This window comes from Streptomyces sp. NPDC004838 (genome assembly GCF_053600955.1).
On the sequence record NZ_JBSGAW010000018.1, the window covers coordinates 57672 to 115013 of the forward strand.

Genomic DNA, 57342 nt, shown 5'->3' on the forward strand with positions numbered 1-57342 from the left:
ACCGCGTAGTCGAGGGCGGCCTGGGCCAGGCCGACGGCGACGGCGGCGATGCCGAGGCGGCCTGCGTCCAGTGCCGAGAGCGCGATCTGCAGCCCCTGGCCCGGCCGCCCGATGAGCCGGTCGGCGGCGATCGGCACCTCGTCGTAGTGCATCGCGGTCGTCGCCGAACTCCGCAGGCCCATCTTGCGTTCAGGCGCGCCCGCGGAGAGTCCCGGTGAACCGCTGTCGACATGGAAGCAGGAGATGCCGCCGCGGGCGTCCTCGCTGGTGCGCAGGAACGAGGTGTAGTAGTCCGCCCGGCCGCCGTGGGTGATCCAGCTCTTGCTGCCGTCGGCCTGCCAGCCGTCCGGCGTCGGTACGGCCCTCGCGCGCATCGCCGCCGGATCGGAACCGGCGTGCGCCTCGGAGAGGCAGTACGCGCCGAGGGTGGCGCCGCCGAGCATCGACGGCAGGAGGTCGCGCCGCTGGTCGGGGGTGCCGAAGGCGACGACGGGGTGGCAGGAGAGGGTGTGGACGCTGACGCCGACCGCCACCGCCGCCCAGCGCATCGCGATCTCCTCCAGCACCTGCAGATAGACGCTGTAGGGCTGCCCGCCGCCGCCGATGTCCTCGGCGAACGGCAGGGTGAGCAGTCCGGTCTCGCCGAGCAGGGTGAACACCTCACGCGGGAAGGTCTCGGCCTCCTCGCACCCGGCGGCTCGCGGGGCCAGTTCCTTGTCCGCGATGTCGGCCACGAGTCCGATGAGGTCGTGGGCTTCGTCGCTGGGCAGTTCACGTTCAACAGGCATGATTCCGCTTTCGCCAGGGGGCGTTGTCGCCGGGATGGCTCATATTCGATCCCGCCTCCACTATCGACGCAAAGAAGAGGCTCAGAAATTGCTTTTCACGCATAGAAGAGGAAGCAGAAGGGGCATCTCTTGATGGAATCGTGCTCAGGACGTATGTTCTGGGTATGGCCGACTCGGTGGAACTCGACAGCGTGGACCGCAGGATCCTGGATCTGCTCGTCCAGGACGGCCGCCGGAGCATCCTCAGCATCGCCGAACAGGTGAACCTGTCCCCGGCCCCGGTGAAGCGGCGCATCGACCGGCTGGAGCGGGCAGGCGTCATCGCGGGATACACGGCGATCCTCGACCACAGCCGTCTCGGCGACAGCATCGAAGCCTTCATCGAGCTGCGGTTCGCCGGGGACACCGATGTGGAGACCATCCCCGGTTCGGTGATCGATCTGCCGGAGGTGGTGGAGGTGTTCACCGTCGCGGGAGACCCGGACGCGCTGGTGCGCGTACGGGTGGGCGGTGTACAGCATCTGAGGCAGACCATCAACAGGATGCGCCGCACGGGCCATGTCATCGGGACGAAGGCCCTGATGATCCTGGGCTCCCGCCGCCGGGACGCCCGACCGGAACGGCCTTCCACCGCGGCCCCTTGAACCGCTGACCGGTTCACCGCCGCGCGGCCGCTCCCCCGGCGCGGACCGGCCGACGGGCCGACTGAGGGGTCTGCTGAGGGGACCGCGTGCCCGCTGTCCGGGGCGACCCACGTCGATCAGCCGCGTCGCCCAGGGCGGCACGGGCGTTCGCCCACGGAACCCCATGGGGCGGTGATCCCGGCGCTCGACGGCCGACCACCACGCTCACCGTGGATCCCCGCGCGCGGCGGGCGATCGGAGGCATCGCCCTCGCATCCGCCGCCGAGGCATGTCATCACGCCCTGAACGAGGGCGCGTTGGACCATCCCCACCGTGCGGTGGGGCACACCGTCGTCGGGTCGCCGCCCGCCGGAGGGGCCACCGGTTCGTACCGGTCCGGCACCGGTACGGCAACCTTCCGTGTCCGGGCTGAACGGGCCCTTGACCACAGCCGCTCACCGCAGCGCAATGGCCATGTCCCTTCGTGCGGAAGGCTATTCATGCGCTTGCGAACGCTCCGGAAGATCCAGCTCTCCCTCCTCGCCACCGGTCTCACCGTCTTACCCCTGCTCTCCGCGGCGAGCGCGACGGAGGTCCGGGCCACGACACAGACACGGGCCGGAACAGAGCCCCGGGCTCGGGCCCAGACGACACCGACCCAGACGACACCGGCCCAGACGGCGGCAGCCCCCGCGCCGGCCCCCGCCGCGCCCGCCGCCGCGCCGCAGAAGATCGTCTATCTGACCTTCGACGACGGCCCGAACACCCGGTACACCCAGCAGATCCTCAGGGTCCTCGCCGCGCACAACGTGGCGGCGACGTTCTTCGTGACCGGCTCCCAAGTGAACGCGCATCCGTCGACGACCCGGCAGACACATCTGCAGGGACACGGCGTGCAGAACCACACCTGGTCGCACCCCGATCTCACCAGGGTCTCCCTGTCGCGTTTCAGAAGCGAGGTCACCAGGACGGACCAGGCGATACGCGCGCAGACGGGCTACACCCCGCGCTGTCTGCGACCGCCGTACGGCGCGTCCAACAACACCGTGAAGTCACGGGCGTCGGCCCTCGGCAAGAAGCTGCGCCTGTGGACGCTCGACCCCCGCGACTGGTCTCGGCCGGGGACCCGGACGATAGAGAACCGGGTGCTGAACGGTGTGCGGCCCGGAACGACGGTCCTGCTGCACGACGGGGGCGGCGACCGGAGCCAGACCGTGGCCGCCCTCCCGAAGATCATCACGACGCTCAAGGCCCGTGGTTATGTGTTTCACCGTACGTGGTGCCAGTAGCGGACTGCCGGGGTGACGGTTCCGGGAAGGGCACGACCACGGCATGCGGTGCGGGCGGGGGGCGGCCGGGCTCGGCGCGGCTTCTCGGCCGTTGGGCAGGATCACCGCTCGGACGGAGGGGCGGAGGCCGTCTCCGGCGTCCGCTCCGGCGGGCGCGCACCTCGGGGCTCTCCCCGCCGATCGGGTGTTTCGCCGATCGGCGCGTGATGTACGCCCCTTCAGCAGTAGATTGTCCCGCGCGACCGAGCGATGTGCGAACGCCAGGGGGTCTCCTTCATGTCAGCCGACACTCCGGAAACGGGTACGGATCACACGAGCTTCGACACCGGGTCACCGCAGTCGGCCCGTGTCTGGAACTACTGGCTGGGCGGCAAGGACAACTATCCGGTGGACCAGGAGGTCGGCGAGACCTTCAGACGGTCCTTCCCCGGAGTCGTCGACCTCGCCCGTGACTCGCGGGCCTTCCTCGGCCGTGCCGTGACCCATCTGGCGGGCGAGGTGGGGATCCGGCAGTTCCTGGACATCGGAACGGGGCTGCCCACGGCGGACAACACCCATCAGATCGCCCAGCGGGTGGCGCCCTCCTCCCGCATCGTCTACGTGGACAACGACCCGCTGGTGCTGGCCCATGCCCGCGCCCTGCTGGTCAGCACTCCCGAAGGCGTGACCGACTACATCGACGCCGACCTCAACCACCCCGAGACCATCATGCGCAAGGCCGCGGCGACGCTGAATCTCAACGAGCCCGTCGCGCTCACCCTGATGCAGGTGATCGGGCACGTCGCCACCTACGGTGAGGCCCGGTCGATCGTGAACCGGCTGATGGGGGCCCTGCCGTCGGGCAGCTATCTCGTACTGAACGACAGCGTCGACACCCACGAGGGCAATGCCGAGGCCACCCGTCTCTACAACGCCAGCGGGGCCGCGCCGTACCATCTGCGCAGCCCGGAGGAGATCGCCGGCTTCTTCGACGGCCTGGAGTTGTTGGAGCCGGGCGTCGTGCCGCTGGCCGCGTGGCGGCCGGAACCCGGTGCGAGCGTCGACGGCGAGGTCATCGCCAAGGGCGGCGTCGGCCGCAAGCGCTGACCGGATTCCGCCGGACCGTGTGTGCGGCCCCGCGGTTCTGGCGGGGTCCCCGTCAGAACCGCGGGGCCGGGACGGAGGCGGCCGTTCGCCCCGCCTCCGCAACCGGTGGTCCCGCCGGAGCGGATGCCGTCGTGCGACGGACTCATTCGCCCCGGCGGCCCGTGGGGCTACCCCCTGCCGGTGAAGGCAAGGCCGGCGGCCCGGCGCCAGCGGTTGGCCGGTAGCCGCGGGTGCAGCGCGGCGATCGCGGCGCAGTACTTGGTGAACACCGCCGGCCGGACACCGTGGGCGTGGAGGAAGTGGTCCGCCTCGGTCAGATGGCCGGTGGTCTTGGTCTCGACGAGGATCAGTCCGGGGTCGCACTTGACAGCGATGTCAGCGCGTACGTCGCTGCAGCGCAGCCCCATGTCGCAAGTGATCCGCTCGCCGTCGGAGACCAGCGTGGCGCGCTGGTAGTCGGTGACGATGGACGGTTTCAGCGAGGCGGGCGGTTCAAGGCCGTACGCCCTACGCAGATGGTCCGCGAGGAAGCCCTGGTAGGGGGCGTCCAGCGGGGTGTCGCGGCCGGTCAGCTGACGGCGGTGCTTGACCGTCTCGCCCCGGCCGCTCTTGAGCTTGATCTCGAACTGCCGTAGTCCGGAGTCCTGGTACACCCGCTCGCGGATCTTGAACCGCAGTCGGCGGCCCTGGCGGTGCTCATGAAAACAGCGCAGCTCCGGTGTGTCGTAGTACACGGAGTGGTAGCTGAACCAGCGGCGTCCGTCGATGGCCAGCACCCGGAACGGCCCCTGCGGGCGGCCGGGATCGGTCATATGGGCGACGAGCGCGGTGAAGACGGGAGCGGGGACGAGATACGCCTGGTCGAAGCGGGCCATGAGTTCGGCGCGTTCCTGGACCTCGGCGAGGGAGATGGACCTCGCCGCGAGCACGGACTCGGCTGCTGCGTCGAGTTCGGGGAGCACGAGCTGTTCGGCGCGGTACGGCTCGGAAGGCCGGGCGGCCTGTCGCTCCGAGTGCGCGACCTGGGCGGCACGTGCCGCCCCGGGCGCGACGAGGGTGGTCACACGGCCTCCAGGGGGCGCTCCGGAGCGCGCTCGGTCCCGGCCTTGGCCGTCTTCTTCCTCAGTCCGGCTTCGGCGCCGGGCTCCTTCGGTATGCGGTAGCGAACGTCCACCACCGTCAGATCACGGACGAAGTCGACCTCCATGACGGTCCAGTTCATCGGCTCGCCGAGGCGGAGATCGAGGTCGGCACGCAGGTCATCGGCATTGCTGTAGACCGCGTCCAGGGTGACGACGCTCCGGCGGGACCTGGAGAACAGCTTGGGGTGATCGGCCGCGTAGACGACCGCCAGCAGCAGTGCGGTCAGCGCACCCGCCTGCTTGAGTTCGAGTTGGGGCAGTCCACAGATCAGACCGATGACCAGAGTCGTGAAGTAATAGGCGACCTCCTCGTGCTGGATGGAATCCGAACGGAGCCTGATAATCGACAACACGCCGAAGAGGCCGAAACCGAGCGCTGTGCCGCCGCCATTGCCGACTTCCGCAAGTGCGGCGACGACGGTGAAAAGGGCCGCATTGAGGGCAAGGTACGCCGGGAGGAGATCGCGGCGCCGGTGCCTCGGGTAGTAGACGGCGAACGTCAGCAGGGCCACAGCTGTCAAGTCAAGAGCAAGGTGAAGAGCGAGTTGTCTCAGCGACTCCATGGATGCACCTCCTACAGAATCATGAAGTTGGATTCAGATTTCCGGAAATCCTAAACGAACGGAGAGCAAAGAAAAGGGCAAGGAAATTTCCGTTTAAGCAAAAGAGGTAATGAGATCGCGTTCATGTTGAAATGAGACGGCTTTCATAATGCTTGCCTTCGGTGGATGCGACCGCAAAGAGCATTGGAGCTTCCGTCGGGGAATTTATCGCTATAGCGATACGCCGATGCCGGACCGCGCCCTATGGGGGGCCGGTCGAGCCGGAAGCTTGTTCGATCAAATCCGGCCCCGGGGCCCGTTCGACCGATCGCGGCCCGCCGATCGGTCCGGCACCTTCCGGCCATCCGCCACGGACCGAACCCAGGGCTTCCATACTTCGTAGATTACGGCGTAAGCTACGTATGTCACATACCTCGGCGCCAGGAGGGCGGGCTTGTAGAGTGAGCACATGGTCACCAGCAGGCGCACCGCCTCGAAGCCGCGTACGCCACGGGGAACCCTCAGCAGGGACAAGATCCTCGACGCCGCCGTGGAAGTGCTCGGTCGGGACGGACTCGACGGCGTCACCATGCGTTCGGTCGCGAACGCGCTCGACGTCAACGCGATGTCCCTGTACCGCCATTTCCGCTCCAAGGGCGAACTGCTGCTGGCGGTCCTGGACCGGCTGCTGGCCCGGATCGAACTGCCGCCGCAGGACATGCGCCCGGCCGAGGCGCTCAGGTCGGTGATGCGCGCGCACTACGAACTGCTGGTCAGATATCCGGGGCTGCATCTCGTGGCGCCGACCGACATTCCGACCCCCGCTCAACTACGGACCTCCGAAAGGGTGTTCGCCATCCTCCTCGCAGCCGGGTTGGACGCCCGCGAGTCGGTGGACCTGACGGCGGCGCTCGAGCGGTTCATGTTGGGGTGCGCGCTCCGCCGAGAGGATCCGCAGAGTCCGCGGAGCGACGAAGACCACACGTCCGCAGAAGAGTTCAGCTCCGCGTTCTCGCGGGTCCCCCTGGGGGACTACCCGACGGTCCGGCGTGTCATCGCGGAGCTGCACAGTTCCCCCCGGCCACGGGAGGACATCTTCGAAGCAGGGCTGTCCATCCTGCTCACACCGCTGGAGACCGTGGCGTCCCGGCAGCCGGAAGCGCTGCGGAAGGGGTCTTCGGCCGAGAAGAAGCACCGGCACGGAAAGAAGACCTGACCGGCGGCGCCTCGCGCCCGTCGGCGGCAGAGCGACGAGGAGCGACGGTCATGACGACCACATGGGCACGGCCCGGCCTGGGGGCGGTCATCGACGACCTGGGAAGCACACTGCTGCGGGTGATCGCCGGCCCCGCCGCCTCCCACCAACCGGTCGGCTCCCTGTCGATCTACGACCCCGCCGACGGAGTCGAGGTCGCCGCCGGCGGACTCCTGCTCGGGGTCGGCGTCACCGACCGCCGTACCGTCTCCGCGCTCCTCGGCGAACTCCGGGGGTACTCGGCCGCCGCACTGCTGCTCAAGGCGCCCGTGCCGCTCGACGAGAAGACCCGGCACGAAGCGGACGCGGCGGGTGTCAGTGTGATCGAGGTCAGCCGGGGCGTGCCCTGGGAGCAGCTCATCGTCCTGCTGCGCACCCTGTTGAATCCTCCCGAGCCGGGCGACGGACTCGACGAACTCGCCGGGCACCCGGTCGGCGACCTCTTCCAGTTGGCGAACGCCGTCAGCGGACTGCTCGACGCCCCGATCACCATCGAGGACCGCTCGTCTCGCGTCCTCGCCTTCTCGGGCGGCCAGGAGAACACGGACGAGGGACGGGTGCGTACGCTGCTGGGACGCCGGGTCCCCGACAACTACCAGCGGGTCCTGACCGAGCGAGGTGTCTTCCGCGAGCTGTACCGCAGCCGGGAACCGGTGTACTTCCCGCCCTTCGTCGAGTCGGACATGCCCCGCACGGCGATCGCGGTGCGCGCCGGCGAGGAAGTCCTCGGCTTCATGTGGGCCGTCGTCCGCGAACCGCTGCCCGAGCATCGCAGCCGGGCCTTCGCCGAAGCCACCAGGCTCGTCGCCCTGCGACTGCTCAAGGAACGGGTGGGCACCACCGCCGACACCCGGGCGCGGGCGGCGCTCGCCGCCGGGCTGCTCGACGGTTCCGCCCCGCCCGAGGAGGCGGCCCGGCGCCTCGGACTGCTCGGGGAACCCGTCGCTGTGATCGCTCTCGCGGCGGACACCCCGGACGGGCGGGAGGCCGCCGACGGGCAGGACGACGTGCAGCGGGCGGCCGACCTGCGGCGCGTCACCGACGCGTTCGCCCTGCATCTCGGCGGGGTACACCGGTCCGCTGCCGCGACCGGTCTCGGTGACGTCGTCTACGGCCTGCTTCCCGTACCCGGCACGGACGACGGCGAGACGGCGGCGCTACGGATAGCCGCCCGCTTCCTGGAGCGGATGGGCCCGCGCCTTGACCTGCGCGCCGGTGTGGGCCGCGTCGCTCGCGGACCGGCGGAGATCGCGCGTTCCCGCGCCGACGCGGACGATGTGCTCAAGGTGCTGCGGGGCGGGCTGCGCGCCGAGCGCGCGGCGACCACCCAGTCGGTCCGCGCCGACCTGCTGGTACTGCGTCTCGGCGAGGTCTCGGGGTGGGACGATCGCCCGGAGTCCGGTGCCGTGGCACGGCTCCTGGCGTACGACGCCGAACACCGCTCGGACCTGACGGGCACGCTCGCCGCCTATCTCGACGCGTTCGCCGACGTCGCCAGGGCTGCGGCGGCCGTGCATGTCCATCCCAACACGTTCCGGTACCGGCTGACCCGGCTGTCCGAGATCGGCGCGCTCGATCTCACCGATCCGGATGCGCGGTTCGAGGCCCTGATCGACCTGCGGCTGCACCGCCTGCGCCGCGCGCGCCGGGCTTCCGGCGCCCCTTGGCCGACCTACGGCTGAGCCTCGGGTGACGGTCGCTGTTGTGCCGGCCGTCGGTGCGTCCGTGCGTTGGCGCGTTGGCGCGTTGGCGCGTTGGCGCATCCCAGTCGTCGCGGACTTCGTACGGACGCCCCAACCGCAGCGCCGGATGTGGTGTCGCGGCACCGGGGGCCGCCCTAGCGTACGCAGTAGACTACGGCGTATCGAACCCGCGGAGACAAGGGAGACATCGCCCATGACCAGCGAGACTGCGGCCATCGACAGGGCCGCCATCACACACCTGGCCACTGAAGCGGCGGCCGAACTGGGAATCGTCGGAGCCCAAGTGGCCGTCGCCGTCGGCGACGAGTTCGCCGAGTGCCCCGTCGGCATCGAGAACATCGCGACGGGCCGGGCCGTCACCGCGGACACGCTGTTCCAGATCGGTTCCACGACGAAGATGTTCACCGCCGTCCTGATGATGCAACTGGTCGATGCGGGGCTGGTGGACATCGACGAGCCGGTGGCCTCGTATCTGCCGGAGTTCCGCCTCGGCGACGAGCGGGCGACACGGACCGTGACGCCCCGCCATCTGATGTCGATGACCAGCGGCATCGACAACGGCCCGTACACCGATCCCGGCTGGGGCCCCGATGCCGTGCGCTCCGCCGTGGAGACGGTGGCCGAACTGCCCGTCATGGGACAGCCCGGTACGGGATTCGGCTACACCAATGCCTCCACCAACATCTCCGGCCGCATCATCGAGGTGCTCACCGGATCCACCTGGGACACCGCCCTGCGCGACCGACTGCTCGAACCGGCCGGACTGCGGCATTCCACGAGCCTGGTCGAGGAACAGATCTACCACCCCGTGGCCGTCGGCCACATCGCCACGGACGACGGCCCCCGGCACGCGGGGCCGTGGATCTTCGGGCGTGGCTCGGGCCCGTCGGGCTCCTCGCTGTGCTGCTCGGCGGGTGATCTCGTCCGCTTCGGCCGGATGTTCCTGCGCGGTGGACTGGCGGCCGACGGGACCCGTGTACTGTCCGGGCGATCGGTGTCCGCCATGCAGACCCAGCAGGTCGACGTGCCGTCCAAGTACCTCGCGGACGGCTGGTGTCTGGGGCCGTACACGCAGATCTGGGACGGCGTACGGCTCTTCGGCCACTCGGGAAAGGTGCCGTGCGGCGCGTCCGCGCTGCTGTGGGCGCCGGAGCACGACACCGCCGTGGCCGTCACGCTCAATGTCGCCGACCAAGGCGCTCCGTTCGCGGACCGGGTCATCGGTGGTGTCCTCAAGGAGATCCTCGGCATCGAGAAGCCGGCCCCGCCGGTCGGCGACCCCGCCGCACGGGTCGACCCGGCACCGTACGTCGGCGTGTACGACTCCCACGAACTGCACTACCGGGTGACCGCCGACGACGGCCGGCTCTTCGTGAAGACGTCCCCGAGCAGAAGCTCGGACCTCCCGGAGGGAATCGTCCAGCCGACGACCACCGAGCTCTTCCCGCTGGGGGATCACCGCTTTCTGCCCAAGACCGGTGTGCTCGGTGGCGATCGCATCTGGGACGTCGCCTTCTACCTGGGCGACGACGGCAGGGCGGACCGTTTCCTCAATGGACCGCTCGCGGCCCGGCGCGTCGCCTGACCCGACTCAGGGACCGAGCTGAAGGAACACACAGAGCAGACGAGTGAAAAGGTGGCTGTACCGGAGAATTCCGGTACAGCCACCCTTCCGTCCGCGTCAGGCCGTTCTCGGGCTCGCACGCCCAGCTGACGGAACGTCAACTACCTGTGGATCCGGTCAGACCCCGACGGTGGTGCGCGCCGTCTTCTGTTCCGCGTTCGCGCCGTCCGCGTTGGTGGATTCGGCCTGGGCGCGTCCGTACGACTCGATCAGCAGCCGGTAGTTCGTCATGATCTGGCTGTAGATGGACGCGTACTCCTCGGCGTCGTGCAACCAGGACTTCTGCAGCTCCGCGCCCACCGCGGCGGTGTCCAACGGCACCACTCCCGCCTGAGCCAACCGGGCCACCGTGACCTCCTGAGACACCTTGCTGTAGGTACCGGAGGCGTCGATGACCGCGAACACCTTGTAGCCGTCGGCCAGTGCGCTGATGGCCGGCTCGGCCAGACAGACCGAGGTGATGACGGCCGCGATGATCAGCGTCTTGCGGCCGGTGGCCTTGACCGCGTCCCGGAATGCCTGCACATCCCACGAGTTGATCTCACCGTGGCGCTCCACGTACACCGCGTCGGGCACGATGTCCAAGATCTCCGGGATCAGGGGGCCGTTCGGGCCGGACGGCACCGATGCCGTCGTGATCACCGGGATCCCGGCGACCTTGGCGAGCCTGGCCAGGGCCACCGTGTTCGCCCGAACCACCTCCTGCGGCTGATCGTTCACCACCTGCAGCAGACCGCTTTGGCAGTCGATGAGCAGCATCACCGCGTCATCACCGTTGATCAGGCCGAACTCTCTGGCGGCCATGGCGACTCCTGTCTCGTCTCTCGGGCGTGTTCTCCAAGCGTTCCCCCTGAACCCAGCCGCCCCAACGGGAAACACCAAGTGCTTCGCTCGTTCGGGTACCGCACAAGAGGTTCATGTCGACTGGTCGGCTGAGCCGCTGCTCCGTCCGTCGGATCGCCCGGCCCCGATCGGGCCGCCGCCGACCGGGCCGAGGACGGGGCCGAGGACCGGTCCGCCGACCGCCGGGCGGGAGTAGCCCCGAGCCCCTGACCGAGCCGCCCGCCGCCCCCGACCGCGACGGCCGCCTCCTACGCTTCCCGCCGGGCGCCGTCCTCGCCCAGGACCGACAGGAGTTCACGCGCGGTCAGGGCCGCCTGGAGCCGCAGGGTGACCTCCGGGTCGAGCGGATTGGCGTCCAGGAGTTCGCGGATCTGGCCCACCCGGTAACCGACCGAGTTCCGGTGCAGATGCAGGAGTTCCGCGACGGCGGCCCGGCTTCCCTTGGTCGCCAGCCACGCGCTGAGCGTGGTCACCCACTCCTCCCGCTCCAGTATCGGGCCGAGATGCTGTTCGACGAACGCCTGGAGACGCTCCGGGGAGACGCCGAAGAGCAGCTGGGCCAGGCCCAGTGAGGAGAACCGCAGCTCCACCTCGCCGGCGCGCCGGCGGAGCAGGCCGAGAACGGTCTCCGCGTCCCGGAAAGAACGGGCCGTCTCCCGTACGTCGGAGACGACGGGGCCCGCGGCGGCCAGTACCGGTCCCTCGCCCACCATGCCCTGGAGCCGGACCCGGATCCGGGTGATCTCGCGGTCGATGTCCCCCTCCAGCACGGCGAGACCGAACTGGCCGTCCTGGCGGACCGGCATCTCGAGCCAGGACAGGGCCGTGGCCCAGGTGCGCTGGTTGGGGCCCGCGTACGCGAAGACGACGGCGGCGTGCGGCCGGTCGAGGTGGAGGCCGAACCGGGCCGCGGTCCGCAGCACCTCGGTGTGATTGCGCAGAGCGCCGTAGCGCAGTTCGTCGATGAGCCGTCCGGCGGTCTCGGTGGTGGCCGCGGCGACCGCGTCACGGCGGATCGCCTCGATGGCGACGGCCGTCGACGCGGCCCGCAGGATCACCCCGTCGTCCGGGTCCGCCGGCGGCTCGGACCGGCCGAGGAGGAGCAGCCCGACCCGGCGCTCGCCCGCGCGGACCGCGACGGCGGTGGCGTGCCAGCCCCGCTCGCAGGTCACGGTGACCGGACCTCCCTCGGCGAAGACCTGGGCGACGCTCACCGGGGTCATCGACGTGGTGCCGTCGTCGGTGGCGGCGAGTACCCCTCCGTGTACTCCGACGAGACGGACCGGTCGGCCGCTCTGGTGCGCGACGGCGCGCAGAATGGCCGCCCAGCCGTCACCCGACAGAGCGAGGGTGTTGAGCCTGCGTTCGAACGCTTCGGCCCCACTGGACGTGAGGCGGCGACGGACTTCTCTCCCGACGGTCTGACTCATGGCGCTCCGCACTACTCGGTCGGCGCATCGTCCAGCCGGTCACCGCGGTCTGCCATATCCACAGATGTCCGTGATCGCCGATATCCCCGAAATCCTGAAATCCCCGACCCGGAGTTGCCGGTATCGGGAACGTATCCCGGAGCGATCGTCTTTCGCTACGCCCTATACCTCCTGAATTACGAGAAAGGCGGCGCGGGCCGTACCGGGACGGACCGCGCTCCTTTCCGTATTCGGGCGGGCACGGGTATCGCGGACTCGGCGGTGCGCATGGCACGATGCCGAAATGTCTCCCTATAGCAAGATATTTGATGGTCGGGAAGCAGGGGCCGCCGGCCGTTCGGAAGCGGCTGTCCGGGCGAAGGCCGCCGCTCGGGCGGTGGTCGACCGGGCGGCCCCGGAGCTGGTGGCGCTGAGCCACCGTCTGCACGGCCACCCCGAGCTGGGTTTCGAGGAGGAGCGGGCCTGCGGCTGGCTCGGCGAACTGCTCACCGCGAACGGCTTCACCGTGACGGCGGGCGTCGGCGAACTCCCCACGGCCTTCGTGGCCGAGCGGGGCAACGGGCCGCTGGTCATCGGGATCTGCGCCGAGTACGACGCCCTGCCCGGCATCGGCCACGCGTGCGGGCACAATGTGATCGCCTCGGCGGCCGTCGCCGCGGGACTGGCCCTCGGGGCCGTCGCCGACGAGCTGGGCGCCACCGTCCGGGTCCTGGGGACGCCCGCCGAGGAGAACGGCGGCGGCAAGGTGCTGATGCTGGAGCGCGGCGTCTTCGCCGGCGTCCACGCGGCGATGATGGTGCACCCCTCGCCGCGGGAGCGGCTCGATCCGCTCTGCCTGGCCCGTGCGGAGCTCCGGGTCCGGTACGAGGGCCGGGCCGCGCATGCGTCGGCCTGCCCCGAGGACGGCCTCAACGCGGCCGACGCGCTGACCGTGGCGCAGGTGGCGCTCGGTCTGCTCCGTCAGCACATGACCCCCGACCAGCGGGTGCACGGCATCACCACGATCGGCGGTCAGGTGCCGAATGTGATCCCGGAGCTGACGGAGGCGTCGTACTACGTGCGGTCCTCGACGCTGGAGGACCTCACCGAACTGGAGGCCCGCGTCCGCGAGTGCTTCGAGGCGGGCGCGGTGGCGACGCGTACGCGTCTGACCTTCGGTTCCCACTCCCCCGCGTACTCCCATTTCCGTCACGATCCCGATCTCCTCGCCGCGTATGAGCGCAACGCGCTCGCCGTCGGCCGTAGCTTCCCGCCGAAGGAGCCCGCTGACGACCGCGAGGCGGGCTCCACCGATATGGCGAACATCTCCCTGGCCATCCCCTCGATCCAGCCCCTCGTCTCGATCGGCTCCGGCTCGACGGGTCTGCACCAGGCCGGTTTCGCCGCGTACGCGGTACGGCCGGAGGCGGACCGCGCGCTCCTGGAAGGCGGTCTGGCGATGGCCTGGACGGCGGTGGACGCGGCGCTGACACCCGAGGTCCGGGACCGGTTGCTGCGGGGGCCCGGGACCGGGCCTTGAGCCACGGGTGGCGCGGGCCCAGCACGGGGTACGGCCCCGGTCCACGTCGGGGGCTCCGCCCCCGAACCCCCGCGCCTCAAACGCCGGCGAGGCTGATTCTTCCCACCCGGACCCGAGAAGCCGGGGCAGAGGCCCCGGCCTGAGCCACGGATGGCGCGGGCCCAACGCGGGGATACTGCCCCGCTCCCCGTCGGGGGCTCCGCCCCCGAACCCCCACGCCTCAAACGCCGGCGAGGCTGATTGTTCCCGTCCGGGGCCAGGGCGCAGGGGCTCGGAAGCACTGAGCTTTCCCTGCCCAGCCGTCACCTGGCGACCGAACCCGGCAGCCCCGGCCCGTCCCGAGGTCCGGGACAGGTCCGGGGCGGAAGCCCGGTGCGCGGGAGCCCGGTGCGCGGAAGCCCGGTGCGCGGAAGCCCGGAGCGCGGGGGTCATGAGGTGGGGGGCTGGTCGGCTACCACCACCTTCGCCGCGGCGAGGTACGCCTCCACATTGCGGCGCGTCTCCGTGACGCTGTCCCCGCCGAACTTCTCCAGCACCGCGTCCGCCAGGACGAGCGCGACCATCGCCTCGGCGACGACGCCCGTCGCCGGAACCGCGCACACATCGCTGCGCTGGGCGATCGCCTTCGCGGGGTCGCCGGAGCGGACGTCGACGGTGGACAGCGGCCGGGAGAGCGTGGAGATGGGCTTCATCGCCGCGCGGACCCGCAGCGTCTCGCCCGTGGTCATGCCGCCTTCGATGCCGCCGGTGCGCTCGGTGACGCGCCGGACGGCGAGGCGGCCGGGGGCCGCGCCCGTGACGCCCTCGATCTCGTCATGGGCGAGGGAGCCGCGCCGGGACGCGGTGGTGAATCCGTCGCCGACCTCGACGCCTTTGATGGCCTGGATGCCCATCAGCGCACCGGCCAGCCGTGAGTCGAGCCGCCGGTCCCAGTGGACATGGCTGCCGAGGCCCGGTGGCAGGCCGTGGACGACGACCTCGACGACTCCGCCGAGGGTGTCGGCGTCCTTGTGCGCCGCGTCGATCTCGGCGTCCATCGCGGCGGAGGTCGCCGGGTCGAGGCACCGTACGGGGTCGGCGTCCACGGCGTCGCGGGCGCCGCGGACCGGGATCAGGCCGTCGGGCAGGGCCACGGACCCGATCCGTACGACATGGCTGATGACCTCCGCGTCGAGGACCTGGCGCAGAAACGCCTGTGCCACCTCGCCGAGCGTCACCCGCGCCGCGGTCTCCCGTGCGCTGGCGCGCTCCAGGATCGGGCGGATGTCGTCGAAGTCGTACTTCTGCATGCCCGCGAGGTCGGCGTGGCCGGGTCGGGGGCGGGTCAGCGACGCGGCCCGGCCGCGGTCGGGGAAGCGGCCGGGCTCGTCGAACCGCCGGCCCTCCTCGTCCGCCGGGTCGGGGGACATCACCTCGGACCACTTGGACCACTCGGTGTTGGCGATGCGGATCGCGACCGGGCCGCCCATGGTGAACCCGTGCCGTACGCCTCCGTTGATCTCCACCTGGTCGCGTTCGAGCTTCATCCGCGCGCCCCGGCCCTTGCCGAGCCGTCGTCTGGCGAGTGCGTCGGCCAGGTCCTCGGTCGAGATCTCCACACCGGCGGGCATTCCTTCCAGCACCGCGGTCAGCGCGGGTCCGTGAGACTCCCCCGCGGTCAGCCAGCGCAACATGTTCCTTGCCTTTCGTCGTCGTTCATCCGTACAGCGGTCGTGGTCCGCGCTCAGCTCAGCAGGAGCGCCACCCCCGCAATCGTGCCCACCGCCACGACCACCGCCCGCAGCACCGCCGGGCGCACCCGGCGGCCGAGCGCGGCTCCGATGAGACCGCCGGGTATCGAGCCCAGGGCGATCAGGAGCACGGGCAGCCAGGCCACCTCCGCCGTGACGGCGAAGAGCGCCGCCGCGACGAGGTTGACCAGTGCCTGGAGGAGGTTCTTGAGCCCGTTGAGGGGCCGCAGGTCGTCGTCGAGGACGATCGCGAGCTGCGCGAGGAGCAGCACCCCCTGGGCGGCGCCGAAGTAGCCGCCGTACACGCTCACCGCGAAGACGCCCGCCACCAGGGCCCGGCTCACGGTGCGCGACGGCCGGACGACGGTGCTCCCTTTGACCGGAACCGGCCCGCCCACCGGCCGGGCCCGCTCGCGCCGCCGCGCCACGAGCCGGGTGAGCCACGGCTGGAGCCCCATCAGCAGCGCGGCGAGCAGGACGAGTACGGGCACCACGGCCCGGAAGGACTCGGCCGGGAGGCTCAGCAGCAGCAGTCCGCCCGTCAGGCCGCCGAGGACGGCGGCGGCGGAGAGCGGCAGCAGGCGCGCCCGCTGCGCGGCGAGTTCACGCCGGCAGCCGAGCGCGCCGCTGAGGGAGCCGGGGGTCAGTCCGATGGTGTTGGAGACATTGGCGACGACGGGCGGATAGCCGAGGGCGACCAGGACGGGGAAGGTGAGCAGGGAGCCGGAGCCGACGACGGTGTTGAGCGTGCCGGCCGCGAGTCCCGCGGTCAGCACAAGGGCGATGTCGAACGGGGTCACGGGGCGGTCGGCGCCTTCGCGGACGCCCCCGCCGCCGAGAGGGCGGCGGCGGAGGAGTGTGTGGGCGGTGCGGGCATGCCGGGCACGAGGACGATCTTGCCCATGGTCCGTCCGCTCTCCAGCCGCCGGTGTGCGGCGGCGGCTTCGGAGAGGGGCAGCAGGGTGTCCACGACGGGTTCGAGTTCGCCTTCGATTCCGCCGCCGTCGCCGAAGCAGAAGTCGATCATGGCGCCGAAGTCGGCGTATCCGCAGGATCCGGCTCCGAGGAGCGTGATGCCGCTGTGGAAGGCGTGCGCGAGATCGAACTCGGCGACGGCTCCGGTGGTGTCTCCGCAGAAGACAAGCCGTCCGCGTAGGCGCAGGGAGTGCAGCGACGGCTGGAAGAGGGCGGGGCCGATGTGGTCGAGCACCAGGTCGACGCCCGTCCCTTCCGTGGCTTCGCGGGCGCGGGCTGCGATGTCCTCCGTACGGTTGTTGATCACGGCGTCCGCGCCGAGCTGTGCCATGTGCCGCAGTTTGGCGTCCGAGCCGGAGGTGACGAGTACGCGGGCGCCGATCCGGCGGGCGATGTGGACGGCGGCCATGCTCACCCCGCTGCCGCCGCCGTGGACCAGCACGGTCTCGCCGGCGCGCAGTTCACCGCGTACGACGAGGGCCTGCCAGGCCATGCCGTACGCCGTGGGCAGCGAGGCGGCGGCGATATGGCCGGTGCCGGGCGGGAGCAGATGCGTGTGGGTGGCGGGGACGACCGCCAGTTCGGCGTAGCCGCCGGGGCGGTTGCCGCCGATGACGGCGACGCGTGCGCAGTAGGCGTCGTTCCCTGCCGCGCAGTCCGGGCAGTCGCCGCAGGCCACGGTGGGGTTGACGACGACCCGGTCGCCGATCCGGCGGTTCTCGACGCCGGGACCGAGGGCGATGATGTCCCCGGCGATGTCCATGCCCGGCACATGCGGGAGGCTGAATCCGGGCAGGACTCCGGGGCCTCGGCGCTGGATCAGGTCGAGCCGGTTGACCCCGGCGGCGCGTACGGCGACGAGGACCTCGCCGTAGCCGGGTTCGGGGTCGGGCAGATCGCGGTGCTCCAGAGTCTCCGGACCGCCGTGACGGGTGTGCAGGACGGCTTTCACGTGACCCCCCGGACGAATGGGACGCCGAGCGCGCCGGGGGCCCGGTGGCTCTTGGCGAAGAACATCATCGCGAGCAGGGCGAGCAGATAGGGCGCCGCGATGAGCAGTTGGGCGTTGAGCTGGAGGCCGAGCGCGGGCAGTGCGAGGCGCATGGCGTCGGCCGCGCCGAAGACCAGACAGCCGATGATGGTGCCGCGCAGGGTCCAGCCGCCGAAGATGACGGCGGCGATGACGACGAAGCCCCGGCCCGCGGTCATGTTCTGGTTGAACATGCCCACCTCGCCGACGGCGAGGTACGCGCCGCCCAGCCCGGAGAGCAGTCCGCAGATCAGCAGTGCCTGACGGCGGCGTTTGCGGACGTCGATGCCGGTGACGTCGGCCGACTGCGGGTTCTCGCCCGCGGACCGCAGTTCCAGTCCGAACCGGCTGCGCTGGACCAGCCACCAGACGAACGGGATCAGCCCGATGAGCAGATAGACGGGCCAGCGGTGGGAGAAGAGGACGGGCCCCAGGAGGGGGATGTCGGAGAAGAAGGGGATGTGTACGGCGTCGACCTGCCGGTCCTTGTCGAGTGCGACCGAGTCGAGCAGAAAGCTCGTGAGGCCGAGGACGAGTGCGCTGAGGACGAGTCCGACGACATAGGTGTTGACGCCGAGCCGATGGCTGAACTGGGCGTGCACGAAGCCGATGATCAGCCCGGCGACCATGCCGAAGATCAGGCCGGTGGATGCCGATCCGGTGACGGTGGCGCCGAGGACGGCGCTGAACGCGCCGCCGAGCATCATCGCCTCGACGGAGATGTTGATGGTGCCCGCCCGTTCGGCGATGTACTCGCCGCAGGCGGCGAAGGCCAGGGGAACGGTGAGCCTCACGGCGCTGGCGAGGATCACGGATGCCTCGTCGATCATGTTGCCTCCTCAGGCGTCCGCGGTACGGGCGGTCTTGCGCCGCTGGATCTCGGCGAAGGCCACGGGGAAGACGACGGCGAGGACGAGCAGGGCCGTCACGACGGCGACGATGTAGCGGGGAATGCCGGTGGCGGCGAGGAATCCGCCGCCCGCTCGCAGTACTCCGAAGAAGAGTGCGACGGGGATGGCGCGGAGGGGGTTGTCCTTGGCGACGAGGGCGACGAGGAGTCCGTCGAAGCCGACGTTGGAGGCGAATCCGTCCTGGATGCGGTAGCCGCTTCCGGTGAGCATCGCGCCGCCGGCGAGCCCGGCGAACGCGCCGGAGGCGAGCAGCGCGCCGCCGCCGACGACGACCGCGCCGACGCCGGCCCGGTGGGCGGCCTTGGCGTTGAGGCCGAGGAGCCTGATCCTGAAGCCCCAGCGGCTGCGGTTGAGGGCGAAGTAGACGGCGACGGCGAGCAGGACGGCGAGGAAGATGCCCGCGCCGATGTTGAATCCGGGGAACTCGCCGAAGCGGGGGAGCCAGACGGATTCGCGGAGCATGTCCGACTGGGAGGTGGTGGTCTGGCCGGGGACCGCGGTCTCCCGGAGGAGGTAGTCGCGGTTGACGGCGAAGGAGACCACCTGGTTGGCGACGAAGATCAGCAGGAGGGTGCTGATCACGACGTCGACTCCGCGCCAGTAGTAGAGGAGCGCGGCGATCGAGGCCCACAGCGCGCCGCCCGCGGCGGCGCAGAGCAGGATCGTGGGGAGGACGAGCCAGCCGGGGCCGGGGAGGAAGAGGCCGACGGCCGCCCCGACGGCCGCCCCGATGATGACCTGGCCTTCCTGTCCGATGTTGAAGATGCCCGCCTTGGCGGCGATCACCGAGCCGACCGCGACCATCAGCAGCGGGGCGGCCTGGTCGATGCTCTGGCCGATGGACGCGCCGCTGCCGAGGCTGCCCTCGTACATCGCGACGGCCGCGTCCCAGGGGGATTTGCCGACGATCACGATGAGGATCGCGGCGATCCCGAAGGCCGTGGTGAGCGAGAGGGTGTAGAGGGCCGCGGTTCTCAGCCGCCGGGCGGGCGGGGGGCCGGGCGGCTCGGCGGGGCCCGGCGGTCCGGCGCCGGGTGTCGCCGGTGTGGCCTCGAGGAGTCCGGTCATGCGGTCTGGCCTCCCATCATCATTCCGAGGCGTTCGACGTCCACGTCCGCGCGGTCCATCGCGCCGACGATCGTTCCGCGGTGGATCACCGCGATCCGGTGGGACAGGGTGAGGATCTCGTTGAGTTCGGTGGAGAGCAGCAGGATCGCGATGCCGCTCTTGGCGGCTGTGTGCAGCCGTTCGGTCATGTACTCGATGGCGCCGATGTCGAGGCCGCGGGTGGGCTGGGCGGCGACGAGGACGCGGGGGCGGCCGGAGAGTTCGCGGGCGAGGACCACTTTCTGCTGGTTGCCGCCGGAGAGCTGCCGCATGGGGGTGTCGGGCGAGGGGGTGGCGATCTCGAATTCCGCGATGAGTTCGCGGGCCCGGTCGGCGAGCCGTCCCCGGCTGAGGAATCCATGGCTGCTGACGGCCGTGAGGTCGGCCATGACGAGGTTCTCGGCGACGCTCATGTCCAGTACGCAGCCGGAGGCGTGCCGGTCCTCGGGGATGACGCCGATTCCGGCGGCGTGCATCGCGCCGGGCCGTCCGGCCGGTACGGTGACGCCGCCGACCTCGACGCTGCCGGAGGTGAGCGTCAGCAGGCTGGAGAACAGATCGCCGACGGCGGACTGTCCATTGCCTTCGACGCCCGCGATGCCGAGGATCTCCCCTTCCCTCAGATCGAGCGAGAGCCCGCGGAGGAGAGGGATCTTCTCGGGGCTGACGGCGTGTGCGTCACGGATGCGCAGGAGTACGCCGCGGGGCGCGGGTGCCGCGCCTGTGGCGGACGCGCCGCCGGGCGTCGGCGTCCCGGTGGCCTCGGAGGAGCCCGCCACGAGTGTTCCGGGTTGCCCGGCGGCCCCGTTCGGGGCTGAGCCCGAAGCCTCGGGCGGCGCCACCGGGCCGATGCCGGAGAGGTCGCCGACGGCGGGCGCGCCGCCGCTCGTGAGCGACCCGGCGGGTCCGGGAGACGGAGCCCGCGTACCGCTGGTGGTCCCGACGGGCGGCCCGTGTGCACCGGACACGGTGGACGACGCGGTCGCTTCCGCGCCGCCGGATGGCGGCCCGGCAGCGCGATCTCGTTCGCCGGGTACGACGGGTGTTCCGGACACGGTGGCCTTCGCCGCGCCGGTCGCCCCCGCCGCCGTGGGGCCGGCGGCTTCTGCCGCCGGCTCCCCGGACCCCACCGGTTCCCCGGCGGGCGCCGACCCCGCGGAGTCCGCCGACTCCCCGGACTCCCCAGACTCCCCGGACTCCGCCTCCTCGTCGAACACTTCGAGCGGGGAGCCGCCCACCGGTTCGGTGTGACCCGGTTCGATCAGCGCGTCCAGTGCGCCGACCGCGGTGGCGGCCGTCCACTTGGACAGCTCCCGGCCGACCATCTCGCGGGCGAGTGAGCGTTCGTCGGTCTCCGCGGTGGTGCGCCGGGCGACCACCCTGCCCTGGCGCATGATGGTGACCCGGTCGGTGGCGTGGATGATCTCGTCCAGCTTGTGGCTGATGAGGATCACCGCCTTGCCGTCGTCCGCGACGACCCGGCGCAGCACGGTGAAGAGGTCGCGCGACTCATCCAGGGTGAGGACCGAGGTGGGCTCGTCGAGGACGAGGACGTCGGGGTCCCTGCGGAGGCATTTGACGATCTCCACCCGCTGCCGTTCGCCGGTGGACAGCTCCTCCACCCGCGCGTCGGGGTCGACGGCGAGCCCGTAGCGTTCGCCGACCTCGCGGACCAGGGTGCGGATCCGTTCGCGGTCGACCCGGCCGCGGTCGCCGAGGGCGATGTTCTCCCAGACGGTGAGCCTGCCCACCAGGCTGAAGTGCTGGTGGACCATGGCGATTCCGCGGGCCGCGGCGGTGAGCGGGTCGGTGATCTCCTCGGGGACCCCGCGGAGGAGGATCCGGCCGGCGTCGGGGGTGACGAGCCCGAGCAGGATCTTCATCAGAGTGCTCTTGCCCGCGCCGTTCTCGCCGAGCAGTCCGTGGATCTCACCGGCCGCCACGCTGAGGTCGACGTCTCCGCAGGCGCAGACCGGTCCGAACCGCTTGCTGATGCCGAGCATCTGCAGCGTGGGCGCGTCGGCCTTCCGGGCGGCCTCGGCCGGCGCGCCCGGCGCGAGGGGGCTACTGCTTGCCCGCGACGGCGTCATCGACGTTCAGCCTTCCGCTGCCGATGTCCTCCATGAGCTTCTTGAGCTTCGCCTCCTGGTCGCCCGTCGGCTCACAGAGCTTGACCGTGGGCACGGGGTCCTTGCCCAGGTGCCATTCGCGGGCGACGCCCATGCGCAGGGTGCCCGCCTTGAAGTCCTTGAGCGCGCCGGCGAAGTACGCGCCGGGGCTGAAGATCACGGAGATCGCGTACTCGACCCCGCCGCCCGCGGCCCCGCAGCGGTCGGTACCGGGGGTCAGGGCGGGGACGCCCTTCTGGTTGGCGATCCGGGTGACGGAGTCCGTCGCGCCGCCGAGGTAGGGGTAGATCACCTTGACGCCCTGGGAGAGCTGGGCGTTGGCGGCCTCGTTGGCCTTGCCGGAGTCGTTGAAGTCGCCCGTGTAGTTCTCGATGAGTTCGGCGTCGGGGACGACGGCCTTGATCCCGGCCTTGAACGCCTTGGCGACGGCCCGTGCGAAGTCGAGGTCGGGGCCGGTGACGTATCCCGCCTTCTTGCCGCCGTTCTCCTTGAGGATCATGCCGGCCGCGTAACCGGCGGCGTACAGGCTCTCGTTGATGAAGTCGACGGACTGGGTGAAGGCGGGTGTCTGCTTGACCCCCTGGCCGCCGCTGATGTACCAGGTGATGCCCTTGCACTGGGGTTCGGTGGAGGCGGAGAGCGCGTCCTTCAGCTCGCTGGCCCCGATGGCGATCATGTCGACTTTCTGGAGGCAGAGGTTGCGTGCCTGCTGGACGGCGCCGGCGGGGTTGATCTTGTCGACGATGGTCAGCTTCCAGCCGTTCTCGTCGGCGAACTTCTGGATGTCGTCGACGAAGCTCTGGTAGTAGCCCTTGTCCTTGGTGTCGCCGGGACTCATGATGCCGATGACGACCTTGCCGTCGCGATTCACATCGGGCTCGTTCTCGGGCAGTGTGCCGCCGGCCTGAGTATCGGCGGCGGCGGTGTCGCTGCCGGTCCCCTTGGTGTCCTTGGGCTTGTCCGTCTGGGGGTCGCCACAGGCGGTCAACAGCAGCGCCGGCGCGGCTACCAGGGCCGCGACGGTTCTCAGCATCTTCTTCTTCATGACGTGTTCTCCAGACGACTCGACGCGGGTCAGGCATCTCGTACGGCGAGGCGGCCGTACGCGTGTGCTGCGGGAGTTGCAGGAGTGGGGGGAGCCACGGAGTCCGCGGTGGTCGGGGAAGTCTCAGAGTTCGCAGAACTCGTGGAGTTCACGGATCCACGGGGGCCGTCGGCCCGGAAATCACTGGTACCGCGCTTCTCGCACATTCGGGGGGTGGTGCCGGAGTGCTGCGCGGCACCGGTGGAGGGTCTTGCGAGGTGTGCGGGTCATCCCCGGTGGGACTCGGCGTCGGCGCCGGCGCCCCACTGGATGATCTGCACATAGTTGCCGTCGGGGTCGGCGAGGGTGCCGATCAGCCCGAAGGGCATCTGTTCGACCTTGCGCACCCAGGTGACGTCCTGGGTCAGCAGCCGGGCCTCGACGGCCCGGCAGTCGTCCACGTCGAGATTGATGATGACGCGGGCGGAGTCCTTGTTCGGTCCGGAGACTTCGCTGTGCTCCTCGATGAAGAGCTGGACGTCCCCGAAGGGGAACGCTCCGCCGTCGTTCTCGGTCACCGAGAAGGCCGCGCTGTACCAGGACTTCATCCGCTCGACGTCGTCCGAGCCGATGAGCAGGCTGCCGATTCTCATGGGATTCCTCCAGAGGTGTTAAGGGGTGGGTGCCGACGGACCTTGAAGGGGGGTTCGTCGCACGGCGGGGCAGGCGGGGCCGGTGAGGTCCGGCGCGCCGACCGGCTTCCCCGGTGTACGGGGCGGGGAAGGGCCTCGGTAGACCGGGGGGAAGCGGGGGCCGGGCCGGGGGCCTCGGCGGGCCGGGAAAAAGAGGGGGGGTGGTGTCGCTGCCGCGCCGATGGGGCGGGGCGGGCGTGCGGGGAACGGGAGCCGCTCCGGCCGTTCAGCCGTTGCGGTACTCCTCCCTCGGCGGGGTGAAGACGTCCAGGATCCAGGTCTCGCCGTGCTCGGGGTCGCCGATGAAGAGGCTGTCGCCGTGGTCATGGCCCTTGGGCGCCCAGTAGACGTCGCCGGGGCCCAGGGTCCGGCGCTCGTCGGAGCCGATCCGGAAGTCCAGCTTGCCCTTGAGCACGATCCCCCACTGCTCGTTGTCGGGGTGGTTGTCGTACGGGGTGGGGCCGCGCCCTTCCTCGATGCGCCAGAAGGTCAGCATCATGTCGTCCCCGGTGTAGACGCGTCTGCGGAAACCGGGCTTGACCTCCTTGAACTCCGATTCGTCGAAAGGCCAGATGTGTTCTTCGTCGCTCACAGGCGAGTCCGTCTCTCTCTGTCGGTCCCTGCGGGCTGATGGGTCCGCTCCCTCGGGAGGGCCCCGGCCCGGCTAGAACATGCGGGCGATCATGTGCTTCTCGACCTCGCCGAGATGGTCGGCGGCGGCCAGTGCCGCGGCCTTGGCGTCGCCGCCGGCCACCCCTTCGGCGATCCGTACGTGTGCGAGCGACGCCTCGGCGATCACTTCGCGGACGGCTTCGGCGTTGTCCTCGGCGTCCAGCAGCGAGGAGAAGTCCTCGGAGTCGAACACCGCGTCCAGCGCCTTGCGGTACAGCTCGTGCAGGGTCGGGTTGCCGCAGGCGCGGGCCAGCGTCAGATGGAAGCGCCGGTCGAGGTCGCGGAAGTCCTCCAGCCGCATTCCCGCGCCGAACTGTGCCGCCAGGGCGGTGATGTGGCCGCGTTCGGCGTCGCTCGCCCGGCGAGCGGCCAGCCGGGCGATCGCGACCTCCATCACCTGTCGTACCTCGAACAGCTCCGAGACATTGCGTTTGCGCTGGTCGTCAGCGCCCAGGGGGACGTCGGGCAGGGTCTCGGCCACGAAGAACCGGTTGCCGCGCTTGATGACGCACCCCAGGAAGACCAGTCCCTGCACCGCCTCCCGTACCGAGGTCCGGGCCACGCCGAACTGTTCGCACAGCGTCCGTTCCGCGGGGAAACGGGCTCCGGGTGCGAGCACTCCGTTCCGGATGCTCTCCAGCAGCGAGTCCCGGACCTTCTCCGAGACCGTCGCGCGGGAGACGGGGGCGAACCGCAAGGGATCCATGGGCGTTACGTGCCCGTCGCGACGGCGAAGCGCCGCAGTTCCGCGTCGATGTCCAACGGCCGGATGATCGCCTCGTGCTCCTCGTCGCCCCAGTGCTCCGCCGGGACGAGCCACATGACCTCGAACTCCAGCCCGTCGGGGTCGGTGGCGTAGAGGCTCTTATTGGCGCCGTGGTCGCTCGCGCCCTTCAGCGCGCCGGCCGCGAGCAGCCGTTCCCGTACCGCGGCGAGGTCCTGAAGCGACGGAACCTCCCAGGCGATGTGGTACATCCCCACGGTCGCGCTGCCCGCGCGGGACGGTCCCGCCTTCTCGCCGATGGTGAAGAAGGCGATGTCGTGATGGTTCCGCGAGGCCGGGGCGCGCATGAAGACAAAGCTGCCGGGCGGTCCCTCGATGATGGTCTCGAAGCCGAGTACCTCGTGGTAGAAGGCGGCCGTCCTGCGGGCGTCCCGCACATAGAGGACCGCGTGGTTCATCCCGGTGATCGCCATCGTCAGCAACTCCTTCCGGATTTTCGGACTGATGGTCTGACGGTCAGAAGGTATGGACGCCGGACCATCCGGGTCTTTGGTTCTGGAGCACAAATCGGGGATTCAGCCACTGTGCACCTGGATGTTCACAGCCTTGACGCGGGTGTAGGCGTCGACGCCCGTACGGGAGAATCCGCTCGCCCTGCGGGGCTCCCCGCGGCCGCCGTTCATATCGGGCGCGAAGTGGCAGTTCACATTGACCTCGCCGCAGTCGAGCACGTCCGCGAAGCGGAAGGCACGCTCCAGGTCACGGGTGAAGACGGTGCCGTTGAGGCCGTACGAGGTGCCGTTGGCCAGTTCTCCGGCCTCGGTCTCGGAACTGAACGGCATGGCGGCCAGCACGGGTCCGAAGACCTCCTGCTGTTCGAGTTCCGAGCCCCGTCTGACGCCGCCCAGCACGGTGGGCGCGACATAGGCCGGGCCGAGGCCCTCCGGCAGCTCCGGTGAGCCGATCAGCCGGGCGTCCCCGCCGTCGAGGGCGCGGCTCACATAGCCGCGTACCCGGTCCGCGTGGGCCTCGTTGATCAGCGGTCCGATGAAGGTCTTCGGGTCGAGGGCGTCCCCGACCGGCAGCCCGGCGGCGGCCTCGGCGACACCGTGCAGGACCTCCTCGTACACGGACTCCTCGATGAGCAGCCGGCTGCCCGCGACGCAGACCTCGCCCATGTTCACGAAGGCCGCCATCATCGCCCAGCCGACGGCCTGCTCCAGATCGGCGTCGGCGAAGACGACGACGGGCGATTTGCCGCCCAGTTCCAGATGGACGGGGGTCAGATTGCGGGCGGCGGCGGCCATCACATGGCGGCCGGTCTCCGTGCCGCCGGTCAGGCTGATCAGATCGATCCTCGGATCGGTGATCAGCTGTTCGCCGACCGTGCCGCCGGAGCCGAGCACCACATTGAGCACGCCGGGCGGCAGTCCCGCCTCGCCGAGGACGCGCCCCAGTTCGACCAGGGTGATGACGGCGTCGGCCGGTGGCTTCGCCACGATCGAGCAGCCCGCGGCCAGCGCGGACGCGATGCGCTGGCCGCCGGTCATCAGCGGCCCGTTCCACGGCAGCAGTTCGGCCACGACACCGGCGGGCTCCGGTTCCCGGAGGGTGAGGACACGCGGTCCGCCGCCGGGCAGCAGTTCCGGCGGGAACGTGGCACGGCGGGCGTCGCCGTGGGCGGTACGGGCCACGGCGGCGGCGTACGAGAAGGCGTTGGCCGCCTCGTACACGTCGTTGACCAGCGCGCCGGAGACGCCCTTGCCGGTGTCGAACGCCTCCAGCGCGGCGAGCCGCGGGCCGTCGGCGCGGATCGCGGCTGCCGCCGCTTCCAGCACTTCCGCCCTGCGCGGTCCCGGCATGCGCCGCCAGACTCCGGTGTCGAAGCTGGTGCGGGCGGCGGCGATGGCCGCGTCCACCTCCTCGGGGGTGGCGGCGAGATAGCGGGCGGGCCGCAGGCCGGTGGACGGGTCGGTGATGGGCCGGGGGGTGCCCCCGGTGGCCTCGCGGCCGTTGATGAGCTGCGGATAGGGGTCCGTACGGAGCCATCCCGGCTGGAGCCGGGGTTCGGGGCCGGGGCTCTGACCGTGGCTCCGGCCCTGTTCGGACGTCGCGGCAAGCATCGCGGCTACTCCCTCTCGGTACCTGGACGCTATGGACGAATTCGTGTCAGGTTGACGGCCTGGTGAGCGGGCCGCATCGTGTTCCCGGCATGGACCAGGGGCCGTTGATTGTGCTCCCGGCCACGATGTTCACCGGGCGTCGGCGACCTAATGTCCCTGGTCATGGCAAGCGACCAGGACTCCAGCACGGTCCCTGGCCCGCCCTGCGACCTGCTGGTCACGGGCGGCGACGTGGTGACCATGAACGCGCGCCGCGAGATCCTCGCGGGCGGCGCGGTGGCGGTGGCGGGCGACCGGATCCTCGCGGTCGGCGCCACCTCCGAACTGCGGGAACGCTGGCCGGGGACCGCGGAGTTGCGGGCCGACGGCTGTGTCGTCACCCCCGGCATGATCAACGCCCATCAGCATCAGACCGGCGACCCGCTGGCGCGTGCCCGGATACCCGACGATCTGCCGCCGGGTGTGTCCATCGACTCCTGGGCCATTCCCCTGCACGCCGCCCACACGGGCGACGACGACGAGCTGTCGGCGCTGCTGACCTGCGCGGAGAACCTGCGGAACGGGGTGACGACCATCGTGGAGGCGGGCACCGTCGCCCATCCGCACCGGGTCGCGCACGCCATGCGCACCGTGGGTGTGCGCGGCACGGTCGGGGCCTGGGGCTGGGATGTGCCCGGCGCGCCTTTCGCCGCGCCCGCCCCACAGGTGCTGGAGCGGTTGGGCGAGGTGATCGAGACCTATCCGGCGGGCGGTCGGGTGGAGGGGTGGGTGACCCTCGTCGGTCACGGTCTGGCCAGCGATGAACTGCTGTCCGGGGCGGCGGAACTGGCCCGCTCCGCCGACACCCGGATGACCATGCACCTCTCCCCCTCCCAGTCCGATCCGGAGCACTATCTGCGGACTTCGGGACGCCGTCCGGTCCTGCATCTCGAGCATCTCGGTGTGCTGGGCCCGCATCTGCTGCTCGCGCACGCGGTCTGGCTGGACGGCGCCGAGGTCGAGGCCGTCCTCGCCAGCCGTACCGCCGTCGCGTACTGCCCCTGGGCCTATCTGCGGCTCGGGCAGGGCGTGACCAGGGCGGGCCGGCACGCCGAACTCTTCGAGCGGGGCGGCCGGCTCGCGCTGGGCACCGACTCCGGGAACGCGGGCGACAGCTCCGACATCCTGCGGACGGCCGCCCTCGCCGCCGGACTGGCCAAGGACATGGGGGCCGACCCCACGGGGATCGGCGCGGCCGAGGCGCTGGAGCTGGCGACCGTCAGGGGCGCGGAAGCCGTCGGAATGGCCGACCGGATCGGCTCGCTCGAACCGGGCAAGTACGCCGATCTGGTGGTCCACGAGACGACCGGCCCCCAGTGGACGCCGCGCGGTGACATCGCCCATCAGCTGGTGTGGTCGTCCGACGGCCGCTCGGTCCGCGACGTCCTCGTCGGCGGGCGGGTCGTGGTCCGCGACCACGCCTGCACGGAGGTCGACGAGAGCGCACTGCGGGCCGACGCCGCCCGTGCCTCCGCCGATCTGCTGTCCCGGTCCGGGGTCCCCGCACGCTCCCGATGGCCCGTGCTCTCCGCACGCTGACACCCCTCCTGCTCCGTTCACCTCCTACTCCGTTCACCTCCTACTCCGTTCACCGCGGCTCCCACCACAGCTCGACCGCTGCTCCACCCCAGCTTCGCCGCAGCTCCACCCCCTTCCGCCGCTGTCCCTCACGAGTCTCCGGGAGACCCCGTATGAAGATCGCCGTCATCACCGCCGCCGAACAGGTCGCCCTGCGCGAGGAGCCAGATCCGGTGCCGGGTCCGGAGGATGTGCTGGTCCGCATCGGCTCGTGCGGCCTGTGCACCATGGAACGTCGGCTGTATCTGGGCACCAAGCCGGTCTACCCGGTCGCCGCCGGGCACGAGGTCGCCGGGGAGGTCGTGGCCGTCGGGTCCAAGGTGGCGAAACTGCCGGGTGTGGCCCGCGTCGGCGACACGGTCACCCTCGATCTGCTGACCCGCTGCGGCACCTGCACCTCCTGTCGCCGGGGCCGCAGCGCCCTGTGCAAGCAGCCGCAGGGAGGAGCGCTCTCGGACGGCACCATCTCGATGGGCGCGGGCCTCGCCGAGCTGGTGAGGGTGCCCGCCGCGCAGGCGTTCGGGACCGGTTCCGCACCACTGCGCCACGCGGCGATGGGCGAACCCCTCGCCTGTGTCGCCCACTCGGCGCGGCTCGGCGGGCTGCGGGCCGGGGACCGGGTCGCCGTCATCGGCGCGGGCTACATGGGCCGACTCCATCTGGCGCTGGCCCGGCTGCGCGGCGCGTCCTCGGTCGGGCTGATCGACATCAGCGACGAACGGCTGGCCGAGTCGCGGGAGGCCGGAGCCGACTGGACGAGCACCCCCGGCGAGGCGGTCGCCACGGGCGGGAAGCAGGATCTGGTGTTCGTCACGGCGGGCGCCCCCGACGCCCTGGAGACGGCCGTGGCGATGTGCGACGACGGCGGCACGGTGGTGCTGTTCGGCGCGTTCCCCAAGGAGCTGTCGGCGGGGATCAGCCCCGACCTGGTCCACCATCACGAGCTGACCGTCATGGGCGTCTTCAGCCATGAGCCGCAGGACTGGACCGAGGCCGCCGCGCTGATCGCCTCCGGTCGGCTCGCCGCCGATCTGGACGCCCTGGTCACCGCCGAGTTCCCGCTCTCCGAGGTGGACGAGGCGCTGCGGCTGGCCGCCAAGTCGCCGGTCTACCGCGTACTCGTGGGCGGCTGACGGTGACGCCCGCGTCAGCTCCGGTCGTCGTCGGGGTCGACCTGGGAAGCAACTCCGCCCGTGCGCTCGCCCTCGACCCCGACGGCCGCACCCTGGGCAGCGCCACCGCCGGTTATCCCGGCTCCTCCTCCTGGCGTCCGGGCCATGCCGACCCCGAGGGCTGGCTGGCGGGCGCGACCGAAGCCGTACGACGGCTCGCCGCCAGGCTGCCCGCCGCCGCGTCCCCGGTGGCGCTCAGTTTCGGCGGGCAGAGCCCGACCACCGTCGTGGTACCTGCCCCTTCCGGAGCGGCGACGCCCCCCGGCCCGGACCCGGCTGCCTCGACCGCCCTGACCTGCCGTCATCCGGCCGGGGCGACGGGTTCGCCGGTGGAGCAGCATCACGAGCAGTACGCGGTGCTGCGGGCCGGGCACGGCCCCGGCACGACGGCCTGGCAGCTGTACGACTGGGTGATGGCGCGGCTGGGCGCGGACCGGCGGCAGTCCCGTTGGGCCGGTGACCCGCTGCTGGACGGCTACGGTCCCCCCGCGCGTACGGGCACGGTGACCGGCACGACCGACGGCTCGCACGGACTGGCAGCGGGCACACCGCTGGTGGCCGGTGCGCAGGACGCGTATCTGGCGTTCTGGGCGGGCGGTCTCGACCTGCCGGGCCGGGCGATGGACCCCGGTGGGCGCACCGGCGGGCTGGCCGTGGCGGTCGCGGTGGGATCGCCCGCCGCCGACCACTACGCGCTGCCCAGTGCCGTACCGGGACTCGACATCGTCGGCGGACCGGTCGCCGCGCACGGTCTGATGCTGGAGTGGCTGAGCGTGCTGACCGGGCGCGAGGTGCCCGAGCTGCTGGCCCTGGCGGCCGGCGTGCCGGCGGGTGCGGGGGGTGTGACGGTGATCCCCTATCTGGAGGGCGAGCGCGCGCCGCGCTGGAACCGTGATCTGCGCAGCGAGATCCACGGGCTGTCCCCGGCGGCGGGTCCGGGGGAACTCGCGCGGGCCGCGCTGGAGGGCGCCGCGTACGGGCTGGCGCATATCGCCGCCGAGCTGGCCGCACGCAAGGCCCCGATCTCGACCCTGGTCTGCGCCGGTTCCCCGGCGCGCAGCCGGCTGTGGTGCTCGGTGAAGGCCGCCGTGTTGGGGGTGCCGGTGGAGGTGCCGGAGCCGGTCGACGTGGCCGCCTACGGGGCCGCGCTCGCCGCGGGGGCCGGGGCGGGCTGGTGGCCGGCGCCCGGCTCCGGGCGCAGCGGCGACTGGCCGCGCCCGCGGATGACCGTCATCGAGCCGGAGCCCGATCCCGTGTACGAGGAGGGCCTGCGGCTCTTCCTCGCGCTCGGGGACGCGGAGGTCGCCCGGCTGGCGGAGCACGGCCACGACCGGCGGGCGCCGGCGGACACAGCAATCGACCGAAACGAGAGCCTGGAGACCAGATGCCCAACCCCGTGATCTTCATGGACCTGCCGACGCCGGATGTGGAGGCCACCTCGCGCTTCTACGCGGATCTCTTCGGCTGGACCTTCAACCGGCGGCCCGCGGGCGAGTTCCACGAGGTGCTGCCCGGTGTGAAGCCGAACCTCGGCATCCATCTGGAGGAACGTCCGGTCACCGGTCCGGTGCCGCGGATCTATGTGATGGTCGACGAGCCGCCCGCGTATCTGGAGAAGGCCGTCGCGAACGGCGCCTCGGTGCTCTGGGAGGAGAAGTCGTGGGCGGAGTTCGAGGCCCGGTACGCGGCGTTCCGCGACCCCTGGGGCAATGAGGTCGTGCTCTGGAGGGACAAGGGCACCTACTTCAAGAGCGGGCACGCGCCCGAGGCGTGACACCGCGCGGCCCCCGTTGTCGGCGGCCGGTGCTGGGCCCACGGACCACCGGGAAGCCACCGGGAAGCCACCGGGACGAGCCGGGGTGGTGGGAGCAGCCGAACACCGTACTGACGCAGACAAGCACAGCCATCACGGACGCCACAGTCACCACAGGCGCCGCAAGCACCACAGAGATCTCGGAGACCGGGAAACCACCGGGAACCGACCCAGAAGATTCCGAGGCACACTCATGACCAACACACTCGTCTTCGTCGATCTGCCCAGCTCCGATGTGGAGGCGTCGACGGAGTTCTACCGGGAGCTGTTCGGTTGGACCATCAACCCCCGGCCGCAGGGCGTCTTCCATCAGATCGTGCCCGGTGAGGGGCTGCATCTGGGCCTCTTCAGCGAGACGGAGCAGCATCCCGACCCGGCCCCGCTGCCCGCGCAGCCGCGCTCGGGTCTGCACACCCGTGTCTACATCCTGGTCGACGCGCCTCCCGGCGACTATCTGAACAAGGCGGTTCTGCTGGGGGCGACGGCCCTGTGGGAACAGAGCGTCTGGGAGGAGTTCAACGGGCAGCACGCGTCCTTCCTCGACCCGTGGGGCAACCAGATAGTGATGTGGCGGGCCAACTCGTAGCCGTCCGACTCGTAGCCGTACGGGACCATGAGCGGCAGCCCCCCGACGGGAGCCGGGGGGCTGCTTCATGTCCTGGGGCGGCGGGCGAGTCGGGTGACCGGGCGGTCCAGCACTCCGGCGCGTCGGGTGACCGGGCGGTCCAGCACTCCGGCGCGTCGGGTGACCGGGCGGTCCAGCACTCCGGCGGGCCGGCGGTCAAAGGGGCCGGTGGTGGAGGGCCCGCGCTGCCGGGTCGCGCCCGGCGGTCAGGCGGTCTCGGGCCGCTGTGCGTGGGCGCGGCGGCGCAGTGCCGGATCCGCGAGCGCGGGCGGCGCGTACGGGCAGTCCGCCGGGTTCACATCGGTCCCCGGCGCGACCAGCGAGTCCAGCCGGTCCATGACGTCCGGCCCGAGCCGTACGTCCGCCGCGCCGAGCTGGCCCGTCAGCTGCTCCAGAGTCCGCGGACCGATGATCGCCGAGGTGACGGCCGGGTGAGCGAGAACGAAACCGATGGCCAGTTCGATCATCGTATGGCCGGATTCGGCCGCGAGTGCCGCGATCTCCTCGACGACGGTGTACTTCCGCGCCCGGACGGCTTCCTGGGCGTGGTCGAAGTGCTCGGCGTTGCGGACGGCCCGCGAGTCGGCGGGGGCGGCCGAGCCCGCGCGGTACTTGCCGGTGAGCCAGCCGCCGTTGAGGGGGCTGTAGACCATCACGCCGAGCCCATGCCGCTCACAGGCCGGCAGGGCGGCGGCCTCGGCATGCCGGGCGAGGGCCGAGTAGGCGAGCTGCTCGACGGTGAACCGCTCCCGGCCCCGGCGTTCCGCGGCCCACTGCGCCTCGGTGATGAGGTCCGCCGGGAAGGCGGAGGAGCCGATCGCCCGCACTTTGCCCTGCCGGATCAGGTCCGTGAGCGCGCCGAGCGTCTCGTCGAGATCCGTGCCGGGGTCCGGCCGGTGGAGCTGGTAGACGTCGATCCGGTCGGTGCCCAGGCGGCGCAGACTGTCCTCGACCGCGCGCATGATCCAGCGGCGGGACGCGCCGCGCGTCAGAGGCTCCGCGTGGTCCGTCTGTTCGCCGAACTTGGTGGCCAGTACCACGCTGTCGCGCCGCCCCTTGAGGGCCCGGCCGAGTATCTCCTCCGTCTCGCCGGAGGCGTACACATCGGCGGTGTCGACGAAGTTCACTCCCGCGTCCAGAGCCGTGTGCACCATGCGTACACACGCGTCGTGGTCCGGGTTGCCCCAGGCTCCGAACATCATCGTGCCGAGGCAGAGGCGGCTGACGCTCAGGCCCGTCCGGCCGAGGTTCACATAGTCCATCGCCCGAGACTGACACGCCCGCCGTGGTGCACCGATGTGGCCGGGGGGCAGCGTGGGCGGCCGATGTTCGTGCCTGAAGCACATATCGGCCGTGTGCGCCCCCGACCTACCTTCGGCACATCGCAAGGATCCACGTGTTTCAAGCATCCAAGTGTTTGGGGAGGAAGCCGTGCTGGACCGGATGACCGCTTCGGAGCTCACCCCGCACGACCAGGCGGACGCTCCCGCCCGTTCGGACGGGCGGGAGCGCGAAGGTGACGGACTCGTCGAGTCGCCCCTCCCGAGCGACATGCTCCAGCCCTGGGAGGTGTGGAGTCAGGAACTGTTCGATCTGGAGATGATGAGGGTCTTCGGCCGTTCCTGGGTGTGGCTCGGGGACACCGAGGACCTGCGCAAGCCGGGTGACTTCATCACCGGGAAGATCGGCAGCCAGTCGGTGCTGGTGGTGAAGCAGCGCGACGGCTCGGTCAAGGGCTTCCTGAACAACTGCCGGCACCGCGCGTCGGGTGTGGCGTTCGAGCCCGCCGGCAACTGCGGCAAGGCGTTCGCCTGCCCGTACCACGCGTGGACCTACGGTCTGGACGGCAAGCTCCTGTCCATCCCCGACAAGGACCGGATGTACGGCCCCGACTTCCCGATGCGGGAGTACGGGCTGGTCCCGATCCGGGTCCACATCGCCTTCGACAAACTGGTGTTCGCCTGTCTGTCGCGCAAGGCGCCCCCGTTCGAGGAGTGGATCGCCCCGCTGCTGCCGCGGTACGAGGCGTACCGGATCGGCGAGTACCACCGCTACCACCGCGAGCTGGACGAGACCTACCCGATGAACTGGAAGGTCTTCGTCGAGAACTCGAACGACGACTACCACGTCCGGTTCGTGCACCGCCGGCTCAACAAGGTGCGCAAGCAGATGGACACCATCGTGCGCTTCCAGGGCCGTACGACCAGCGGCTACAAGCCGCACAGCGAGAACTTCGATCTCTCGCTCGGCCGTACCGACCTCGACGAGGAAAATCTGCGCGGCAGCTACGCGGAGTTCATCTACCCGAATCTGACGCCGCTGCCGTACGCCTCACAGCTGATCATGGTCCGGGTGGATCCGATCGCCCCCGACCGGAGCCGGCTGGTCTCCCGGATCTACGGGCTGACCGAGGACATCGAGTTGCAGGAGCGCGAGCTGGTCAATCTGGAGCTGACCAACAAGGAGGACACCGACATGGTGACCGTCCTGATGGAGAACCTGCGTTCGCCGTTCTACCGCGTCGGCCCGTCCAGTACCTGGGAGGGCCGGGCCCGGCACATGATGAGGCAGATTCGCGAGGACGTGGCGACTCCGCTGGACCCGGACGAGTTCGACGGCCCGGTCGACGGCTGACGCCGCGTCCACGGCGTGGGCCGTATGCGCGGCTCGGGTCGTATCCGCGGCGCAAGCCTTATGCGCGGCTGACGCCGGATCCACGGAACCGCCGAATCACGGTATCCGCAGGAAAGAAGAGGAGTGCTCGTGCTCGACAAGAAGCTGACCGAGGCCCGCTGGACCCATATCGCGCTGCCGACGAACGATCTGGAGGCGGCGGTCGAGTTCTACACGTCGTTCACCCCCCTGGTGGTGGTCGCGCGGCACAGCGACGCGGACGGCGCCAATGCCTGGCTGTCCAATCCGGGCCAGGTACAGACCCCGTTCGTACTCGTCCTGGTCGGGTTCGACAAGGACAAGGGCAAGAAGCAGCCGCAGCTCACACCGTTCGCGCATCTCGGCATGGAGGTGCCGAACCGGGAGGACGTCGACAGCACCGCGGCCCGTGCCCGCGAGGCGGGGTGTCTGCACTGGGAGCCGATGGAGCTGCCCCCGCCGGTCGGCTATATCTGCGCCCTCACCGACCCCGACGGCAATGTCGTCGAGATCTCGCACAATCAGCAGGTCTTCGAGGAGGTCCGCACCCTCTGGGGCGCGGACGCGTGAGCACCGGAACGGAAGAAGCGGCGGACGAGACCCGGCGAGCCGTCGAGAGCTATGTCGCGGCGCTCAACAGCGGTGACGCCGACCGGATCGCCGAGCGGGTGACCGAGGACTTCCACAACGAGCACACCTCGGCGCTCGGGCAGGGGCTCCACGGCCGTGCCGCCTACCGGGAACGGCTGACGGGCTTCCTCGCCGAGTTCACCGGACTCCGGTACGAGACGGAGGACCTGCTGGTGGACGGCGACCGGGCGGCGCTCGCCTACCGGATGTCGTTCCGCTGGGCCGGCGCCGCCCACCGTCCGGAGGTCCGGATCCGGGGGATGTTCCGTTTCCGGGTACGGGACGGAGCGGTCGCGCACCGGGTCGACTACTGGGACAGCGCCGCGTTTCACGAGCAGACCGGCCGGACCGACCGGACCGGCGGACGATGAAAGGAACCACTGTGCAGACCCATTCGGCCCTCGGGGCGGGCAAGCTCCGGCGGATGCGCCGCATGTTCGAGGAGGACGGCCGTGCCGTCTTCGTCGCCATCGACCACGCCGCGTACATGGGGCAGGGGCCGCCGCTCGGCGAGCCGATGGCGAGGATCGCGTCCGGCCGGCCGGACGCGATCCTCGCCACCTGGCACCTGGCCCGCGCCTACGCCGATGTCTTCGCCGACGCGGGACTGGTCCTGCGGGTGGACGGCGGCTCCTCCGAGATCGGCGACTTCGCCCAGGGCGATGTCAACGAGATCATGCATCTGCCGGAGCAGGCGCTGAGGATCGGGGCCGACTGTCTGGTCGTCCTCGCCTTCCCCGGCGCACCCGACGAGGATCTCTCGCTGAAGCGGCTGGCCCGGCTGACGTCGGAGTGCGAGCAGCTCGGACTGCCGGTGATGGCGGAGATGATTCCGGGCGGCTGGGGCAAGGCGGCTCCGTGGACCACGGAGAACGTGGCGCGGGCGGCCAGGATCGGCGCGGAGCTGGGCGCGGACATCATCAAGACCGTGTGTCCGGGGCCGACCGCCGAGTTCGCCGAGGTCGTCGCGGCCTGCCCGGTGCCCGTCGTGGCGCTCGGAGGGCCCAAGACCGACAGCGAGGACGATGTGGTCGCACTCGCCAAGGGCGTGGTGGAAGCGGGCGGCGCGGGTGTCGCCTTCGGCCGCAATGTGTGGGGTTCGGCGCAGCCGGACAAGCTGGTGGCGCGCCTGCGCGAGGCGGTCCACGGCGGCTGAGGGCCACCCTGCCGGCCCCACCCTTCCCCCATAGCGCCTTTCCTCCTTTCCTCCTTTCCTTCCGCCACGCCGTCTCCCCGCTCTCGCCCTCGCACGCACCGTGCGGAGGGCGGGGAACGGCCGACTCGCCGACCGGGGCCGCTGCCAGGCCCCGGCTCCCGGCGGCACGCGGGGCGCGTGCCGCCGGTGGCATCGGCTCCGGTCCGGCTCCCGCTCCCCCGCCGCCCGCTCTTCCCCGCGGACCTTTCCGGCGCTTCCGGGCCGGCCGGAGCGCCGTACAGCGGCCCCGGAAGCCCGTCGGGTACTCGTCGGAGCCCCGGCCGCTCCCCGACGCGGAGCCGCACACCCGCCGGTCGTCCCGTGACGCGGCGGCCCGTGCCGTACGAGCCCTCCGCGCCCCGCCTTCTCCCCCGCCTTCTCCCCAGCCCCACCCCGTCCCGCGAGCCGCCCCTGCGATCAGGAGTCGCGATCATGTCCAAGCAGGTCCTTGCCGTTCCCTCGGTGGTGATCCGGTTCGCCGGTGACTCCGGCGACGGCGTGCAGCTCACCGGTGACCGGTTCACCGCGCAGACCGCGGCCTACGGCAACGACCTGGCCACCCTCCCCGACTTCCCCGCCGAGATCCGGGCGCCCGCCGGAACGCTGCCGGGCGTTTCCGCGTTCCAGCTCCACTTCGCCGGGCACGGCGTCTCCACACCGGGCGACAGCGCGGACGTCCTGGTCGCGATGAACCCGGCCGCGCTCAAGGCCAATCTGGGGCATCTCCGGGCAGCGGCCCAGATCATCGCGGACTCCGACCAGTTCACCCGGCGCAATCTGGCGAAGGCGGGATACGCCACCGACCCGCTGGAGGACGGCTCGCTCGCCTCGTACACGGTACGGCCGGTGCCGCTGACCACTCTGACGGTCGCCGCGCTCAAGGACTTCGGCCTGTCCCGCAAGGACGCCGAACGGGCGAAGAACATGTTCGCGCTCGGGCTGCTGTCCTGGATGTACCACCGGCCGACCGAGGGCACCATCGCCCATCTGACGGCGAAGTTCGCGCGGAAGCCCGACATCATGCGGGCGAACATCGCGGCCCTGAAGGCCGGGTGGAACTTCGGGGAGACGACCGAGGCGTTCGCGCTCTCGTACGAGATCGCCCCCGCTCCCGCGCCCGCCGGGGTCTACCGGAACATCACGGGCAACCTCGCCCTGGCGTACGGCCTGGTGGCGGGCGCCGAGCGGGCCGGGCTGCCGCTGTTTTTCGGCTCGTATCCGATCACTCCCGCCTCCGACATCCTCCATGAGCTGAGCCGGCACAAGAACTTCGGGGTGACGACCTTTCAGGCGGAGGACGAGATCGCCGCGGTCAGCGCGGCGCTGGGAGCCTCCTTCGGCGGCTCGCTGGGGGCGACCGCGACCTCCGGCCCCGGAATGGCCCTCAAGGCGGAGGCCGTCGGGCTCGCCGTCGCCCTCGAACTGCCGCTGGTGGTACTGGACATCCAGCGCGGCGGGCCGTCCACCGGCCTGCCGACCAAGACCGAGCAGGCCGATCTGCTCCAGGTGCTGTACGGCCGCAACGGCGAGTCACCGGTGCCCGTCGTCGCGGCGAGTTCGCCCGCCGACTGCTTCGACACCTGTCTGGAGGCGGTGCGGATCGCGCTCAGATACCGCACGCCGGTCGTGCTGCTCTCCGACGGATATCTCGCCAACGGCTCCGAACCCTGGCGGATCCCCCGGTCGGACTCCCTGCCCGATCTCTCCGCGGAGTTCGCGTTCGCCACCGCGCCCAACGGCACCGACGCCGACGGGACACCCCGCTTCCTGCCCTATCGGCGGGATCCCGAGACCCTGGCCCGGCCGTGGGCCGTGCCGGGCACCCCCGGACTCGAACACCGGATCGGGGGCCTGGAGAAGGCCGACGGCACGGGCGACATCTCGTACGACGCCGACAACCACGAGTTCATGGTGCGCGTCCGGCAGGCCAAGGTGGACGGCATCACACGGGAGCTGCCGCCGACGGCCGTGGACGATCCGGGGGGCGACGCGCGGGTCCTGGTGCTGGGCTGGGGCTCGACGGCCGGTCCGATCGCCGCCGCCTGCGCGGAGGTCCGCGCGGCGGGAGGCTCGGTGGCACGAGCGCATCTGCGGCATCTCAACCCGTTCCCCGCCGATCTCGGCGACATCCTCACGGCGTACGACCGGGTCGTCGTCCCGGAGATGAATCTGGGCCAGCTCGCACTCCTGCTGCGCGGCCGGTATCTCGTCGACGTCGTCTCCGTCACCCAGGTGCGGGGAGCGCCGTTCAAGGCCGCCGAGCTGCGGACCTCCATCGAGAAGGTGATCCTTGATGTCTGACGCCCCGGCGGCCCCCGCACGGGTGCCGCTGAAGCTCACCGCGAAGGACTTCCGCTCCGGCGAGGAGGTGCGCTGGTGCCCCGGCTGCGGCGACTACGCGATCCTCGCCGCCGTCCAGGGCTTCCTGCCCGAACTCGGCCTGCGCCGCGAGAACATCGTCTTCGTCTCCGGCATCGGCTGCTCCTCCCGATTCCCGTACTACATGAACACCTACGGCATGCACTCCATCCACGGCCGCGCCCCCGCGATCGCGACGGGTCTGTCGGTGTCGCGGCCGGATCTGTCGGTCTGGGTGGTCACGGGTGACGGGGACGCGCTCTCCATCGGCGGAAACCACCTCATCCACGCCCTGCGGCGGAACGTCGACCTGAAGATCCTCCTCTTCAACAACCGGATCTACGGCCTCACCAAGGGTCAGTACAGCCCCACCTCCGAGCCCGGAAAAATCACCAAGTCGACGCCGATGGGCTCCCTCGACACCCCGTTCAACCCGGTGAGCCTGGCGATCGGCGCGGGAGCGGGCTTCGTCGCCCGTACGGTCGACTCGGACCGCAAGCACCTCACCTCGGTGCTGCGCGCCGCCGCCGAGTACGAGGGCACGGCGCTGGTCGAGATCTACCAGAACTGCAACATCTTCAACGACGGCGCGTTCGAAGTGCTGAAGAACCCCGAGACGCGCGACGACCATCTGCTCCGGCTCGAACAGGGACAGCCGCTGCGGTACGGGGCCGGCGGGGCCCGCACCGTCGTCCGCGGGCCGTCCGGGTCGCTGCGGCCCGCGCCGGGAGCCGACGGCTCCCCGCTCGGCGACGCCGTCGAGGCCGTGCACGACGCCCACGATCCCGATCCGGCGCTCCCCTTCGCGCTCTCACAGCTGCCCGACAACGGCGGACCGACCCCCATCGGCGTCTTCCGCTCGGTGGCCCGGCCGTCCTACGACCGGCTGGTCGCCGACCAGTCGGCGAAGGCGGCCGGGTCCCGGGGCCCCGGCGACCTGGACGCGCTGCTGACCGGCGGCGACACCTGGACCGTCGCATGAGCCGGCCTTCCGCGGCAGGCCGCCGCGCCCTCTTCCCCCGCCGTCGTGCCCGTCTCCGTGACCGCCCTCGTGCCCGTCTCCGTGACCGCCGTCGTGCCCATCCCCGTCTCCGTTCCGGGAGGTGTCCATGACCTATGTGATCGGTACGAACTGTGTCGACGTCAAAGACCGCACCTGTCTCGCCGAATGCCCCGTCGACTGCATCTACGAGGGCGAACGGATGCTCTACATCCACCCGGACGACTGCGTCGACTGCGGGGCCTGCGAACCGGTGTGCCCTGTGGAGGCCATCTATCCCGCCGACAGCCTGCCGACCGAGTGGCTCTGGCATCTCGCCGCCGCGACCGAGGTGCTGGACGGGCACGAGGAGGAGCCCGACGCCGGCCCGGTGAGCGATCACCGGGACGTGGCCCTGCTTCCCGTCAAGCCGGCGTCCCCATGACCCGCGCCGTCCCCGTGACCCGCGCCGCTCCCATCGCCCTCGTCGTCCCCGTGACCCGCGGAACGCTCAGGAACCCCGCTGCGCTCAGGACGCCCGAGCGGCCCCCGAGACATACCGACAAGCTCCGGACCACCCTTCCCATCCTTCCCATCGCGACCAGAGAAGAGGCCAGACGTGACTGATTGGCGCCTCGCCGTGGACATCGGCGGCACCTTCACCGATGTCGTCCTGCTGGACGCCGACACCGGCCGTGTCGTCGTCGAGAAGACCCTGACCACCCCGTCCGCGCCGCTCGGCGGCGTACGCGCCGGTGTCCTGTCCGCGCTGGACAAGGCCGGTATCGCCCCCGGCGACATCACCCGGCCCATCGTCCATGCCACCACCCTCATCACCAACGCCCTGATCGAGGGCAAGACCGGGCGTGCCGCCCTGGTGACCACCGACGGCTTCGGCGACACGCTGGAGATCCGCAGCGAGCACCGCTACGACATGTACGACCTCCAGATCGAGTTCCCCGCGCCGCCGATTCCCCGGGACCTGGTCTTCGAGATCAATGAGCGGACCACCGCGGGCGGCGCGATACGCACCCGGCCGAGCGAGGCCGGACTCGACGCGCTGGCCGAGGAGTTGCGGCAGCACGACGTCGAGGCGGTCGCCGTCTGCCTGCTCAACTCGTACGCGAACGCCGAGAACGAGCGTACGGTCGCCGAGGGGCTGGCGAAGCGACTCGGCGTCCCGGTGTGCGCCTCGCACGAGGTGACCCCGCAGATCCGCGAGTACCCCCGGATGATCACCACCGTCTGCAATGCGGCCACGATGCCCGTCATCGGCCCCTATCTGAAGGAGCTTCAGGACTGGCTGACCGGGACCGGTTTCGGCGCCTCGGTGCTGATGATGCTCTCCAACGGCGGTGTGGTCTCCGCCGACGACGCCCGCAAGGTGCCGATCCGGCTCGTCGAGTCCGGCCCGGCGGCCGGTGCGCTGGCCGGTGTCTGGTACGCCCAGCGGCTCGGCGAGGAGCGCCTGTTCTGCTTCGACATGGGCGGGACGACGGCGAAGTCGTGTCTGATCGAGAACTACCGGCCGGAGCTGACCAACGAGTTCGAGGTCGCCCGGGTCTACCGCTTCAAGAAGGGCTCCGGCTACCCCTGTTCGATCCCGTCGGTCGACCTGGTGGAGATCGGCGCGGGCGGCGGCAGCCTCGCCCGTGTCGACGATCTCGGCCTGCTCAAAGCCGGTCCCGACTCGGCGGGCGCCGACCCCGGCCCCGTCAGCTACGCGCGCGGCGGCTCCGTTCCAGCGACCACCGACGCCGATCTGGTGATGGGCCTGCTCGACCCGGCGTACTTCCTGGGCGGTGAGATGCCGCTGGACCTGGACCTCGCGCGGGACGCGTTCGCACCGCTGGGCGAGCGTCTCGACGCCTCCGCGGACGACACCGCGGTCGGCGTGTACGAGGTGATCAACCAGAACATGGCCGCGTCGGCCCGGATGCACGCCGTGGAGCGCGGCATCGATCTGCGCGGTGTCTCGCTGATCGCGTTCGGCGGCGCGGGCCCGGTGCACGCCTGCGGGGTGGCCTCGCTCCTCGAAGCGCCCCGGGTGATCTTCCCGGTGAACGCGAGCGTGCTCTCCGCGTTCGGCACCCTGGTCAGCCCGGTCCGCATCGACCTGGCGCGGAGCATGGTGCGCGCACTGGACGGGCAGGTGGCCGCCGACCGCGATCTGCTGCTGGAGGACATGCGCCAGGACGGCCGCCGCATTCTGGCGGCGGCGGGCGCGGCGGCCGGGGACGTGAAGTTCCGGTACGGCCTGGACGCCCGTTACGAGGGTCAGGGCAATGAGATCACCCTCTGGGTCGGCGAGGGCGCCGGTTGGCCGGCGACGCTGGAGGAGACGCTGGAGCTCTTCCACGGCGAGTACGAGAAGATCTACGGTCTGCGGATCCCCGATGTCGGGGTCGAGGTCGTGACCTGGCGGGTCGCCGCGTGGTCGGACGCCCCCGGCTTCGAGGTGCCGGCCGTGCCGGCCGGGAGCGGCGCTCCGGTGCCGGACCGCCACCGTGACGCCCGCTTCCGCCGGGGCGAGGAGCCCGTGCCCGTACCGGTGTACCGGCGTGCCTCCCTGGGGGCGGGTGACCGTTTCGAGGGTCCCGCCCTGGTCGAGGAGCGCGAAACCACATCCGTCATCCCCGGCGGCTGGAGCTGCGAGGTCGCCGCCGACGGCTCGATCGTCGCCACCCAGGCAACCACCAAGGAGGTCTCCCCGTGAGCCGTACCTTCGACGCGATCGAGCTGGAAGTCCTGTGGGGCTCGCTCGTCGCCACCGTCAACGAGCAGGCGAAGGCGCTCCAGCGGTCGGCCTTCAGCCCGATCGTGCGGGAGGCGGGCGACCTCGCCAACGCGCTCTTCGACCGGCGCGGCCGGATGGTCGCCCAGGCCGTCACGGGCACGCCCGGCCATATCAACTCCCTCGCCATCGCCTGCCGCAACATCCTCGACCGTCATCCGGTCGACTCGCTGACGCCCGGTGACGTACTGATCACCAACGATCCGTACCAGACGGCCGGTCAACTGCTGGACGTCACCGTTCTCGTGCCGGTGTGGCGCGACGGCCGGGCCATCGGCTTCTTCGGCTCCACCATCCACCACACCGACGTCGGCGGCTACGGCATCGGGGCGGGCGCCCGCGACGTCTTCGAAGAGGGCCTGTGGATCCCGATCAGCAAGCTGATGACCGGGGGCGCACGCAATGAGCCCGTCTGGGACTTCATCCTCGCCAATGTGCGCCAGCCCACCCATATGGCGGGCGACCTGCACGCCCAGATGGCCTCGGGCGAGGTCGGCGCCGGACGGCTCCAGTCGCTGCTCGACTCGTACGGCCTGGCGGACATCGAGGACCTCGCGGACGAGGTGATCCGCCGCTCGGAGGACGCCACCCGGCGCGCCATCCGCGAACTGCCCGGCGGCACCTACCGGGCCTCGTCCGTACTCGACCTGGCGGACGGCTCGGAGATCACCATCGAGGTCGCGGTGACCGTCGACGCCGAGAAGGGCGAGATCCTGGTCGACTACGAGGGGTCCTCGGGCGCGAGCCCGTGGGGCATCAACGTGGTCAAGAACTACACCCACGCGTATACGACGTTCACGCTGCGCAGCCTCCTCAACCCCGAGGTGCCCAACAACGCGGGTTCGCTGGCCCCGATCCTGGTCGAGGCCCCGGAGGGCAGCATCGTCAACGCCGTCGCGCCGTCGCCGTGCACCGCGCGGCATGTGGTGGGCATGTTCCTGCCGATGCCGCTGCTCCAGGCGATGTCGAAGGCGCTGCCCGGCGCGGTGATGGCCGAGGGATCGGCCGCGGTGTGGACGATGCAGGTCAGCGGACACGACGCGGAGGGCAAGCCGTTCATCACGGCGATGTTCACCTACGCGGGTGGTGTGGGCGCGCGGGCGACCAAGCCGGGCCTGTCCACGACGTCCTACCCGACCGGTGTCTCCGCCGTGCCGCTGGAGGTCGTGGAGGCGTCCGCGCCGATCCGCTTCCTCCGCAAGGAACTGCGCCGCGGCTCCGGCGGCAAGGGCGCGCAGGAGGGCGGGATGGGCCAGACGATCGAGTTCACCGTGGACTCCCCGTCGCCGTGGGTCCTCAACGCGGTGACCAGTCGGCTGGCGCGCGGCCCGCTGGGCGTCTTCGGCGGGGGTGCGGGGGCGACCGGCCGTTTCCTGGTGAACGGCGAGCCGGTGCGTACCCAGGCGAGGATCACGCTCCAGCCCGGCGACGTCGTACGGCTGGAGCTGCCGGGCGGCGGCGGATACGGGTCGCACGCGGAGCCGGAGCGGACCCCGGTGGCCGCGGGCTGAGCCAGCCCGGAGGACCTGGCGGCCCGCCGGGCCGGAACGAGTCAGTCGGGCACACCGTCCGGACGCACCGGTCGCGGACCGCTCACAGGGCCACGGCGGGGGCGAGTCCGGGCGGCGTCCCCTTCTCTACCGAAACCGAATCGGAGGCAGGTATGGCGATCTTCCCGGTCACCTTCGCGGCCCGCTGGGCGGACACGGTCGCCGCTCTCCCCGACGCGACGTTCCTCGTCTGGGAGGCGCCGGACGGCGAGGTCACCACATGGACGTACGGGGCGTTCGACGAGTTGGTCGGGCGCGTCGCAGGCGGGCTGCGGGAGCGTGGCGTCGTACGGGGCTCCCGCGTCGGCGTCGCGCTGCCGAACTGCCCGGCGTTCGTGGCGCTCTGGCTGGCGCTGGTGCGGCTGGGAGCCGCCATGGTCTGCTCCGACCCCTCCGCGCGGGCGCCGGAACTGGCGTCCCAGTTGCGCCGTACCGACGCGCGGCTCGGGTTCTGCGCACCCGGCGAGGCGGCGGCCGAGTACCGGGCCGCCGCTTTCGACACCGGCGCGGACGTGGTCGAAGTCTCGGTCACGGACACCGCGTTGGCCGCCCTTCCGGGCCCGGCGGTCACGGCCGCCGAGGCGCGGCCGGAGGATCTGGCGGGGCTGATGTTCACCTCGGGCACCACGGCCGAACCCAAGTGCGTGATGGTGACCCAGGCCAACTACGCCTTCGCCGGTGAGGTGATGGCGTCGGCGTCCGCGCTCCGCGCGTCGGACCGGCAGCTGGTGGTGCTGCCGCTGTTCCACGCCAACGCCCAGTACTACTCGTTCGCGCCTGCGATCGCCGTGGGAGCGAGCGTGGCCCTGATGCCGGCGTTCTCCGCGAGCCGGCTGCTCGCCCAGGCGGCCCGTCACCGGGTCACCCATCTGAGCCTGTTCGCCGCGCCGATCCGGATGGTCCTCGCGCGGGGCGCGACCGCCGTGCCGGGGCTGCGCGTCAGCCACTGCTGGTACGCCCAGAACATCACGGACGAGCAGTACGAGCGGTTCGCCGGTCTGATCGGCTGCCGTCCGCGGCAGCTGTACGGGATGACCGAGACCGTGCCCGCCGTGCTCACCAACCGCGCGGTCGGACCCGAACCGGCCTCGATGGGGGTCCCGACGCCGGGCTGCCGGGTCGCGATCCGGGACCCGGCGACCGGGGCCTCGATGGGGCCCGGCGAGGAGGGCGAGATCTTCGTCGGCGGCGAGCCGGGCACCACCCTGTTCGCGGGCTATCTGGACGACCCGGCGACGACGGCCGCCTCCTACCCCTTCGGCGACGGCTGGTTCGCGACCGGTGACCGGGCGCACGCCGACGAGCGGGGACGGTACTTCTTCGCCGGGCGGCGCGGCGATGTGCTGAAGGTCTCCGGCGAGAACGTCTCCCTCGTCGAGATCGAGGCGGTGCTCGCGCTGCATCCGGCGGTCCTGGAGGCCGCGGTGGTCGGCGAGCCCGATCCCGTACGGGACGAGGTGCCGGTCGCCTATGTGGTGCCGGCTCCCGGCGCGGCCCCGGATGCTCTGGCCGATCTGGCGGAGTGGTGCGCCGCGCGGCTGGCGAAGTCGAAGCGCCCGGTGCGGTTCGTATCGGTGCCCGAGCTTCCGCGTACGTCGGTCGGGAAGATCCGTAAGTTCCAGCTCGGCGAGAGGCCCCGCGCATGACGTCGACGCCGTCCCCGCTCTTTCCGTTCCCTGTGCCACCGCGACTTCCGGCGACCGCGGCCCTCGCCGATGTGCTCCAGCTGGCCGGCGGCACGGGCTGGCTGACACCGCCCCTGCGCCCGTTCCAGCGGGGCGCGTCCACGCCGGACCTGGGCGCGGCCCGTACCGTACGGGTGGAGCCGGGTCCCGGCAGCCACGGGCTGGGGCCGCTGCGCTCGCTGCTCGGCGAGGATCTGACCGGGCGGGTGCTGGTGATCGCGGGCGCGGACTGTGTGCCGGGCGCGGTCTGGGGGGAGATCCTGTCGACGGCGGCGCTGGCCCGCGGCGCGGTCGGCGCGCTGGTCGAGGGCCGGGTCCGCGATGTGCCGGCGCTGGAGCGGCTGGCCCTTCGGGTCTGGGGGCTGGGCGAGGCGACGGCCGGACCGGGGGCCGGTGTGCATGTCGCGGAGATCGGCGGTCCGGTCTCGGTCGGCGGGGTCACCGTGACGGAGGGGTCCCCCGTTCTGCTGGACGACGGCGGCGCCGTGGCGCTGGCGACGGACGCGGCCCAGGGGCTGCTCGCCGACGCGCTGGAGTACCACCTGGCGGAGGAGAGCGTGGTGGAGGCGCTCGCTTCGGGGCTGCGGCTTCCGCTGGCGTACGCGCCGAAGGCCCAAACGGTCACCCGGCTGCGCAGAGGGCTCCGGTGAGCGCGCCCGGCCGCTTCGGGCGGACCCTCGGGGGATGAGAACGCCCTCACCTTCCTGAGAGTCGGCCCACAATCGTTGCCCCGCTGGGGTGTTCGCCCATAGCGTCCTCGATCACTGCGGTGCGGCGCAGGGGTTCGACAACTCCCCCGACCGGGCCTCCCGGACCGTACTGAGGAGCACGTCGAAAGCTGCTTCCGCATCGCACCTCGGGGAGACGGGCGTCGCCGTGTCGGGCGACGGCACTCTCATCGGGGCTGTCCGTCGGCCTGGCCACTCCCGTACAGGCCGACGGGCAGACAGCGTCGTCCGGTGCTGTGGGCCAGGCGGCCGGTGAACCCGCCGTCCGGACCGACGGCGGACCGTGAGGACCCTGCCAAGCCTCCTGCACCACTCCTGTCATGACCCCGGCCGTGGAGGCATCGGTGTGGAGCCGGGGTGCCGGAGCCGCCCCGGAACGTGATCATCCGGGGGCTCCCCGTCACCGGCGAGGAATACCGGTGATCATCCCGCCGTCGACCACGAACTCGGCGCCAGTCGTGAACGACGAGGCGTCACTCGCCAGAAACACGATGGTGTCCGCTATCTCCGAGGCCCTGCCGGGCCGTCCCAGCGGAATGTCCAGGTGATCGGGGTCGATTCGCGCGGTCATCCGAGTACGTACATAACCCGGATGCACGGAGTTGACCCGGATTCCGGAAGGGCCCAGCTCGACCGCCAGCGACTGCGACAGTCCCCGCACACCGAACTTGGCCGCCGTGTACGCGTGGGTGGCCGGGCTGCCCCGGAGGCCGTCGACCGAGGAGATGTTGATGATCGACCCTCCTCCCTGCTCCCTCATCCTCGGCACGACCGCCCTGCACCCGAAGAACACCCCCGTGAGATTCACGGCGATCACCGCGTTCCACTTGGCGGTGGTGAACTTCTCGATGGGTGCGGCGTTCGCGACGCCCGCGTTGTTCACCAGCACGTCCAAGGCCCCGAACGCGTCCACCGTCTTCCGGACCGTGCCCGCCCAACCGCGCTCGTCGGTGACGTCCAAGTGCACGAAGAGAGCCCCGGCACCCAGCTCGGCGGCCAGTTCGTGGCCCTGCTTGTCGGCGACGTCAGCGATCACGACGCGCCCGCCCGCCTCGTGCAGCGCTCGCGCGGCAGCCGCACCGATGCCCCGCGCGCCACCCGTGACCAGCGCAACCCGTCCGTCGAGATCCGACCTGCTCGATCCGCTCACAGACGTTCCCTCCTCGGCCCCGCCCAGCTCATTCGGGCCAGCGTATCGGCCGGGCTACCGCCGATGCGGCCCGCAGCCCGGAGGGGGCCGAGGGCACCAGGGTGTCCGCCGCTCTCGTACCCTGCCCGCCCGCGGGTCGTCTACGGGCGGCGGGGAAGCAACTCCCGTACGAGCGCCGCGACCTGGTCCGTCTCGACGAGGAAGCCGTCGTGGCCGAACTCCGAGCCGATCACCCGCAGGTGGTCGGAGCCGGGGATGCCCGCGGCGATCTCCTCCTGCTGGTACAGGGGGTAGAGGCGGTCGGAGTCGACTCCCGCGACCAGCGTTCTGGCGGTGACCCGGCGCAGCGCGGCCGTGGTGCCGCCCCGCCCTCGGCCGATGTCATGACCGTTCATGGTCTCCGTCAGGACGACATAGCTCCCCGCGTCGAACCGGCGTACGAGCTTGGCCGCGTGGTGGTCGAGATAGGACTCGACCTGATAGCGCCCGCCGCGCCAGGGGTCCTCGTCTCCCTGGGGTACCCGGCCGAACCGGTCCCGGAGTTCCCCTTCGCTGCGGTACGTCACATGGGCGAGCCGACGGGCGACGGCGAGCCCGGAGTGCGGGCCCCGGCCGGGCGGCGCGTCGTGGTAGTCGCCGCCGTGCCAGTGCGGATCGGCGCGGATGGCGTGCAACTGGACGTTGGCCCAGGCGATCTGCTCGGCGCTCGCCGCGCCCGACGAGGCCAGCAGCAGCAGCGCGTCCACGCGCCCGGGATGCGAGACGGCCCATTCCAGCGCGCGCATCCCGCCCATCGATCCGCCGACCACCAGCGCCCAGCTGCCGATGCCGAGGGCTTCGGTCAACTCGACCTCGGCGGCAACCTGGTCACGCTGTGTCAGATACGGGAAGGAGCCGCCCCAGCTCCGGCCGTCGGGGCGCGGGGAGGACGGGCCGGTGCTGCCCTGGCAGCCGCCGAGGACGTTCGGCGCGACGATGAACCAGCGGTCCGTGTCCAGCGCCTGCCCCGGCCCGATCAGCCCGTCCCACCAGCCCGCGGTGGGATGGCCGGGCACGGCGGGACCGGCGACATGGCTGTCGCCGGTCAGCGCGTGCAGGACGAGCACGGCGTTGGAGCGGTCGGGGGCGAGCCGCCCCCAGGTCTCGTACGCGATCCGGACGCCGGGCAGTTCGCCGCCCGCCTCCAGCGGCAGTGGCCGCGGAAGGTCGTGGAAGCGACGGCGGCCCGGAGGGTCCCCCTCCCGCCAGGCCCCGGAGGCCGGCGGGAGGGGGGTGTCGGAGGTGGTGACGGTGTTCAGGACACGCCCTTCACCGCGCGGAAACCGGTCTCCAGATCCGCCTTGAGGTCGGCGAGGTTCTCGATGCCGACCGACAGCCGCACCAGTCCGGGTGTGGTGCCGGTCGCGGCGAGTTCCTCTTCGGAGAGCTGGCTGTGGGTGGTGGACGCCGGGTGGATGATCAGGCTGCGCACATCGCCGATGTTGGCGAGGTGGCTGAACAGCTCCACGGCGTCGACGAAGCGCTTGCCCGCCTCGACGCCGTCCCGGAGTTCGAAGGTCAGCACGGCGCCGGCGCCCCTCGGGAGGTAACGCTGTCCGGCCTCGTACCAGCGGTTGGACGGGAGTCCCGGGTAGTGGACAGCGGCGACCTCGTCGCGCTGCTCCAGCCATTCGGCGAGGGCCTGGGCGTTGGAGGTGTGCCGTTCGACGCGGAGGGACAGCGTGTCCACGCCCTGCAGGAGCAGGAACGCCGAGTGCGGCGAGAGCGCGGGGCCGATGTCGCGCAGCAGCTGGACCCGGAGCTTGATGGCGAAGGCGCTCGGGCCGAGGGCCGGCCAGTAGCGCAGTCCGTGGTAGCTGGGGTCCGGCTCGTTGAAGTCGGGGAAGCGCTCGGCGTGCGCGCCGAAGTCGAAGGTGCCGCCGTCGACGACGATTCCGGCGATCGTGGTGCCGTGGCCGCCGAGGAACTTGGTCGCCGAGTGGACGACGACGTCGGCGCCGTGCTCGATGGGCCGCAGCAGGTACGGCGTGGGCACGGTGTTGTCCACGATCAGGGGGACGCCGGCCGCGTGGGCGACGTCCGCGACGCCCCTGACGTCCAGGACGTTGCCGCGCGGGTTGCCGAGGCTCTCGGCGAACAGGGCCTTGGTGTTCGGCCGGATCGCCGCGCGCCAGGCTTCGAGGTCGTCGGGGTCGTCGACGAAGGACACCTCGATGCCGAACCGGCGCAGGGTGTGCCGGAAGAGGTTGTAGGTGCCGCCGTAGAGCGAGGTGCTCGACACGATGTGGTCGCCGGCGCCCGCGAGGGTGAGGATCGCCAGGGTCTCCGCGGCCTGCCCGGACGCCAGCGCCACCGCGGCGACGCCGCCCTCCAGCGCGGCGATCCGCTGCTCGAAGACGTCCGTGGTGGGGTTGTGGATACGGGTGTAGATGTTCCCCGGCTCGGCGAGCGAGAACAGGTCCGCGGCGTGCTGGGTGTCGCGGAACACGAAGGAGCTGGTCTGGTAGATGGGCACGGCCCGAGCCCCGGTGGCCGGGTCCGGGATCGCTCCGGCGTGGAGCTGCTGGGTCTCGAACGACCACGCCGGGGTGTCGGCCCCCGCGGCTTGGCCGGGGGTGTGACCCGCGGCGGCGGAGTCGACGGGCTGGCTCATGGTTCTCCCTTGTGCGGATGTACGGGCACTGCGGTGCGTGCGGATACGGGGCGCTGTGGGTGGTGTGGCGCGCTGCGGTCCGGGCCCGGACGCGGGCCGCGGGGAGAACGCGCGGATGCTGTGGAGACGTGCCGGAGGGGCGAGCCGGTGACCGGAGAACCGGCCGTGCGGAGAGGCGCGGGCCCGGCGGGCGTCCGAGGCGGAGCGGGTCGTCAGCTCATCGCGGGACTGCCCATGGCCGAACAACCCATGGTGGTGACGCGCGCGTAGTCGATGTGGCGGCGGGTCACAAGCAACGTCATGCGGACAGACAACCACATAGCTGTACGTAGCACCAGCGCGTGTCCACCCAGTGGGCAGTCACCGGCGCGCGCGGGGCGCGCGGGACGCTCCCGGGGGCCCGATCCGCGGCGGCGATCGGCGGAGACGATCAGCGCAAACGATCAGCGTGAACCGCTCCAAGGCGCGGGGACGAACGTCCAGAGCACCTCGGCGGGGGACGGTCCCTCGTTGCGCCAGTTATGGGGTTCCCGCCCGGAGAACGTGAGGGTGTCACCCGCCGCGAGTCTCTCCGTACGGCCCGTGAAGAGCACCGAGACCTCTCCCGAGACGACGTGGAGCACTTCCACGTCGCAGTTGATCGTGTACAGCTCGTCACCGCCGTTCGCACCGGGTTCGAGCCGGGAGCGCAGCACCTGCACCTTGGACTGCGCGCGCGGCGTGATCAGGCGGTCGACCACCCCGCGGCCGCCCATGTTGATGTGCGTGGCGTCGTCGAGCCGTACGACCTCGGTGTCGGCGTCCTCGAAGAGGGAGCCCACCGGCAGGGACAGCACCTGGCACAGGGTCACGAGGGTGGCGACGCTGGGCGAGGTCTCATCCCGCTCGACACGACTGAGGAAACCCCTGGTCAGACCGGTCGCCGCCGCCACCTGCTCGATCGTGAGGCCCTGATCCTTCCGGCAGGCCCGCAGGCGCGCTCCGACGCGCACCGGAAGAGCGGACGGCGTCGGGTGAAGAGCCTTCATGAAGTCCTCGCGTCGGTCGGTCGACTCACTGACAACCCTTGACAGGGGGGTACCCCGGGGCCAGACTACCCGGAATGAAAGTTGCCTAATAAGCATTCTTTGTTGTGTATAAGTAACTTCGCTCAGGCTTGAACCTGAGCGCGGTTCAGACAAGTTCAGACAGATTCAGACAGATTCAGAGGTTCCGATGACCACTCTCGAACCCCCGCTGGGCCCCCCCGACGCGAGCGTCAGCCCCCGGTACGCCGGGATCGCCACCTTCGCGCGCCTGCCGCGCATCGAGGACGTGCCGCGCGCCGACATCGCCGTCGTCGGTGTCCCCTTCGACAGCGGGGTCAGCTACCGGCCCGGCGCCCGGTTCGGCCCCTCGCACATCCGTGAGGCGTCGCGGCTGCTGCGCCCGTACAACCCGGCGCAGGACGTCGAGCCGTTCGCGGCCCAGCAGATCGCCGACGCGGGCGACATCGCCGCCAACCCCTTCAACCTCACCGAGGCGGTCGAGCAGATCCAGGCCGCCTCGAAGGCCCTGTCGGCCGACGGCAAGCGCCTTCTCACGCTCGGCGGGGACCACACCATCGCGCTCCCCCTCCTGCGCACGGTCGCCGAGAGGCACGGCCCGGTCGCCGTGCTCCACTTCGACGCGCACCTCGACACCTGGGACACCTACTTCGGCGCCCCGGTCACCCACGGCACGCCGTTCCGCCGGGCGTCCGAGGAGGGGCTCATCGACCTCACGGCGAGCATGCACATCGGCACCCGCGGCCCCCTGTATTCTCGCGAGGACCTGCGGGACGACGAACGTCTCGGCTTCGCCGTCGTCTCCAGCCCCGAGATCGAGGCCGAAGGGCTCCCCCGCGCCATCGAGCGGATGCTCACCCGCCTCGGCGACCGCCCCGTCTACCTCTCCATCGACATCGACGTCCTGGACCCGGCGCACGCCCCCGGAACCGGCACGCCCGAGGCCGGCGGCATGACGAGCCGCGAACTCCTCGCCATGATCCGCGCCCTGCGCGCGGTCCGGCTGGTGGGCGCGGACGTCGTCGAAGTCTCGCCGGCCTACGACCACGCCCAGCTCACCGCCGTCGCCGCGTCCCATGTCGCGTACGAGATCCTCTCGGCGATGACACCCGCGAGCCCGCCCTCCACCAGCTGAACCGCTCTGCAACACAGCTCCACTGCTCCACAAAGGACCACGATGTCGTCACCAGAGACCGCGACAAGTCGCGAAAGCGTGATCGAACAGCACTCGATCGACTATGTGCCCAGCTCCGAACGCCACGGCAGGGTCTGGCACCAGGGACCGTTCTGGTTCACCGGCAACTTCGTGCTGCCGACCATGGTCACCGGCTTCGTCGGCCCGGCCATGGGACTGAGCGTCGGCTACAGCGTGCTCGCCGTCGTACTCGGCGTCTCCTTCGGCACCTTCTTCATGGCGTTCCACGCCAACCAGGGGCCGCGGATGGGTCTGCCGCAGATGATCCAGTCGCGTGCGCAGTTCGGCAGCCGAGGCGTCGTCGTCCCGTTCGCGGCGACGGTGTTCGTGTACGTCGGCTTCCTCGTCTTCGACACGATCCTCGCGGCACAGGGTCTCGGGCTCTTCCTGCCCGACATCAAGCTGTTCTGGTACCCGGTGCTCATCGCGGTGTCGATCGTCATCGCCGTGGTCGGACACGATCTGCTCCACTTCGTGCAGCGCTGGCTCACCTATCTGCTCATCGTGGTCTTCGCGATCCTGACGATCGTGGCCATCGTCCACTTCTCCGGCAACCCGATCGCCGAGGGCGCGCCGGCGGCGACCGCCGGCTGGGACGCCACGGCGTTCCTGGTGCAGTTCTCCCTGGCGGCCGGGTACAACATCAGTTACGCCGTGTACGTCTCGGACTACACGCGTTACCTGCCGGCGAACGTGTCCTCGAAGAAGCTGATCACCTCGGTCTACGCGGGTGCGGCGTTCTCCGCCGTCTGGCTGATGTCGCTGGGCGCGATCCTCTCCAGCTACCTTCCGAACCCCGACCCGATCCTGGCGCTGCGCGAAGTCGGCGATCTGCTCTTCCCCGGCTTCGGACTCGTGACCGTGATCGTCTCGGTGCTGGCGCTGATCTCGATCATGGGTGTCAACGCGTACGGCGCGATGCTGACCGGCACGAGCGCCGTCGACGGCTTCAAGAAGGTCCGCCCGACCGTCCGGCTGCGGATCATCGGGCTCGTGGTGGTCGGCATCGGCTCTCTCGTCGTCGCACTGCTGATCCCCGACGACTACATCGGCAGCTTCAACAACTTCGTCCTGCTGATGCTGTACTTCCTGGTGCCGTGGACCGCGGTCAACCTGGCCGACTTCTACTTCGTGCGCCGCGGCAAGTACGCGGTCGCGGAGATCCTGAAGCCGGACGGTCTGTACGGGCGCTGGGCCTGGCGCGGTGTCGTCGCGTACGTCATCGGATTCCTCGCGATGATCCCGTTCTTCTCCAGCAGCTTCTATGTGGGGCCGGTCGCGGACGCGCTCGGCGGCGCGGACTTCTCGTTCGTGATCGGATTGATCGTCTCCGGCGGTCTGTACCTGGTCTTCGCCCGGAACATCGACCGCGGCGTCGAGGCCGAGGCGCGTACGGCGAGCGAGGCGGAGCTGGAGGGAGCCGTCCGATGAACGCGGCCCCCGCCCCGGCCCCGCAGACTTCCCCCGTCACGGTCGCCTGCTGCCAGCTCGCGCCGCAGGTCGGCCGGGTCGGGGAGAACCGCGAGCGGATCCGCGAGGCGATCACCGCCGCCGCCGACCGGGGCGCGGACATCGTCGTCCTCCCCGAGCTGGCCAACTCCGGCTATGTGTTCCGCGACGCGGACGAACTCCTCTCGGTCGCCGAACCGCTCGACGGCGAGACGATCCGGGAGTGGGAGGAGCTGGCGTCCCGGCTGCGGCTGGTGATCGTGAGCGGTTTCGCCGAACTCGGCGAGGAGGGACGTGTCCACAACACGGGCGTCCTGATCGACGAGACGGGGCTGCGCGCCGCGTACCGCAAGGCGCATCTGTGGAACGCGGAGAAGACGTACGGTTTCACACCGGGCGACCGGCCGCCGCCCGTGCTCGACACACCCCACGGCCGCATCGGCATCATGGTCTGCTACGACGTCGAATTCCCCGAGTGGGTGCGGCTGGCGGCGCTCGACGGCGCCGAACTGCTGTGCGCGCCGGTGAACTGGCCGCTGTACCCGCGGCCCGAGGGGGAGCGTCCGGGCGAGATCGTCCGGGTCCAGGCGGACGCCTCGGTCAACCGGATGTTCGTCGCGGTCGCCGACCGCACCGGCGTCGAACGCGGCCAGGACTGGCTCGGCGGCACTGTGATCGTCGACGCCGACGGTTACCCGGTCACCCCGCTGCACCTGGGCGAGGAGGCGACCGTCACCGCGACGGTCGATCTCGCCCAGGCACGCGACAAGGCCATCAGCGAACGCAACGACGTACACGCGGACCGGCGTCCGGGACTGTACGCGCCCATCGGAGAGGAGCGGTCATGAACAGCACCACGGTCGCCGTCGTCCAGCAGCCGCCGGCCCTGCTCGACCTGGAGGAATCGGTACGCCGGGCGGCGGCCCACGTGACGGAGGCGGCGGGCCTGGGCGCGGCGCTCGTCGTCTTCCCGGAGACCTGGCTCACCTGCTACCCGGCCTGGGTGTTCGGCCTGGCGGGCTGGCGGGACAGCACGGCCCAGCACTGGCACGCGCGGCTGCTCGAGCAGAGTCCCGTTCTCGACCACGAGGGCGGCGACGACGATCTCGCGCCGCTGCGCGCGGCGGCCCGCGAGAGCGGTGTGACCGTGGTCCTCGGGCTCAACGAGCGGCCGGATCGCGCGTCCGGATCGCTCTACAACTCGCTCGTCACGATCGGCCCGGACGGGCAGACGCTCAATCTGCACCGGAAGCTGACGCCGACGCACACCGAGCGCATCGTCTGGGCGGCGGGCGACGGAGCGGGTCTCCGTGTCGTCGACACCCCCGCCGGGCGGGTCGGCTCCCTGGTCTGCTGGGAGCACTTCAGCCCCCTCGCGCGGCACGCGCTGCACGCACAGCACGAGGAGATCCATGTCGCCGCCTGGCCGGACATGCCCGAGAGCCATGTGATCGCGGCACGGTCGTACGCCCTCGAAGGCCGCTGCTTCGTCATCTCGGCCGGGCAGGTCCTTTCGACGGACGATGTGCCGGCCGATCTGCTGGGCGCCTACCGGGCGGGGGTCGGCCCGGACGCCCCGGAGAGCGGGCTGCTCTTCAACGGCGGTTCCAGCATCGTCGGCCCGGACGGGTCGTGGATCGTCGAACCGGTCTACGACGAGGCCCGGATCATCACGGCGACGCTGCAGACCGGGCGACGCTACGAGGAACTGCTCGATCTCGACGTCGCGGGCCACTACGCGCGGCCCGACGTCTTCCGGCTCTCCGTCGACCGCGGCCGCCGGGAGAGCGGCGTCAGCTTCACCGAGTGACACCCCCGAAGGGGTGCGGAGGGATCCCGCGCTGAGCGGACTCTCCCCGCCGGCCGGGGAGCCCGGCAGCAGAGGGCGCGGCGTTCGCCGCGCCCTCTGCTGCCGGGCTTCCCTGTCTGCGCGCGGGTGATCCGACTCGTCACTCGGCCGTGCCCGTTGCGCGGCTCCTGGCCATGACCGGCCGCGCAGAAGGCGGTTCAGCGAGCCCGCCGCGCCGTCCGCCGACGGCAATCCGGAACCTCCCGGCACCGGGACGCCGGGGTCGCGGCCGGGCTGAACCGCTTCGTCCGGCGGCACCATCGGGGCAGGTCCGCTTCGTCGTTTCGGCCGAATTCAGCGTCTGTCCGGCTGCCTAGGCTGACGACACATTCAGCCGACGACCAAGGACGGTTTCCATGACGGCAGCAGTGGACCCCGCGCGTTGGATCAATTTCCTCAGCACGACAGCGGCCGAACATGGCGTCCCGGGCGCGTCGCTCGCCTTCTTCCACGACGGGAAGACGCACGAGTTCGCCACCGGGGTGCTCAACCGGGACACCGGGGCCCCGGTCCGCACGGACTCCCTCTTCCAGATCGGCTCGGTCACCAAGGTGTGGACGGCCACGCAGATCATGCTGCTGGCGGAGGCGGGCCGGCTGACGCTCGACACCCCTGTCGTCGAGGTCCTCCCGGAGTTCCGGGTGGCGGACCCGGAACTCACCAAGTCCGTGACCGTACGGCATCTGCTCACGCACACCTCCGGCATCGACGGCGATCTCTTCCTCGACACCGGCCGGGGCGACGACACCCTGGAGAAGTACACCGAGGCGTGTCGCGATCTCACCGCGATCCACCCGCTGGGCGCGACCCAGTCGTACTGCAACTCGGGGTTCTCGGTGCTCGGCCGGATCGTCGAGCGGCTGACCGGCAAGGTCTGGGACGCGGCGTTGCGCGAGCAGATCATCGAGCCTCTGGGGCTCACCCACACCGTGACGCTCCCGGAGGAGGCGCTCCGCTACAGCACCGCCATCGGCCACGAACAGGACGGTTCCACGGCCACGGTGTGGGGGCTGACGCGTTCCGCGGGCCCCGCCGGGCTGATCTGCGCACGGGCGTCCGATGTCGTCCGGTTCGGACGGGCCCATCTCTCCGACGGGCTGCTCGCCCGTCCCGAGGTGATGTGGGAGCCGCATGTGGCCCTGCCGTGCCCGCTGACGTTCGCCGCCGAATGGGGTCTCGGCTGGATGCTGGACACCCTGTCCGGGCACAGGGTCGTCTCGCACGGCGGCAACACGATCGGC

General features: G+C 71.1%; 50 protein-coding genes (2 of these 50 running past the window's edge). 28 read left to right on the forward strand and 22 right to left on the reverse strand.

Features of this window, described 5'->3' with window-relative positions:
* Positions 1-788, reverse strand: partial view of an acyl-CoA dehydrogenase family protein gene (locus tag ACWEFL_RS20960; protein ID WP_451714674.1) — the 5' portion only. It extends 364 nt beyond the left edge of the window; the window shows 788 of its 1152 coding nt (coding positions 1-788); its start codon is at positions 786-788; its stop codon lies beyond the left edge, outside the window.
* 164 nt (positions 789-952) lie between these two features.
* On the opposite strand from ACWEFL_RS20960, the gene ACWEFL_RS20965 reads away from it, so the two are divergent.
* From ACWEFL_RS20965 to ACWEFL_RS20975, 3 genes are all read left to right on the forward strand, one after another.
* A complete protein-coding gene (locus ACWEFL_RS20965) occupies positions 953-1432 on the forward strand; it encodes an Lrp/AsnC family transcriptional regulator (protein WP_451714677.1) in 480 nt (159 codons plus the stop codon).
* 479 nt (positions 1433-1911) lie between these two features.
* Positions 1912-2700 carry a polysaccharide deacetylase family protein gene (locus ACWEFL_RS20970; protein WP_451714679.1) on the forward strand — a complete coding sequence of 263 codons (789 nt, stop codon included), beginning with the start codon at positions 1912-1914 and terminating at the stop codon, positions 2698-2700.
* 276 nt (positions 2701-2976) lie between these two features.
* Positions 2977-3786, forward strand: a complete 810-nt coding sequence (locus ACWEFL_RS20975; RefSeq protein ID WP_451714681.1) for an SAM-dependent methyltransferase — start codon at positions 2977-2979, stop codon at positions 3784-3786.
* 167 nt (positions 3787-3953) lie between these two features.
* On the opposite strand, the gene ACWEFL_RS20980 is transcribed toward ACWEFL_RS20975, so the two are convergent.
* Together ACWEFL_RS20980 and ACWEFL_RS20985 are read right to left on the reverse strand one after the other, a co-directional pair.
* Positions 3954-4850 (reverse strand): polyphosphate polymerase domain-containing protein, encoded by an 897-nt coding sequence (locus ACWEFL_RS20980; RefSeq protein WP_451714683.1) that lies wholly within the window; start codon positions 4848-4850, stop codon positions 3954-3956.
* A complete protein-coding gene (locus ACWEFL_RS20985) occupies positions 4847-5440 on the reverse strand; it encodes a DUF4956 domain-containing protein (RefSeq protein WP_451714929.1) in 594 nt (197 codons plus the stop codon). Before ACWEFL_RS20985 ends, ACWEFL_RS20980 begins: the two co-directional genes overlap by 4 nt.
* A 499-nt stretch (positions 5441-5939) precedes the next feature.
* Between ACWEFL_RS20985 and ACWEFL_RS20990 the strand changes: the two genes are divergently transcribed.
* The 3 genes from ACWEFL_RS20990 to ACWEFL_RS21000 all read left to right on the forward strand — a co-directional run bounded on the left by ACWEFL_RS20990 (position 5940) and on the right by ACWEFL_RS21000 (position 10013).
* Positions 5940-6686 (forward strand): TetR/AcrR family transcriptional regulator, encoded by a 747-nt coding sequence (locus ACWEFL_RS20990; RefSeq protein ID WP_451714686.1) that lies wholly within the window; start codon positions 5940-5942, stop codon positions 6684-6686.
* 50 nt (positions 6687-6736) lie between these two features.
* Complete coding sequence (locus ACWEFL_RS20995) at positions 6737-8407, forward strand: PucR family transcriptional regulator (RefSeq protein WP_451714688.1); 1671 nt, start codon at positions 6737-6739, stop codon at positions 8405-8407.
* 214 nt (positions 8408-8621) lie between these two features.
* Positions 8622-10013 carry a serine hydrolase domain-containing protein gene (locus ACWEFL_RS21000; RefSeq protein ID WP_451714691.1) on the forward strand — a complete coding sequence of 464 codons (1392 nt, stop codon included), beginning with the start codon at positions 8622-8624 and terminating at the stop codon, positions 10011-10013.
* 156 nt (positions 10014-10169) lie between these two features.
* Here ACWEFL_RS21000 and ACWEFL_RS21005 read toward each other — a convergent pair whose 3' ends face one another.
* Both ACWEFL_RS21005 and ACWEFL_RS21010 read right to left on the reverse strand, forming a co-directional pair.
* On the reverse strand, positions 10170-10856 hold the full coding sequence (locus ACWEFL_RS21005) for an isochorismatase family protein (protein WP_451714694.1): 687 nt from the start codon (positions 10854-10856) through the stop codon (positions 10170-10172).
* Between the two features lie 287 nt (positions 10857-11143).
* On the reverse strand, positions 11144-12325 hold the full coding sequence (locus ACWEFL_RS21010) for a PucR family transcriptional regulator (protein ID WP_451714697.1): 1182 nt from the start codon (positions 12323-12325) through the stop codon (positions 11144-11146).
* A 283-nt stretch (positions 12326-12608) separates the two neighbouring features.
* On the opposite strand from ACWEFL_RS21010, the gene ACWEFL_RS21015 reads away from it, so the two are divergent.
* Positions 12609-13844 carry a M20 family metallopeptidase gene (locus ACWEFL_RS21015; RefSeq protein WP_451714700.1) on the forward strand — a complete coding sequence of 412 codons (1236 nt, stop codon included), beginning with the start codon at positions 12609-12611 and terminating at the stop codon, positions 13842-13844.
* A 428-nt stretch (positions 13845-14272) separates the two neighbouring features.
* On the opposite strand, the gene aroC is transcribed toward ACWEFL_RS21015, so the two are convergent.
* The 12 genes from aroC to ACWEFL_RS21075 form a co-directional block, all read right to left on the reverse strand.
* Positions 14273-15517, reverse strand: coding sequence for a chorismate synthase (aroC, locus tag ACWEFL_RS21020; RefSeq protein ID WP_451714703.1), 1245 nt, complete (start codon positions 15515-15517; stop codon positions 14273-14275).
* 50 nt (positions 15518-15567) lie between these two features.
* Complete coding sequence (locus ACWEFL_RS21025; RefSeq protein WP_451714706.1) at positions 15568-16374, reverse strand: sulfite exporter TauE/SafE family protein; 807 nt, start codon at positions 16372-16374, stop codon at positions 15568-15570.
* Positions 16371-17501, reverse strand: a complete 1131-nt coding sequence (locus ACWEFL_RS21030) for a zinc-binding dehydrogenase (RefSeq protein WP_451714709.1) — start codon at positions 17499-17501, stop codon at positions 16371-16373. The genes ACWEFL_RS21025 and ACWEFL_RS21030 overlap by 4 nt, the downstream gene beginning before the upstream one ends.
* Positions 17498-18409 carry an ABC transporter permease gene (locus ACWEFL_RS21035; protein ID WP_451714711.1) on the reverse strand — a complete coding sequence of 304 codons (912 nt, stop codon included), beginning with the start codon at positions 18407-18409 and terminating at the stop codon, positions 17498-17500. Before ACWEFL_RS21035 ends, ACWEFL_RS21030 begins: the two co-directional genes overlap by 4 nt.
* Before the next feature lie 9 nt (positions 18410-18418).
* Positions 18419-19558 (reverse strand): ABC transporter permease, encoded by a 1140-nt coding sequence (locus tag ACWEFL_RS21040; RefSeq protein ID WP_451714714.1) that lies wholly within the window; start codon positions 19556-19558, stop codon positions 18419-18421.
* A complete protein-coding gene (locus tag ACWEFL_RS21045) occupies positions 19555-21687 on the reverse strand; it encodes an ATP-binding cassette domain-containing protein (RefSeq protein ID WP_451714716.1) in 2133 nt (710 codons plus the stop codon). The genes ACWEFL_RS21040 and ACWEFL_RS21045 overlap by 4 nt, the downstream gene beginning before the upstream one ends.
* Complete coding sequence (locus ACWEFL_RS21050) at positions 21662-22771, reverse strand: BMP family ABC transporter substrate-binding protein (RefSeq protein ID WP_451714719.1); 1110 nt, start codon at positions 22769-22771, stop codon at positions 21662-21664. Before ACWEFL_RS21050 ends, ACWEFL_RS21045 begins: the two co-directional genes overlap by 26 nt.
* 266 nt (positions 22772-23037) lie before the next feature.
* Positions 23038-23403: a VOC family protein gene (locus tag ACWEFL_RS21055; RefSeq protein WP_451714722.1), complete on the reverse strand. Its 366-nt coding sequence runs from the start codon at positions 23401-23403 to the stop codon at positions 23038-23040.
* 265 nt (positions 23404-23668) lie between these two features.
* Complete coding sequence (locus tag ACWEFL_RS21060) at positions 23669-24034, reverse strand: cupin domain-containing protein (protein ID WP_451714725.1); 366 nt, start codon at positions 24032-24034, stop codon at positions 23669-23671.
* Between the two features lie 72 nt (positions 24035-24106).
* Positions 24107-24820, reverse strand: a complete 714-nt coding sequence (locus tag ACWEFL_RS21065) for a FadR/GntR family transcriptional regulator (protein ID WP_451714728.1) — start codon at positions 24818-24820, stop codon at positions 24107-24109.
* A gap of 5 nt (positions 24821-24825) precedes the next feature.
* A complete protein-coding gene (locus ACWEFL_RS21070) occupies positions 24826-25311 on the reverse strand; it encodes a VOC family protein (protein WP_451714730.1) in 486 nt (161 codons plus the stop codon).
* Positions 25312-25413: 102 nt separating this feature from the next.
* Positions 25414-26961 (reverse strand): aldehyde dehydrogenase family protein, encoded by a 1548-nt coding sequence (locus tag ACWEFL_RS21075; RefSeq protein WP_451714733.1) that lies wholly within the window; start codon positions 26959-26961, stop codon positions 25414-25416.
* Positions 26962-27123: 162 nt separating this feature from the next.
* Between ACWEFL_RS21075 and ACWEFL_RS21080 the strand changes: the two genes are divergently transcribed.
* The 5 genes from ACWEFL_RS21080 (at position 27124) to ACWEFL_RS21100 (ending at position 32149) form a co-directional block, all read left to right on the forward strand.
* Complete coding sequence (locus ACWEFL_RS21080) at positions 27124-28539, forward strand: amidohydrolase family protein (protein ID WP_451714735.1); 1416 nt, start codon at positions 27124-27126, stop codon at positions 28537-28539.
* Positions 28540-28691: 152 nt separating this feature from the next.
* Positions 28692-29711, forward strand: a complete 1020-nt coding sequence (locus tag ACWEFL_RS21085) for a zinc-dependent alcohol dehydrogenase (RefSeq protein ID WP_451714737.1) — start codon at positions 28692-28694, stop codon at positions 29709-29711.
* A 2-nt stretch (positions 29712-29713) separates the two neighbouring features.
* Positions 29714-31150, forward strand: coding sequence for an FGGY-family carbohydrate kinase (locus ACWEFL_RS21090; RefSeq protein WP_451714740.1), 1437 nt, complete (start codon positions 29714-29716; stop codon positions 31148-31150).
* Positions 31135-31524 (forward strand): VOC family protein, encoded by a 390-nt coding sequence (locus ACWEFL_RS21095; protein WP_451714743.1) that lies wholly within the window; start codon positions 31135-31137, stop codon positions 31522-31524. The genes ACWEFL_RS21090 and ACWEFL_RS21095 overlap by 16 nt, the downstream gene beginning before the upstream one ends.
* 232 nt (positions 31525-31756) lie before the next feature.
* A complete protein-coding gene (locus ACWEFL_RS21100; protein ID WP_451714746.1) occupies positions 31757-32149 on the forward strand; it encodes a VOC family protein in 393 nt (130 codons plus the stop codon).
* A 245-nt stretch (positions 32150-32394) separates the two neighbouring features.
* Here the strand turns inward: ACWEFL_RS21100 and ACWEFL_RS21105 are convergent, their stop codons facing one another.
* Positions 32395-33450, reverse strand: coding sequence for an aldo/keto reductase (locus ACWEFL_RS21105; protein ID WP_451714748.1), 1056 nt, complete (start codon positions 33448-33450; stop codon positions 32395-32397).
* Positions 33451-33619: 169 nt separating this feature from the next.
* Between ACWEFL_RS21105 and ACWEFL_RS21110 the strand changes: the two genes are divergently transcribed.
* The 11 genes from ACWEFL_RS21110 (at position 33620) to ACWEFL_RS21160 (ending at position 46681) form a co-directional block, all read left to right on the forward strand.
* On the forward strand, positions 33620-34822 hold the full coding sequence (locus ACWEFL_RS21110) for an aromatic ring-hydroxylating oxygenase subunit alpha (RefSeq protein ID WP_451714751.1): 1203 nt from the start codon (positions 33620-33622) through the stop codon (positions 34820-34822).
* A 129-nt stretch (positions 34823-34951) separates the two neighbouring features.
* Positions 34952-35410 (forward strand): VOC family protein, encoded by a 459-nt coding sequence (locus ACWEFL_RS21115; RefSeq protein WP_451714752.1) that lies wholly within the window; start codon positions 34952-34954, stop codon positions 35408-35410.
* On the forward strand, positions 35407-35841 hold the full coding sequence (locus ACWEFL_RS21120; protein ID WP_451714755.1) for an ester cyclase: 435 nt from the start codon (positions 35407-35409) through the stop codon (positions 35839-35841). The genes ACWEFL_RS21115 and ACWEFL_RS21120 overlap by 4 nt, the downstream gene beginning before the upstream one ends.
* A gap of 11 nt (positions 35842-35852) precedes the next feature.
* Positions 35853-36626 (forward strand): class I fructose-bisphosphate aldolase, encoded by a 774-nt coding sequence (locus ACWEFL_RS21125; protein ID WP_451714758.1) that lies wholly within the window; start codon positions 35853-35855, stop codon positions 36624-36626.
* Between the two features lie 471 nt (positions 36627-37097).
* Entirely contained in the window at positions 37098-38966 is a 1869-nt protein-coding gene (locus ACWEFL_RS21130; protein ID WP_451714760.1) for a 2-oxoacid:acceptor oxidoreductase subunit alpha, read from the forward strand.
* The gene (locus tag ACWEFL_RS21135; protein WP_451714763.1) at positions 38959-40005 is read left to right on the forward strand and encodes a 2-oxoacid:ferredoxin oxidoreductase subunit beta; all 1047 of its coding nucleotides are present in this window, start codon (positions 38959-38961) and stop codon (positions 40003-40005) included. Before ACWEFL_RS21130 ends, ACWEFL_RS21135 begins: the two co-directional genes overlap by 8 nt.
* A gap of 127 nt (positions 40006-40132) precedes the next feature.
* On the forward strand, positions 40133-40447 hold the full coding sequence (gene fdxA / locus ACWEFL_RS21140) for a ferredoxin (protein WP_451714766.1): 315 nt from the start codon (positions 40133-40135) through the stop codon (positions 40445-40447).
* Positions 40448-40621: 174 nt separating this feature from the next.
* Entirely contained in the window at positions 40622-42718 is a 2097-nt protein-coding gene (locus tag ACWEFL_RS21145; protein ID WP_451714768.1) for a hydantoinase/oxoprolinase family protein, read from the forward strand.
* Entirely contained in the window at positions 42715-44307 is a 1593-nt protein-coding gene (locus tag ACWEFL_RS21150) for a hydantoinase B/oxoprolinase family protein (protein ID WP_451714770.1), read from the forward strand. The genes ACWEFL_RS21145 and ACWEFL_RS21150 overlap by 4 nt, the downstream gene beginning before the upstream one ends.
* Before the next feature lie 152 nt (positions 44308-44459).
* Entirely contained in the window at positions 44460-45992 is a 1533-nt protein-coding gene (locus ACWEFL_RS21155; RefSeq protein WP_451714772.1) for a class I adenylate-forming enzyme family protein, read from the forward strand.
* Between the two features lie 32 nt (positions 45993-46024).
* Positions 46025-46681, forward strand: coding sequence for an RraA family protein (locus tag ACWEFL_RS21160; RefSeq protein WP_451714775.1), 657 nt, complete (start codon positions 46025-46027; stop codon positions 46679-46681).
* Between the two features lie 478 nt (positions 46682-47159).
* On the opposite strand, the gene ACWEFL_RS21165 is transcribed toward ACWEFL_RS21160, so the two are convergent.
* The 4 genes from ACWEFL_RS21165 to ACWEFL_RS21180 form a co-directional block, all read right to left on the reverse strand.
* Positions 47160-47909 (reverse strand): glucose 1-dehydrogenase, encoded by a 750-nt coding sequence (locus tag ACWEFL_RS21165; protein ID WP_451714777.1) that lies wholly within the window; start codon positions 47907-47909, stop codon positions 47160-47162.
* A 140-nt stretch (positions 47910-48049) separates the two neighbouring features.
* Positions 48050-49207, reverse strand: coding sequence for a homoserine O-acetyltransferase MetX (gene metX, locus ACWEFL_RS21170; protein WP_451714930.1), 1158 nt, complete (start codon positions 49205-49207; stop codon positions 48050-48052).
* Complete coding sequence (locus ACWEFL_RS21175; protein ID WP_451714779.1) at positions 49204-50562, reverse strand: bifunctional o-acetylhomoserine/o-acetylserine sulfhydrylase; 1359 nt, start codon at positions 50560-50562, stop codon at positions 49204-49206. The genes metX and ACWEFL_RS21175 overlap by 4 nt, the downstream gene beginning before the upstream one ends.
* Positions 50563-51005: 443 nt before the next feature.
* Entirely contained in the window at positions 51006-51590 is a 585-nt protein-coding gene (locus ACWEFL_RS21180) for a helix-turn-helix domain-containing protein (RefSeq protein ID WP_451714781.1), read from the reverse strand.
* Between the two features lie 187 nt (positions 51591-51777).
* Between ACWEFL_RS21180 and speB the strand changes: the two genes are divergently transcribed.
* From speB to ACWEFL_RS21205, 5 genes are all read left to right on the forward strand, one after another.
* Positions 51778-52743 carry an agmatinase gene (speB, locus tag ACWEFL_RS21185; RefSeq protein ID WP_451714784.1) on the forward strand — a complete coding sequence of 322 codons (966 nt, stop codon included), beginning with the start codon at positions 51778-51780 and terminating at the stop codon, positions 52741-52743.
* A gap of 42 nt (positions 52744-52785) precedes the next feature.
* Entirely contained in the window at positions 52786-54234 is a 1449-nt protein-coding gene (locus ACWEFL_RS21190; protein WP_451714786.1) for a purine-cytosine permease family protein, read from the forward strand.
* Complete coding sequence (locus ACWEFL_RS21195; RefSeq protein WP_451714788.1) at positions 54231-55100, forward strand: nitrilase-related carbon-nitrogen hydrolase; 870 nt, start codon at positions 54231-54233, stop codon at positions 55098-55100. The genes ACWEFL_RS21190 and ACWEFL_RS21195 overlap by 4 nt, the downstream gene beginning before the upstream one ends.
* The gene (locus tag ACWEFL_RS21200; RefSeq protein ID WP_451714791.1) at positions 55097-56062 is read left to right on the forward strand and encodes a carbon-nitrogen hydrolase family protein; all 966 of its coding nucleotides are present in this window, start codon (positions 55097-55099) and stop codon (positions 56060-56062) included. The genes ACWEFL_RS21195 and ACWEFL_RS21200 overlap by 4 nt, the downstream gene beginning before the upstream one ends.
* 395 nt (positions 56063-56457) lie before the next feature.
* On the forward strand, positions 56458-57342 hold the 5' portion of the coding sequence (locus ACWEFL_RS21205) for a serine hydrolase domain-containing protein (protein WP_451714794.1). It continues 447 nt past the right edge of the window; only the first 885 of its 1332 coding nucleotides appear in the window; the start codon lies at positions 56458-56460; its stop codon lies beyond the right edge, outside the window.

What these genes read in the sequence shown, in the direction of transcription:
- ACWEFL_RS20965 (WP_451714677.1), top strand. Translation starts at nt 953, where the DNA reads ATGGCCGACTCGGTGGAACTCGACAGCGTGGACCGCAGGATCCTGGAT.
- ACWEFL_RS20970 (WP_451714679.1), top strand. Translation starts at nt 1,912, where the DNA reads ATGCGCTTGCGAACGCTCCGGAAGATCCAGCTCTCCCTCCTCGCCACC.
- ACWEFL_RS20975 (WP_451714681.1), top strand. Translation starts at nt 2,977, where the DNA reads ATGTCAGCCGACACTCCGGAAACGGGTACGGATCACACGAGCTTCGAC.
- ACWEFL_RS20990 (WP_451714686.1), top strand. Translation starts at nt 5,940, where the DNA reads ATGGTCACCAGCAGGCGCACCGCCTCGAAGCCGCGTACGCCACGGGGA.
- ACWEFL_RS20995 (WP_451714688.1), top strand. Translation starts at nt 6,737, where the DNA reads ATGACGACCACATGGGCACGGCCCGGCCTGGGGGCGGTCATCGACGAC.
- ACWEFL_RS21000 (WP_451714691.1), top strand. Translation starts at nt 8,622, where the DNA reads ATGACCAGCGAGACTGCGGCCATCGACAGGGCCGCCATCACACACCTG.
- ACWEFL_RS21005 (WP_451714694.1), bottom strand. Translation starts at nt 10,856, where the DNA reads ATGGCCGCCAGAGAGTTCGGCCTGATCAACGGTGATGACGCGGTGATG.
- ACWEFL_RS21010 (WP_451714697.1), bottom strand. Translation starts at nt 12,325, where the DNA reads ATGAGTCAGACCGTCGGGAGAGAAGTCCGTCGCCGCCTCACGTCCAGT.
- ACWEFL_RS21015 (WP_451714700.1), top strand. Translation starts at nt 12,609, where the DNA reads ATGTCTCCCTATAGCAAGATATTTGATGGTCGGGAAGCAGGGGCCGCC.
- aroC (WP_451714703.1), bottom strand. Translation starts at nt 15,517, where the DNA reads ATGTTGCGCTGGCTGACCGCGGGGGAGTCTCACGGACCCGCGCTGACC.
- ACWEFL_RS21035 (WP_451714711.1), bottom strand. Translation starts at nt 18,409, where the DNA reads ATGATCGACGAGGCATCCGTGATCCTCGCCAGCGCCGTGAGGCTCACC.
- ACWEFL_RS21040 (WP_451714714.1), bottom strand. Translation starts at nt 19,558, where the DNA reads ATGACCGGACTCCTCGAGGCCACACCGGCGACACCCGGCGCCGGACCG.
- ACWEFL_RS21045 (WP_451714716.1), bottom strand. Translation starts at nt 21,687, where the DNA reads ATGACGCCGTCGCGGGCAAGCAGTAGCCCCCTCGCGCCGGGCGCGCCG.
- ACWEFL_RS21050 (WP_451714719.1), bottom strand. Translation starts at nt 22,771, where the DNA reads ATGAAGAAGAAGATGCTGAGAACCGTCGCGGCCCTGGTAGCCGCGCCG.
- ACWEFL_RS21055 (WP_451714722.1), bottom strand. Translation starts at nt 23,403, where the DNA reads ATGAGAATCGGCAGCCTGCTCATCGGCTCGGACGACGTCGAGCGGATG.
- ACWEFL_RS21065 (WP_451714728.1), bottom strand. Translation starts at nt 24,820, where the DNA reads ATGGATCCCTTGCGGTTCGCCCCCGTCTCCCGCGCGACGGTCTCGGAG.
- ACWEFL_RS21070 (WP_451714730.1), bottom strand. Translation starts at nt 25,311, where the DNA reads ATGGCGATCACCGGGATGAACCACGCGGTCCTCTATGTGCGGGACGCC.
- ACWEFL_RS21075 (WP_451714733.1), bottom strand. Translation starts at nt 26,961, where the DNA reads ATGCTTGCCGCGACGTCCGAACAGGGCCGGAGCCACGGTCAGAGCCCC.
- ACWEFL_RS21080 (WP_451714735.1), top strand. Translation starts at nt 27,124, where the DNA reads ATGGCAAGCGACCAGGACTCCAGCACGGTCCCTGGCCCGCCCTGCGAC.
- ACWEFL_RS21085 (WP_451714737.1), top strand. Translation starts at nt 28,692, where the DNA reads ATGAAGATCGCCGTCATCACCGCCGCCGAACAGGTCGCCCTGCGCGAG.
- ACWEFL_RS21095 (WP_451714743.1), top strand. Translation starts at nt 31,135, where the DNA reads ATGCCCAACCCCGTGATCTTCATGGACCTGCCGACGCCGGATGTGGAG.
- ACWEFL_RS21100 (WP_451714746.1), top strand. Translation starts at nt 31,757, where the DNA reads ATGACCAACACACTCGTCTTCGTCGATCTGCCCAGCTCCGATGTGGAG.
- ACWEFL_RS21105 (WP_451714748.1), bottom strand. Translation starts at nt 33,450, where the DNA reads ATGGACTATGTGAACCTCGGCCGGACGGGCCTGAGCGTCAGCCGCCTC.
- ACWEFL_RS21130 (WP_451714760.1), top strand. Translation starts at nt 37,098, where the DNA reads ATGTCCAAGCAGGTCCTTGCCGTTCCCTCGGTGGTGATCCGGTTCGCC.
- ACWEFL_RS21135 (WP_451714763.1), top strand. Translation starts at nt 38,959, where the DNA reads ATGTCTGACGCCCCGGCGGCCCCCGCACGGGTGCCGCTGAAGCTCACC.
- fdxA (WP_451714766.1), top strand. Translation starts at nt 40,133, where the DNA reads ATGACCTATGTGATCGGTACGAACTGTGTCGACGTCAAAGACCGCACC.
- ACWEFL_RS21155 (WP_451714772.1), top strand. Translation starts at nt 44,460, where the DNA reads ATGGCGATCTTCCCGGTCACCTTCGCGGCCCGCTGGGCGGACACGGTC.
- ACWEFL_RS21175 (WP_451714779.1), bottom strand. Translation starts at nt 50,562, where the DNA reads ATGAGCCAGCCCGTCGACTCCGCCGCCGCGGGTCACACCCCCGGCCAA.
- ACWEFL_RS21180 (WP_451714781.1), bottom strand. Translation starts at nt 51,590, where the DNA reads ATGAAGGCTCTTCACCCGACGCCGTCCGCTCTTCCGGTGCGCGTCGGA.
- speB (WP_451714784.1), top strand. Translation starts at nt 51,778, where the DNA reads ATGACCACTCTCGAACCCCCGCTGGGCCCCCCCGACGCGAGCGTCAGC.
- ACWEFL_RS21190 (WP_451714786.1), top strand. Translation starts at nt 52,786, where the DNA reads ATGTCGTCACCAGAGACCGCGACAAGTCGCGAAAGCGTGATCGAACAG.
- ACWEFL_RS21195 (WP_451714788.1), top strand. Translation starts at nt 54,231, where the DNA reads ATGAACGCGGCCCCCGCCCCGGCCCCGCAGACTTCCCCCGTCACGGTC.
- ACWEFL_RS21200 (WP_451714791.1), top strand. Translation starts at nt 55,097, where the DNA reads ATGAACAGCACCACGGTCGCCGTCGTCCAGCAGCCGCCGGCCCTGCTC.